Source organism: Pseudomonas sp. GW821-FHT02C04 (assembly GCF_059421845.1).
Window position 1 is genome coordinate 57,672 of sequence record NZ_JBWKVT010000005.1, and the last position, 55,999, is coordinate 113,670.

Genomic DNA, 55,999 nt, shown 5'->3' on the forward strand with positions numbered 1-55,999 from the left:
AATTCATCATCGACCAGCAATTCCCAGCCTTGGGTGCGCAGCTTCGGCAGGTCGTTCAGGGTAAACGTCAGCCAGGCGCTGTCGTTGACCATCTCATAGAGTTCGCCCGCGCTTTCCGGCAGGGCTTTGCTCTGCCGGGTGGCGATGCGAAAGCCGAGAATCCGAAGTTGTTCGCGATAGCTTTGCTCGACATCCGGATGGCGTTTGACCCGCAGGGTCTGGGCTTCCTGGCGAATCAGGATGTCACTGTTTTTCTGGCCGCTGACGTATTCGTCGAGGTAGCTGAAAGACAGCGCGGCACGATGCTGGATGTAGCGCTGCATCTTGCCGTTGCGCGGCTCGAACGCGCTGAACTCGACACTGGCCAGCCACAGGCGCGGCACCGGTTGCACGTTGTCCACCAGTACTTGCGGCGGCGCCTTGGGGCTGCGGTTTTCCAGAACGGCCTGGAGCTTTTCCAGCAGTTCGGCGTCTTTGGCGGCGGCGGGGTATTCGAGGGTTTCCTGCACCTGCAGCAAGACCGCCGCACAGTGTTTGCAGTTGCTGTGAACCGGGCAGGTGCACGTGGCGTCGACCATCAGCAGTGTGCCTTTGGCCGACTCACGCAGATGAATCGTCTGACGATAAATGTTGCCGCCAGAGCCTTCGCAACTGGCGGTAATGGTCGCATCGCCGACCTGCACGATCCGCACCCGGTTTTCCAGCGCGTAGCGGCGGCCACGCTCCAGGCTTTGTTCCTTGAATCGGCTGACCCAGGAGGAGGCCAGCGGTTTACTCAGAGGCGGGGACATAAGGACTTCAATCAGTCCGGTACGACTTCAGGCGCTTCCCGAGGCGCAGGCGCCGTCAGTGAAGTGATCTTGATCAGCAGGGCCAGGTGGCCGTTGTCCAGGTAGTTGAGCTGGCCGTTCTTGGTGTGGCTTTCCTGTTTCAGGCGTTCGCTGGCGGTGACCATGCCATTGGCGTCGATCTGGTTGACCCAGAAGTCGGCGTTCACGTCGGTGAAGCGCCCGAGCTTCATTTCGATCGTGCCCTCGATGGGGAACTGGCCGAACTGCTCCTGACCTTCGCTGACCGCGACCTTTGCCGGCGTCTCGCCCAGTGTCTGCTGCCAGGCTTTGTGCATCAGCACGCTGTACTCGCCGCTGGCAGTAAGTTTGGTGGCGACGTCGTTCAGCGCCGTGGTGCGCTTGCTGTCATCACCCAGGCGTTGGGCGCCTGCGGCCCAGTCTTCGGGTGCGGCACGGCTGACAATGGCCGGCACAGCGTTCTGGCGCACCAGAATCATTTCGACCTGATACAGGTCGTCGGCAAACACCGAGGGTGCTACCAGAGTCAGTAGCAAAGTCAAAGAGCGAAACAGGCGCATGCGGCGTCCTTCAAGCAGTTTTCGGGATGAGGCGCTCGAACAGCGCCTCCACAGTATTAAAGCGCTCTTCCGGGCGCTCCATCGGCACCTGGAACTTGAACATCGTGGCGCCTTCGAATTTGTAGCGTTTTGGCTGACTCTGGATCAGCTTGATCAGGGTCATCGGGTCGACCGGCGTCTGTGCCGCGAACTCGATGCGTCCGCCTTGCGGGCCGCCATCGACTTTCTTGATGCCCAGCTGTTCGGCCTGCAATTTCAGCGCCGTGATGCGCACCAGATTTTTGGTCGGTTCCGGCAGCAGGCCGAAGCGGTCGATCATCTCCACTTGCAGATCCTTCAGACCTTCCTCGTCGGTGGCCGAAGCGATGCGTTTGTAGAGGATCAAGCGTGCATGCACGTCCGGCAGATAATCCTCCGGAATCAGCGCCGGCACCCGCAGGTTGACTTCAGGGCCGCCGCCGAGCGGTTGATCGAGGTTCGGCTGTTCGCCCTTGCGGATCGATTTCACCGCGCGCTCGAGCATTTCCATGTAAAGCGTGAAGCCGACTGCCTGAATTTGCCCGCTCTGACCGTCGCCCAGCAGTTCGCCGGCACCACGGATCTCCAGGTCGTTGGTCGCGAGCACGAAGCCCGCGCCCAGATCCTGAGTATTGGCAATCGCCTCCAGGCGCTTTTCCGCATCACCGGTGATCTGCTGGCGTGGCGGAGTCAGCAGGTAGGCGTAGGCCTGGTGGTGACTGCGGCCGACACGCCCGCGCAACTGGTGCAACTGCGCCAGGCCGAACTTGTCGGCGCGCTCGATGATGATGGTGTTGGCGCTCGGCACGTCAATGCCGGTCTCGATGATGGTCGAGGCGATCAGCACGTTGAAGCGCTTGTGGTAGAAGTCGCTCATCACCTGTTCGAGTTCGCGTTCGCGCATCTGCCCATGGCCGATGCCGATTCGCGCTTCCGGCACCAGTTCGGCCAGTTCGGCGGCGCATTTCTCGATGGTCTTCACATCGTTGTGCAGGTAATAGACCTGACCGCCGCGCAGCAGCTCACGCAGCAAGGCCTCTTTGACCGTGCTCCTGTTCTGCTCCATGACGAAGGTGCGCACCGACAGGCGTCGCGCCGGTGGTGTGGCGATGATCGACAGGTCGCGCATGCCCGACACCGCCATGTTCAGCGTGCGCGGAATCGGCGTGGCGGTCAGCGTGAGGATGTCGACTTCGCTGCGCAGGGCCTTGAGCTGTTCTTTCTGACGGACACCGAAGCGGTGCTCTTCGTCGATGATCACCAGCCCGAGGTTTTTGATCTTGACGTCGTCCTGCAGCAACTTGTGGGTGCCGATGACGATGTCGATATTGCCTTCGGCCAGTTGGGCCACCGCCGCGTTCACTTCCTTGGTCGACTTGAAGCGGCTCATCACTTCCACGGTCACCGGCCAGTCGGCGAAGCGGTCGCGGAAGCTGTTGTAGTGCTGCTGGGCGAGCAGGGTGGTCGGCACCAGGATCGCCACTTGCTTGCCGCCGTGCACGGCGATGAACGCGGCGCGCATGGCGACTTCGGTCTTGCCGAAACCGACGTCGCCGCAGACCAGCCGATCCATCGGTTTCGGCGCGAGCATGTCTTCGCGCACGGCTTCGATGGTGGATTGCTGGTCCGGGGTTTCTTCGAACGGGAAGCCGGCGCTGAAGGTCGCGTAATCGGCCTTCGGATCGGCAAACGCGTAACCTTCGCGGGCGGCGCGACGGGCATAGATGTCGAGCAGTTCGGCAGCCACGTCGCGCACCTGTTCGGCGGCCTTGCGCTTGGCTTTTTGCCAGGTCTCGGAGCCAAGTCGGTGTAGCGGGGCCAGTGCGTCGTCGCTGCCGGTGTAACGAGCGATCAGGTGCAGGTTGGCCACTGGTACGTAAAGCTTGGCGTTCTCGGCGTATTCCAGAGTCAGGAACTCGGCGGCCTGATTGTCGATTTCCAGAATCGTCAGGCCGAGATAGCGGCCAACACCATGGTCGATGTGCACCACCGGCGCGCCTTCGCGCAGCTCGGTGAGGTTCTTGATCACAGCGTCGTTGTTGGCGTCGGCGCGTTTTTCGCGACGGCGACGCTGCATCACGCGTTGGCCGAACAGCGGACTTTCTGCGACCAGTGCCAACGCCGGCTCATCCAGCATCAGGCCTTCGTCGAGTGGGGCAATAGTGATCGCCAGGCGATCCTTGCTCGCGACGAAGTCCGGCCAGCTGTCGACGGTTTTCGGGCGCAGTTTCAGGCGTTCCAGCAATTCCAGCAGCACTTCGCGACGGCCGGCGGATTCGGCGGTGAACAGCACGCGACCCGGGAATTCGTCGAGGAAGGCGGAAAGCGCGGCCAGCGGCTGGGTAGCCTTGGCTTCGATCGCCAGATTCGGCAAGGCCTGCGCCGGGAAGCGCTCGCGGCCTGCGCCGGTTTCCACGTCCTGTTGACTGGCGACCACTCGCGGCCAGTTCTTCAGACGGGCGAAACAGTCTTCCACCGGCAGGAACAGTTCGGCCGGCGGCAATAAAGGACGCGATGGATCGACGCGGCGTTCTTCATACCGGTTGCGCACGTCGTTCCAGAAGTTTTCCGCGGCCTGCTCGATGCCTGGCAGCGAGAACACCTGGGTGTCTTGGGGCAGGTAATCGAACAGGGTCGAGGTTTCTTCAAAGAACAACGGCAGGTAGTACTCGATACCGGCCGGTGTAATACCGCTGCTCAGGTCCTGAAAGATCGGGCAGCGTCGGAAGTCGACGTCGAAGCGCTCGCGAAAACGCGCCTTGAAGCGGGTCACCGCGTCTTTCTGTAGCGGGAATTCCTTGGCCGGCAGCAGCTTGACCGAATCGACCTTGTCGATGGAGCGCTGGTTTTCCGGGTCGAAGGTGCGCAGGGTTTCGATTTCGTCGTCGAACAGGTCGATGCGATACGGCAGTTTGCTGCCCATCGGGAACAGGTCGATCAGTGCACCGCGTACGGTGAACTCGCCGTGTTCGTAAACCGTGTCGACGTAGCGATAGCCGCTGGCTTCAAGCCGCGAGCGCATTTGCTCGACGTCGAGCTTCTGCCCGACATCCAGCACCAGGCTGCTGCCGAGCAGGAACTTGGTCGGCGCCAGACGATGCAGGGCGGTGGTGATCGGCACCACCAGTACGCCATGTTCCAGCTCCGGCAGTCTATAAAGGCTGGCGATGCGCTGGGAGATGATGTCCTGATGCGGCGAGAACAGGTCGTAGGGCAGGGTTTCCCAGTCGGGGAAATGCAGAACGGGCAAATCCGGGGCGAAGAAGCTCAGCTCCTGCTCCAGCCGTTCGGCACTCTGGCTGTCGGCGGTCAGTAGCAACGTGAAGCGCTTGGCAGCGCTGGCAGCCTCGGCAATGGCCAGGCTCAGGGCAGCACCGGGCAGATTGCCCCAATGCTGTTTTCCTGCCGCAGCAGGGAGAAGCGGTAGACGCAGAACAGGCACGGAAGGTTGAGCTCCAGGCGTTGCGACAAAGTCGGTAATTGTAGCGGCGTCCGGTGCCGCCTGTCAGTTGCAGACTGCGTCTATCTGCGCTGTTTCAGCGAAATGTAGTGGTAACCATAAAAACGAGCACTTTTTTGACGATTATGTAGTGCCGAAAGTGGGCGGTGTTACGGAGGGTTACAGACATCGTCTAACAGTCGTCGAAAAACTGACTGCGCTGAAAGCCCCGGTTTTACTGGGCTGGCGGAGAGCGTTATTTTTTTGGACGGAATTTTGTTACCGTTTGCGCGACAAGCGCGCATTGCTACGAGAGCTTCTCGGCGGCATAATGTAGCCCCTTTTTTCTGCCCCTACATGTGGAAGGTTCCCGTGACTCAGAAGCCCGACCAGTGTCTTGGTGAATGGATCGACCGTGAAGCACTCGCAGAAGCGATGATTCCGCTTATCGGTCAGCTCTACCGCAATAACAACGTGGTGAGCTCGATCTATGGCCGCAGCCTGATCAACCAGTCTGTCATCGCGATTCTCAAAGCTCACCGCTTTGCTCGCCATCGTTCTTCCGACGATAGCGAACTCTCCGTCCACGAAACATTCCCTCTGCTGAAGGCCATGAGCGAGCTCAAGCTCGGCGCGGCTTCGGTAGACCTGGGCAAGTTGGCGTTCAAATTCCGCAACGAAGGCAACGGCCGTACCGCCGAGCAATTCGTTCGTGAAGAAATGGCTGACGTGGTTGGCCAGCAGAACGCTTCGGCCCGCAAAGGCACTGACGTTGTGCTTTACGGCTTCGGTCGTATCGGCCGTCTGCTGGCGCGCATCCTGATCGAAAAAACCGGTGGCGGCGACGGCCTGCGTCTGCGTGCCATCGTGGTGCGCAAAGGCGCCGAAAACGACCTGACCAAACGCGCCAGCCTGCTGCGTCGCGATTCGGTACACGGTTCGTTCAACGGCACCATCACCATCGACGAAGAAAACAACACCATCACCGCCAACGGCAACCTGATCCAGGTTATCTACGCGAAAAATCCTACCGAAGTGGACTACACCCAGTACGGCATCAAAGATGCGCTGCTGGTGGACAACACCGGTGTATGGCGTGATGCCGATGGCCTGGGTCAGCACTTGCAGTGCCCGGGTATCGACCGCGTTGTTCTGACCGCGCCTGGCAAAGGCAAGCTGAAGAACATCGTTCACGGTATCAACCACAGCGAAATCACTGCTGACGACAAGATCGTGTCCGCTGCTTCCTGCACCACCAACGCCATCGTGCCGGTGCTGAAAGCTGTGAATGACAAGTTCGGCATCGTCAACGGCCACGTCGAAACCGTTCACTCGTACACCAACGACCAGAACCTGATCGACAACTTCCACAAGGGCGATCGCCGTGGTCGTAGCGCCGCGCTGAACATGGTGATCACCGAGACCGGTGCTGCCACCGCTGCTGCCAAGGCCCTGCCTGAGCTGGCCGGCAAGCTGACCGGTAACGCGATCCGTGTTCCGACGCCAAACGTGTCGATGGCCATTCTCAACCTGAACCTTGAGAAAGCCGCTACCCGTGAAGAGATGAACGAGTACCTGCGCTACATGGCGCTGCACTCCGATCTACACAAGCAAATCGACTTCGTCAATTCCCAGGAAGTGGTTTCGACCGACTTCGTTGGTTCGCGCCACGCCGGTGTTGTCGACGCTGAAGCGACCATCACCCAGGATAACCGCGTTGTTCTGTACGTCTGGTACGACAACGAGTTCGGTTACAGCTGCCAGGTGATCCGCGTGATGGAAGACATGGCCGGTGTAAACCCGCCAGCCTTCCCGCGCTAAGCCTTAGCTGCAAATGAAAACGCCCCGACTTAGGTCGGGGCGTTTTTGTTTGTGCGCGATTCAGGTCAGTTGGGGATGGCCGCTTGTGCCGTGCGCAGTTCGTGTTTGTTGCCATGGAACAGCACCAGCGTCGCGATCAATCCCAGCACCGCTGCACCGCTGAGCCAGATCCCCGGCGCCGCCTTGTTGTCCAGCACATGGATCAGGTAAGTGCAGGCGGCTGGCGTGAATCCACCGAAGGTCGCAGTCGCCAGGCTGTAGGCCAGCGAGAAACCAGTCGTACGAACTTCCACCGGCATGATTTCGGTCAGCGCCACCACCATTGCGCCGTTGTACGAGCCGTACAGGAACGACAGCCACAATTCGACAATCAGCAGATGGCTGAAGCTCGGGTTCGCCACCAGCCACGACAGCGCCGGGTAAGCGGTCAGGATCGCCAGAATCGTCGCCGCCAACAGCAGGGGTTTGCGGCCGATCTTGTCAGACAGTGCGCCCATTACCGGCAGCCAGAAGAAGTTCGACAGGCCGATGCACACCGTCACCAGCAACGCATCGAAGTCCGACAGGTGCAATTCCGCCTTGCCAAAGGTCGGGGTGTAGGCGGTGATCAGGTAGAACGACACGGTGGTCATCACCACCAGCGCCATGCCGGCGATGACAATGCCGAAGTTCTGACCGATCGAACGGACGATTTCCTGCAGGGTGGGGCGGTGTTTACGTGCCTGGAACTCCGGCGTTTCCTCCAGGGAGCGACGAATGACGAAGATCACCGGAACGATCATGCAGCCGATCAGGAACGGCACACGCCAGCCCCAGTCGCCCATCTGTTCCGGGCTCAGCCAGTGGTTGAGGCCGACGCCGAGCAGACCGGCGAATACCACCGCCGCTTGCTGGCTGGCGGACTGCCAACTGACGAAGAAGCCCTTGCGGCCTGGCGTGGCGATCTCTGACAGGTACACCGACACGCCGCCCAGTTCCACGCCGGCCGAGAAGCCTTGCAGCAATCGGCCGAACAGCACGATCAGCGGCGCTGCAACGCCAAGGGTGGCGTAGCTCGGCACGCAGGCGATCAGCACTGTACCGGCCGCCATCAGCGCGAGGGTGATGATCAGGCCTTTGCGACGGCCGTGACGGTCAATGTAGGCACCGAGGAAAATAGCCCCCAATGGACGCATCAGGAAGCCTGCGCCGAAGGTTGCCAGTGCGAGCATCAGGGAGGCGAAGGCGCTGTCGGTGGGGAAGAAGGTCTTGGAGATGGCCACGGCGTAGAAGCCATAGACCATGAAGTCGAACATTTCGAGAAAGTTGCCGCTGACAACGCGAAAAATCGCTTTGCCTTTGCCCGTGGTGGAGGACATGTTCAGGTACTCACTTTTTGATTTTGTATGAAAGCGTTGCATCCGTTTGGGAGCTAGCGGGCTCTGTGGTCATAATGGCGGGCTCGGTTTTGCTCGGAGATGAAGAATTGTTAACTGGACGATGGGTGGTTTTCGTGATTCTTCTCGGTGTTTTGTCCGGCTGCAGCTCCGGCGACTCGATGGAGAGCTTCGGCGGCCCGACCATGGGCAGCACGTATTCGATCAAGTACGTGCGCCGGGCCAATCTGCCTGCACCTCAGGATGTTCGCGTCGAAGTCGAGAAGATCCTCGCCGACGTTGATCAGCAGATGTCGACCTATCGCGCGGACTCCGATATTTCGCGCTTCAACGCATTGCCCGCCGATCGCTGTCAGACCATGCCGGCGCCGATCCTCGAATTGGTCAGGGTTGGTGAGCAGCTGTCGCAACAAAGCGAAGGTTCCTACGACCTGACGGTGGAGCCACTGCTCAATCTCTGGGGATTCGGTCCGCAGGGGCGTGAAGAAAAGGTGCCGAGCGAGGCGGCGCTGGCTGAAGTGCAGAAACGGGTGGGCTACCGGCATCTGCGTGTCGATGGCGACCAGTTATGCAAGGACGCGGCGGTCGAAGTCGATTTCAACAGCATCGCTGCCGGGTATGCGGTCGACACCATTGCCGCGCGACTCGACGCCTTGGGCATTCATGATTACCTCGCCGAGGCCACGGGCGAGCTCAAGGCGTCCGGCAAGAAACTCGATGGCTCGCCATGGCGCATCGCGTTGGAAGAACCCCGTGACGATCAGCAGGTGGCGGAGCGCGTTCTCAACGTTGATGGTTATGGCCTTTCCACGTCCGGCGACTACCGCAACTATTTTCAGCAGGATGGCCGGCGCTATTCCCACACCTTCGATGCCCGCACCGGGGCGCCGGTCCTGCACGATCTAGCGTCAGTCACGGTAATTCATCCTTCAGCATTGATGGCCGATGGACTATCGACACTGTTGCTGATTCTCGGGCCGGAAAGGGCCTGGGACTATGCCGAAAAACACGATATTGGTGCATTCTTTGTGATTCGTGCCGATACAGGTTTCGTCACCCGCACCAGTCAGGCTTTCGAGCGGCTCAGTGGCGCAAAAGTTGACTGAAGACAGTACGAAAACTGGCGTTGTAGTGCAGGCAAAAGTAGCCTACGACGCGACCAAGGGTTAATGTGCGCGGCGTTGACGCTTCTATAGACTGTGTCCGGGTTTTCTACTGGCCCCCAATTGTTCCTTCGCGCCGCCGTTCGGCGTGATTTAGCCGCCGGTGCTGCTGGCACCGCGGCCTGTTCTGAGGAGTACGCATGGCTGTCTACAACTACGACGTGGTGGTATTGGGTTCCGGCCCGGCGGGAGAAGGCGCGGCAATGAACGCCGCCAAAGCAGGGCGCAAGGTGGCGATGGTCGACAGCCGTCGCCAGGTCGGCGGTAACTGCACCCACCTGGGTACCATCCCGTCCAAGGCCTTGCGTCACTCGGTGCGGCAGATCATGCAGTTCAACACCAACCCGATGTTCCGTGCGATCGGTGAGCCGCGCTGGTTCTCCTTCCCGGACGTGTTGAAAAGCGCCGAGAAAGTCATCTCCAAACAAGTCGCTTCGCGTACCGGCTACTACGCCCGTAACCGCGTCGACGTGTTCTTCGGCACCGGCAGCTTCGCCGACGAGCAGACCATCGAAGTGGTCTGCGCCAACGGTGTGGTCGAGAAACTGGTGGCCAAGCACATCATCATCGCCACCGGTTCGCGCCCTTATCGCCCGGCGGACATCGATTTCCACCACCCGCGTATCTACGATAGCGACACCATCCTCAGCCTCGGCCACACCCCGCGCAAACTGATCGTTTACGGCGCTGGCGTGATCGGCTGTGAATACGCTTCGATCTTCAGCGGTCTGGGTGTACTGGTCGAGCTGGTGGACAACCGTGGTCAGTTGCTGAGCTTCCTCGACTCGGAAATTTCCCAGGCGTTGAGCTACCACTTCAGCAACAACAACATCACCGTGCGCCACAACGAAGACTACGACCGCGTCGAAGGCGTGGACAACGGCGTGATCCTGCACCTGAAGTCCGGCAAGAAGATCAAGGCCGATGCCTTGCTCTGGTGCAACGGCCGGACCGGCAACACCGATCAGTTGGGTCTGGAAAACATCGGCGTCAAGGTCAACAGTCGTGGCCAGATCGAAGTGGATGAGGCCTACCGCACCTGTGTGCCGAACATCTACGGTGCCGGTGACGTGATCGGCTGGCCGAGCCTGGCCAGTGCCGCCCACGACCAGGGTCGCTCGGCGGCCGGCAGCATCGTCGACAATGGCAGCTGGCGCTTCGTGAATGACGTGCCGACCGGCATCTACACCATTCCGGAGATCAGCTCGATCGGCAAGAACGAGCAGGAACTGACCCAGGCCAAAGTGCCGTACGAAGTGGGCAAGGCGTTCTTCAAGAGCATGGCGCGTGCGCAGATCGCCGGCGAGCCGCAAGGCATGCTGAAGATCCTGTTCCACCGTGAAACCCTGGAAGTGCTGGGCGTTCACTGCTTCGGTTATCAGGCGTCGGAGATCGTGCACATCGGTCAGGCGATCATGAACCAGCCGGGTGAGCTGAATACTCTGAAGTACTTCGTCAACACCACGTTCAACTACCCGACCATGGCCGAAGCCTATCGGGTAGCGGCGTACGACGGCCTCAACCGGCTTTTTTGACGGGCTCCGGCCGGTGGCCTGAGCCGGCCGGGGAGACCGATTTCAGCTATTCCCAAGGGTGGCAGTGGCCAAACCGGGAAAGTCTGTAATCAGGCTGTCAACGCCGAAGTCGGCGAGTCTGCGCATCAGCGCAGGCTCGTTGACGGTCCACACCGACACGTGCAGCCCCTGACGCTGCGCCTTCTGCAGGCGTTCCGGCGTACACAGCGTCCAGTTCAACGCGAGAATCTCGCAGCCATAACTCTGAGCGACCTTCAACGGGTCGAGCCAGGCGTATTCGGCCACCAGACCGCGCGATACGTCGGGCACCAGATCCAGCGCAGCCTTCAATACTTCCCTTGAACTCGAGGTGATCGTCACCTTGTCGAGCAGTCCGTGCCTGACCGCCATTTCGCGAATGGCCAGCACGGTGGTCGCGGCGCGGGTGCGCGAAGCGCTTTTGACTTCGAGCTGCCAGTGATCGAAATTACATTGCTCGAACAGTGTTTCCAGCGTCGGAATCGGGCACGGCTTGATCCAGCCCGGGCCACCCTTGCGGGCGTCGTAGGTCACCAGGTCGGCGGCGGAGTGCTCGACCACCTTGCCACGGCGCTCGGTGGTGCGCTTGAGGGTCGGGTCGTGGATAACCATCAACTCGCCGTCCTTGGACAGGTGCAGGTCCAGTTCGCAACGGCGAACGCCGTGCTTGAGACATTCCTGAAAGCTGGTCAGGGTGTTTTCCGGTGCTTCGCCCTTGGCGCCGCGGTGGCCGTAGATAAGGGTCACGGTTCTTCCTTAATTAAATGCCTGATTCGTTCTGTTCGCGGGCCAGACGTCGTTCCTGAGCCTGCTTTTGCAAGATATAGCGGGCGAGCAACTGGCGCTGGGCATCGGTCAAGTGTTCGAACTCGGTGCCGATGTCGTAGCCTTCGCCCTTGCGGTCGCAATGGGTCACCCGGGCGCGCAGCAACAGGCCTAGCGCCTGGGGCATGAGCACCAGTTTGACCGACAGGTGGGCGCCGGTGGCGATCGGGGTCGGGTACTGAAAGTCGATGCCGCCCTCGGAGATGATCACTGGCTGCGGCTCGCCGATGTGGCCGAGCACGGTCAGGGCGACCACCTGGCTGAGCAGGTCGATGCGTTTGTTCTGGGATTTCAGGAACGCGGCGATGGCGCGGTCACGTTCACTGATCTGGCGCAGCAGGTGCTGCGACTCAAATTCGCTCAGGTGCAGTTCGCTGAGCAGATTGAACAGCGGGGAAGCATCCTGCAACACTTCCTGGCCTGCGGCTTCGGGAGCGGACAGGGGCCTAATTTCCAGTGCGATCGTGTCCTCGATACGGTAGTATTCGCGGCGATCTTCTTCATCTAATGTCGACATGGCGAACCCATGGTAGCGGCGGTGGTCTGAGTGTAAAGCTGGTTATCGACCCCCGCCACAAGGACGTTCCTTTTCCCTCCGAACAAGCCCCGACATGTTCAGACCTCTCTTCGTATTTATCGGCACGCGTTATACCCGTGCAAAGCGTCGCAATCATTTTGTGTCATTCATTTCCCTGACTTCGATGATCGGGCTCGCCCTTGGCGTGGTCGTGATGATCGTGGTGTTGTCGGTGATGAACGGCTTCGATCATGAGATGCGCACCCGCGTGCTGGGCATGGTGCCCCACGCGACCATCGAGTCCGGTGAAGCCATCAGCGACTGGCCGAGCCTGGCCGCCAAGGTCAAGCAGAATCCGCAGGTGGCGGCCGTCGCGCCGTTCACCCAGATGCAGGGGCTGCTGACCAATAACGGCCAGGTGTCCAAGGTGTTGCTCAATGCCATTGACCCGGCGCTGGAACGCAACGTCTCGATCATCGACAACTTCATGAAGCAGGGCAAACTCGACGACTTGACGCCGGGCAGCTTCGGCATCGTGATCGGCGACAAGGCCGCGACCAAGCTCGGCGTGGGCATCGGTGACAAGGTCACCTTCGTCGCGCCGGAGGTCAGCGTGACGCCGGCCGGGATGTTCCCGCGCATGAAGCGCTTCACCGTGGTCGGCATCTTCCATGTCGGCGCCGGTGAGCTGGACGGTTACCTGGGCGTGACCAACCTGCAGGATCTGGCGAAGATGCACCGCTGGAAGCCTGATCAGGTGCAGGGCCTGCGTCTGAAGTTCGACGACCTGTTCCAGGCACCGCGTGAAGCGTGGAACATCGCCCAACGCCTCGGCGAAGACCATTACTACGCCCGCGACTGGACCCGCACCCACGGCAATCTGTATCAGGCGATCCGCATGGAAAAAGCCATGATCGGCCTGCTGTTGCTGCTGATCGTCGCGGTTGCCGCGTTCAACATCATTTCCACGCTGGTGATGGTGGTGAACGACAAGAAGGGTGACATCGCCATTCTGCGCACATTGGGCGCTACGCCGGGCACGATCATGCGCACGTTCATGGTGCAAGGCACGGTGATCGGCGTGGTCGGTACGGCCATTGGCGCCGTGGTCGGGATCTTTGCCGCGCTCAACGTCAGCGCAGCGATTTCGGCCCTCGAAGGCGTGATAGGGCATAAATTCCTCAACGCCGACGTGTATTTCATCGATTACCTGCCGTCGCAGGTGCAGAGCCAGGATGTGATCATGGTCTGCGCCGCTGCGTTGGTCCTGAGTTTCCTCGCCACCCTGTATCCAGCCTGGCGTGCCGCGCGCACCCAGCCGGCGGAGGCGCTACGTTATGAGTGAGTCGGGCATGAGTGAAAAAGCAATCTTGAGCTGCCGCAACCTGGGCAAATCCTACGAGGAAGGCCCGGAATCGGTAGAAGTGCTGGCCGGCCTGCAACTGGAGTTGCACCCGGGCGAGCGTGTAGCGATTGTCGGTACCTCGGGTTCGGGCAAAAGTACCTTGCTCAACCTGCTGGGCGGTCTCGACACGCCGACCAAGGGCAGCGTCTGGCTCGACGGCGAAGAACTCTCGGCTCTCAGCGAGAAGAAGCGCGGCCTGCTGCGTAACCGTTCGTTGGGCTTCGTCTACCAGTTCCACCACTTGCTGCCGGAATTCACCGCGCTGGAGAACGTCTGCATGCCGCTGCTGATCGGCAAGACGCCGATCCCGGAAGCACGCCAGCGCGCCACCGCGTTGCTGGAGCGAGTCGGTCTGGGCCATCGTCTGGAGCACAAACCAGCCGAACTGTCCGGCGGTGAGCGTCAGCGTGTGGCGATTGCCCGTGCACTGGTCAACAAGCCTGGCCTGGTGATGCTCGACGAGCCGACCGGCAACCTCGACTCCCACACCGCCCAAGGCATCCAGGACTTGATGCTGGAACTCAGCACGTCGATGCGCACGGCGTTCCTGGTAGTGACTCACGACATGAACCTGGCTCGCCAGATGGACCGCGTCCTGCATCTGCAGGAAGGTTGCCTGACCCCTATCTGACGGCTTGAAACCCGATGCCTGAAAAGGCGTCGGGTCTTTTATTTTTATACGGTGCCCCAGCGAATGTTCAGACCGTTATCGATCTTTATCGGCACGCGCTATACCCGCGCCAAGCGCCGCAATCGCTTTGTTTCGTTCATTTCGATGACCTCGATGATCGGCCTCGCCCTCGGCGTGCTGGCGATGATCGTGGTGTTGTCGGTGATGAACGGCTTCCAGCGCGAAATGAGCTCGCGCATCCTCGGCATGGTGCCCCACGCGACTATCGTCGGCGTCAAGCCGATCGATGACTGGCAACCGGTGGCCGCCGCCGCCCTGAAGAATCCCGAAGTGACCGCCGCCGTGCCGTTCACTGAAATGGAAGGCATGCTGTCCTACAAGGGCATGATGCAGCCGATCCAGATCAGCGGCGTCGACCCGGCCCAGGAAGGCAAGGTGTCGATCGTTGCGCAGCACATCGTGCAGGGCCGTCTCGACGCCTTGAAACCGGGCGAGTTCGGTGTGGTGCTGGGTGAAATCACCGCCCGACGCTTCCGCCTGAACGTCGGCGACAAGATCACCCTGATCGTGCCGGAAGTCAGTACCGCACCGGGCGGCATCACCCCGCGCATGCAGCGTCTGAATGTGGTGGGTGTGTTCAAGGTCGGCGCCGAGCTGGACGGTTCCATGGGCCTGATCCACGTGGCCGATGCCGCGCAGATGCAGCACTGGGAGCCGAATCAGGTACAGAGCGTGCGCCTGGCGGTGAAAGACCTGTACGCCGCGCCGAAGGTTTCTTCGGACATCGCCACTGGTCTCGGCGCCGACTTCAAGGCTGACGACTGGACCCATACCCAGGGCAGCCTGTTCAGTGCGATGAAGATGGAAAAAACCATGATCGGCCTGTTGCTGCTGATGATCGTCGCGGTGGCGGCGTTCAACATCATCGCGACCCTGATCATGGTGGTGAACGACAAGGGCGCGGACATCGCGATCCTGCGCACCATCGGCGCCACGCCACGGCAGATCATGGCGATCTTCATGGTGCAGGGCACGGTGATCGGGATTGTCGGCACCATCATTGGTGGTGTGCTCGGCGTGATTGCCGCGCTGAACGTCAGTGAGATGGTGGGCTGGATCGAACGAGTGTCCGGGCAGCACATCTTCAGTTCCGACGTGTACTTCGTCAGCAACCTGCCATCGGAATTGCAGGGTGGCGACGTGCTGCTGATCTGCTCGGCGGGCTTTATCCTCAGCTTCCTGGCCACGGTTTACCCGGCCTGGCGAGCGGCGAAGATCGAACCCGCGCACGCGTTGCGTTATTCGTAAGTTCCCCCATTGAGGCCGGCATTGCCGGCCTCAATCGTTTTTCGGCAACTCAATCACAAACCGCGTCCACCCTTGTTCCGATTCGCAATGAATCTGCCCGCCATGGGCCCGGATGATCGACTGAGTAATCGCCAGCCCCAGCCCCGCATGCTCCGAGCTGCCTTCCTGGCGCGCCGGGTCCGCCCGGTAGAAGCGGTCAAACAAGCGCGGCAACAATTCCGAAGAAATGCCTTCGCCACTGTTTTCCACAGTCATCCTCAAGGACTTCGCCTGCTCGGCCACCCGCACGCGTACTTCGCCGGCCGCCGGTGTGAAGCGCAACGCGTTATCCAGCAGATTCGACAGGGCTCGGCGCAACATCGCGCGATCACCCTCGAACCGCCCCTGACCATCACGACTCAGGTTGACCTGAGCGTCTTCAGCCAGCGGTGCGAAAAACTCCAGCAGCGCATCGGCTTCTTCCGCGAGATTCAGCGGTTCCCGCTTGGGAACCAGCAGCCCATGGTCAGCCTTGGCCAGATAAAGCATGTCGTTGACCAGTTGCGCCATCCATTGCAGCTCTTCGAGGTTGCTGTGCAGGGCCTCGCGATAATCCTCGAGTGGGCGAGGGCGGGTGAGGGTGACCTGCGTGTGGGTCAGCAGGTTCGACAATGGGGTGCGCAGTTCATGGGCGATGTCGGCGGAGAACGCCGAGAGACGCTGAAAGGAGTCGTCGAGGCGTCCGAGCATGGCGTTGAAGCTGTGGGCCAATTCCGTGAGTTCCGCAGGCATCTGCGCTTCAGGCAGTCGGGCATTGAGCGATTGCGCCGAAATTCCGCGCGCGACGGCACTCATGCGGCGCAGTGGACGCAATCCGCTGCGCGCTGCCCAGGCGCCGAGCAGTGCGGTCGCCAGTGCCGAAAGACCGACGGTCAGCCAGATCAGATGCTGCATGCGTTGCAGAAAGTGCTGGTGGTGGGTGATGTCCAGCAGCAGGGTCAACTGTGGCGAGTCGGGTTGTTCCGGCTGGAGCGGGGCGTTGAGCAGGCGATAGTCCGTGCCGTTGTCGTTGATGGTGGCCAGGCCGGGCTGCTGCGGCAGGTTCGCCGGCATTTGCAAGGATCGGCCGAACCAGCGCGGTCCCTCGGGGCCGCTGATACGTAGCGAGACATCGCCCTGTTGGCTCAATTCAGCGGTGATATGCGCGGCGTCACCATCACCCAGCAGTGTCTGACGCACATTGATCAGTTTGCCTTCAAGCAGTTGCTGATCGAGCTCGATGAAATGCGCCTCACTGGCCCGATTGAAAACCACGCCCGCCACCAGCGAAACCGTCGCGGTACACGCGGCGAAGAGCAACGCCAGCCGACTGCCGAGTGACAGGCGGCGCATCAGTCGGCACGCTCTTCAAGGACATAACCCATGCCACGCACGGTGTGAATCAGCTTGTTGGGGAAGTCGTCATCGATCTTCAGGCGCAGCCGACGAATCGCCACTTCGATCACGTTGGTGTCGCTGTCGAAATTCATGTCCCAGACCTGGGAGGCGATCAGGGATTTGGGCAGCACCTCACCCTGGCGGCGCAGGAGCATTTCCAGCAGCGCGAACTCTTTTGCGGTGAGGTCGATGCGCTGACCGCTGCGCTCGACGCGGCGGCGAATCAGGTCAAGACGCAGGTCGGCCAGTTGCAGGCAGGTTTCCTGCGGAGTGGCGCTGCCGCGTCGCAACAGGCTGCGCACCCGGGCCAGCAGTTCGGAGAAGGCGAACGGCTTGACCAGATAGTCGTCGGCGCCGAGTTCCAGGCCATGAACCCGGTCTTCCACGGTGTCTTTGGCGGTCAGAAACAGGATCGGGGTTTCGAGCCCGGCACTGCGCACCGCTTGCAGAATCTGCCAGCCGTTGCGACCGGGCAGCATCACGTCGAGGATCAACAAGGCATAGTCACCGCTCAAGGCCAGTTGCTGTCCGGTGGTGCCGTCGGCCACCAGCTCGGTGTTGAAGCCGGCCTCGGTCAGGCCCTGGCGTAGGTAGTGGCCGGTTTTCGGTTGGTCTTCGACGATCAGCAGTTTCATGGGCTGTGGAGCTCAAATAGACAGAACAAGGGCGTTATACCGTGGGCGGTGGTTATGCAGACCAACCTGACAAAGTTGTAATCTCCCTGTCAGGTAGCTGCCAGCGCAGGCCGGCTAAAGTTTCCCACAGGTTGAACCTTATCTTGTTGGAGTATGACTATGTTTTTGCGCAACCCTCTGGCCGTCGCCGCCTGTCTGCTGGCGTTGAGCTCATCCGTCTGGGCCGACCCTGCGCACACCTATGACTTCGGCCAACCCGCCCCGGCCGCCAAGGCCAGCCGCAGCATTGAAGTGGTGATGGGCGACATGACGTTTGATCCGAAGGCCATCGAGATCAAGGCCGGTGAGACCATTCGCTTTGTCTTGGTGAATAAAGGTCAGTTGTTGCACGAATTCAACCTCGGCGACGCGGCAATGCATGCCAAGCACCAGCAGGAAATGTTGCAGATGCAACAAAGCGGCATGCTCACGCCGACCGGTATGAAGGAAATGTCCCACGACATGGCGGGCATGGATCATGCCTCGATGGGGCACGTCATGAAGCATGACGACCCCAACAGCGTCCTGGTCGAACCGGGTAAAACCGCCGAGTTGACCTGGACCTTCAGCAAAGCCGTGAACCTGGAGTTCGCCTGCAACATTCCCGGGCATTACCAGGCCGGAATGGTCGGCAAACTGACTGTCAGTCAGTAAGCACTCAAAGGCGGGAGCAAAGGCTGATAGAATCCGCTGATTCTTCAGTCAGGTTTCCGCCATGCATCCCGCAGCCGAACATTCGCCGCTGGGCAAGTCCAGCGAATACATCGCCACTTACACTCCGTCTCTGCTGTTTCCGATCCCGCGCACCGCGAAGTGGGCCGAGCTGGGCCTGACCGCCGAGACCCTGCCGTATAAAGGCGTGGATTTCTGGAACTGCTTCGAACTGTCGTGGTTGCTGCCATCGGGCAAACCGGTGGTGGCGATCGGCGAATTCAGCATTCCGGCGGACTCGCCGAACATCATCGAATCCAAGTCGTTCAAGCTCTATCTGAACTCGTTGAACCAGACGCCGTTCGCCGACGTCGCGAGCCTGGAAGCGACGCTGATCAAGGACTTGTCCGCCGCTGCCGGCAAGCCGGTGGGCGTGCGGGTTCGCAGCCTGAAAGAGGTCGAGGCCGAAGGCGTGGTCGCGCTGCCGGGCGTGTGCATTGACGATCTGGATATCAGCGTCAGCAACTACGAACATCCGCGTCCTGAGCTGCTGCGTTGCGATGATTCGCGGGTGGTGGAGGAGAGCGTGCACAGCCATCTGCTCAAGTCCAATTGCCCGGTGACCAGCCAGCCGGACTGGGGCAGCGTAGTCGTGGAGTACCGGGGTGCAGCGCTGGATCACGCCAGCCTGCTGGAATACATCGTCAGCTTCCGTCAGCACTCGGACTTCCACGAGCAATGCGTTGAGCGGATTTTCCTCGACCTGCAGCGTTTGTTGAAGCCGGAAAAGCTGACGGTGTTCGCACGTTACGTGCGCCGGGGCGGGCTGGATATCAATCCGTACCGCAGCACTGAAAGCGTACAGTTGCCGAACCATCGTCTGGTTCGTCAGTAACCTGCAAAGCGGACATGAAAAAGCCCTGCCATTGCTGGCAGGGCTTTTTGCATTTCAGGGGAGGGCGATCAGATGCCCATGCTGCCCAGCGCATTGACGATATTGCGCAGGGTGCCCGCAATAGCAGGGTGTTCGAGCTCGAAGCGATCAACTGCCAGATTCACGCCATCGGCGATGCTGGCGTCCTGCGTCGCGCTCTCCAGTTTGATTTGGGATTCGATCTGCGCCATAAGCTCACGAAGATGTTCGCGCTCTTCTTCTGTAAGCGGCGGATTCTGATCCAGTTGCTCGCGCAGGGTGTTGAGCTGTTCTTGCAGTTCGCGGGCGGGCATGGTGTTTTCCTTTTATCGAGAGGCACTGGCATAGACCGCAGTCGTGCGCCAAAGGTCTATGGCTCTCCTTAAGACTAATCCACTCTCGATGAACCTGCATGATCCCGGTCAGGGCTTCTCGCCTTTGAGGCGGCGCAGGCTGATGTCCGCCAGGCAGGTATCGAGATCGCCCAGGTTATCGATCACCGAGTGCACGCCCAGACCGAACAGTTGCACAGTGGCCTTGCCGCGCAGTTGTTCGCGTTCTTTCTGACTGAGGGCTTGCCATTCGCTCGGGGCCAGGCCGCAGAGTGAGCCGCAGGACGCAAGGCCAATGGTCCACAGCCCGGCATTCAAGCCTGATTGCAGCAAGTGCGGCTCGCCGCTGACCAGCACACAGCCATCCAGGCGATCGACATTCAACGCCATCAAGGCTTGCCAGCAGGCATTCGGTGCCGGCCATGGATTGTTTGTTGCGGGATGTTGCGAGGGTTTGATCCAGCCCGGCAATCCGGATGCCAGCACCTGAGTGAGAGCAGGGGGCAAGTCATCGAGCCAGGCGCAGGGGATCAGTTGGCGCTGCAGGCTGCGCAGGCTGTCGAGCGCGCCCGGCGTGGCGTCGGCGTGCTCTGTGCCGGGGCTGGCGTGGTGACGGGCGCGGGCGCCGAAGTCCACCAGGCAACCGCTGAGCCCGAACAGCACGGCCGTCAGGTTTGGGGCGGACAGGGGCAAGGCTTCGGCTTGAGGCATGGAAAACGTCCCTGAAATAGAAGTCAGGCTAAGCATCGCCGGTGACAGTTGGATGACAAGCGCGTGACGAACCGTCCTACAGAGGTGTTCAAGCCGGAAATGCCTAAAACCTTGTTTCCGTCTTATACTGCACCTCTTATAACCGTGGCCCGCTTGCCGCGTATGTACAATCCAAGGAGTTTTCTATGCGCTGGAGCAACCCTCTCGCTCAGCTTTGTGTATGTGCCAGCGTGATGCTGGTTCCGTTCGCCGCGCACGCCGCAACGGAAGAAGACCCTTGGGAAAGCGTCAACCGTCCGATTTTCCAGTTCAACGATTTCGTCGATACCTACGCGCTGAAACCTCTGGCGCAGGGCTACGATTATGTAACGCCGCAATTCCTGGAAGACGGCATCCACAACATGTTCCGCAACGTCGGTGATATCACCAACCTGGCGAACAACATTCTGCAGGCCAAGCCAGCCGCTGCCGGTGTCGACACCGCGCGCCTGATCTTCAACACCACCTTCGGCCTGCTCGGCTTCTTCGACGTCGGCACCAAGATGGGCCTGCATCGCAGCGACGAAGACTTCGGCCAGACCCTCGGCTACTGGGGCGTCAGCAGCGGTCCTTACGTGATGCTGCCGTTGCTGGGCCCGAGCACTCTGCGTGACGCGCCGTCCAAGTACGTCGACACCTACACCGCACCGTACCGCTACATGAACGACATCCCGGCGCGTAACACCATCTACGGCCTGAACATCGTCGACACCCGCGCCAGCCTGCTGTCCAGCGAGAAGCTGATCAGCGGCGACAAGTACACCTTCATCCGCAATGCCTACCTGCAGAACCGCGAGTTCAAGGTCAAGGACGGTCACGTCGAAGACGATTTCTGATCTCGATTGATCGACATGAAGGGGCGACCGCGAGGTCGCCTTTTTTGTGGGCGCGTCCAATGATTGGGTTACGGTTGAAGCTGTTCTTATAACTGCGAGTGATTTGACAAACAAAGTCTCCAAGCGACCATCGGCGCATGCTTGAAACGCCTCTCGGATGGGAGTACCGTCTGCGCCTTAGAAGGGCACCTCTGGTGCAACCGTGTACAGGGCAAACGCTCTGAAACGGTGCAGCAGAGAGGCTAGAAAGCGAATCCAGTAGTCTGCGCCGGGCCGTTGCCCCGCCTGCTACGCCAACCTAATTCTGGCGCCGTTTGCCCACATGCCAAAAACCAGTGCCACGCTGCTGATAATCGATGATGACGAAGTAGTGCGCGCGAGCCTCGCGGCCTATTTGGAAGACAGTGGTTTCAGCGTCTTGCAGGCCAGTAACGGCCAGCAGGGTCTTCAGGTATTCGAGCAAGACAAGCCCGACTTGGTCATCTGCGATCTGCGCATGCCGCAGATGGGCGGTCTCGAACTCATCCGTCAGGTCACCGAGCGGTCACCACAGACTCCTGTGATCGTGGTTTCGGGTGCCGGCGTGATGAACGATGCGGTCGAGGCCCTGCGCCTGGGCGCGGCGGATTACCTGATCAAGCCTCTCGAAGATCTGGCCGTGCTCGAGCACTCCGTGCGCCGGGCCCTGGATCGTGCGCGCCTGCTGCTGGAGAACCAGCGCTACCGCGAGAAGCTGGAAAAGGCCAACCGTGAGCTCGAAGCCAGCCTGAACCTGCTCCAGGAAGACCAGAATGCCGGTCGCCAGGTGCAGATGAACATGCTGCCGGTCAGCCCGTGGACCATCGACGAATTCAAGTTCGCCCACCAGATCATTCCGTCGCTGTACCTGTCGGGTGATTTTGTCGACTATTTCCGGGTGGACGAGCGTCGGGTCGCGTTCTATCTGGCGGATGTTTCGGGTCATGGCGCCTCTTCGGCGTTCGTCACCGTCCTGCTGAAGTTCATGACCACGCGCCTGCTGTTCGAGTCCAAGCGCAACGGCACCTTGCCGGAATTCAAGCCTTCGGAAGTCCTTGGTCATATCAACCGGGGGCTGATCAGTTGTAAGCTGGGTAAACACGTCACAATGGTCGGTGGAGTCATCGACGAGGAGACCGGTTTGTTGACCTATAGCATCGGCGGCCATCTGCCGTTGCCTGTGTTGTACACGCCTGACAGTGTTCGCTACCTCGAGGGGCGCGGTCTGCCCGTGGGGCTTTTCAATGAAGCCACCTACGAAGATCACGTGCTCGAGCTGCCACCGACGTTCAGCCTGACGCTGATGTCTGATGGCATTCTGGATCTTTTGCCAGAACCCACACTCAAAGAGAAAGAAGCTGCCTTGCCCCAACGGGTCAAGTCGGCGGGCGGCAGCCTGGATGGCCTGCGGCAGGTTTTTGGATTGGCCACGCTAGGGGAGATGCCGGATGATATCGCCTTGTTGGTGTTGAGCAGGAATCTTTAATGAGTACCGGTAGAATCCAGTTCGCCGAGCAGGATGGCACCTTCGTCCTGAAGTTCGTCGGTGAAGTTCGCCTGACCCTGTGTTCGGCGTTGGATGCGACTATTGAGAAGATCTTCACCGCGTTGAATTTCAATGCGATCGTGATCGATCTGACCGAAACCCGCAGCATCGACAGCACCACGCTGGGCCTGCTGGCCAAGCTGTCGATCCTGTCGCGGCAGAAGGTCGGCCTGCTGCCGACCGTGGTCACCACCCACGACGACATCACCCGTCTGCTGCAATCGATGGGTTTCGAGCAGGTGTTCAATATCGTCAACCATCCCGTGCCTTGCCCGGAATGCCTCGATGACCTGCCGGATCAGGATCAGTCGGAGGAAGTCGTGCGGATCAAGGTGCTGGAAGCGCACAAGATCCTCATGGGCCTGAACGACTCCAATCGCGAAGCCTTCCATGATCTGGTGAATGCCCTCGAAAGGCATTGATTCACCCGCCATCAGGCACAAAAAAAGGGCGAACCTGTGAGGGTTCGCCCTTTTTGCGTTTGCCGTCAGCCGATTACAGCTTGGCTTGCAGCAACGCCTCGAGTTTTTCCTGGTCGCGGGCAAACTGACGAATGCCTTCCGCCAGTTTCTCGGTGGCCATCGCGTCTTCGTTGGACAACCAGCGGAATTGCGATTCGTTGAGGCTCAGGCGTGCTTCGCCGGCGTGACCCGGGGCCAGTTTGCGCTCCAGTTTGCCAGTGTCTGCCGCCAGCTTGTCGATCAGGTCCGGGCTGATGGTCAGGCGGTCGCAGCCAGCCAGTTGCTCGATCTGATTGAGGTTGCGGAAGCTCGCACCCATGACCACGGTCTTGTAGTCATTGGCCTTGTAGTAGTTGTAGATGCGCGTGACGGACTGTACGCCCGGATCATCGGCGCCGGTGTAGTCGTTGCCGTTGGCCTTCTTGTACCAGTCGTAGATGCGGCCCACGAACGGCGAAATCAGGAACACGCCGGCATCGGCGCACGCAGCGGCCTGAGCGAAGGAGAACAGCAGGGTCAGGTTGGTCTGGATGCCTTCCTTCTCCAGCACTTCGGCGGCGCGGATGCCTTCCCAGGTCGAAGCGATCTTGATCAGTACGCGGTCACGGCCGATGCCGGCCTTGTCGTACAGCTCGATCAGACGGTGCGCACGCTTGAGCATCGCGTCCTTGTCGAACGACAGACGTGCATCCACTTCAGTGGAAATGCGGCCCGGAATCACTTTGAGGATTTCCTGACCCACCGCGACGCCAAAGCGGTCGCTGGCCAGGCCGACATCGCCCTTGCAGTCGCGAACAGCGGCGTTCAGCAGCTCGGCATAGGCCGGAATGGCCGCGGCCTTGAGGAGCAGGGAAGGGTTGGTGGTGGCGTCGACCGGTTTGACCCGGGCAATCGCTTCGAAGTCGCCGGTGTCGGCAACCACGGTGGTGAATTGTTTGAGTTGTTCCAGCTTGGAAGTCATGAGCGTGCTCTGTCCTATGGGTCTGACGACATTACCCGAGCGCTGACGGCCACTCAAGGGCATGTGGATGTATCGATTGCCCCGTGGGCAACAACCTGAAAACGGCTGTTTGAATGATCGGGGCGCGATGTCGATAAATACGATGCCAAAACCGGCCACAGGTTCAAGGCATCTGACCGTCAGTACTCTGTGGGCCAGCTGATTACATAGGATTGAGCTCGGCTTTAACCGCGACTTCCGCAGGTTTCGGCTGGCCGTCGGCGTTCAGCATGCCGAAGTTCCTTTCCCGGTCATTACTGCCCGACGCGGTGTCTTTCCATTCGTAAATCGACGTCAGCGGGATATTGAGCTTTTTCATATCGGTGACGAACGCGCCGATTTTGCTGGCCTGTCCCGCATTCCCGCCATTGGAGGCGAGTGACGACACGCCCCATTCACTGATGACGCCTGGCAGGTGGAATTTCTGCTGGATGAACGTCTGCGCGTTGCTGATCTGTGTCGTGGTCATGCCGTACGGGTGATAGGAAATCGCGCTCAGGCATTTGGGGTAGGCACTGACGATGCTGTTCAGTGCCGCCGTTGATGCAGAGCTGTCGCTCGGTGGCCGGGCGAAGCCGAAGCCGATAAGGGGTGTCGACGGTGGATTTCCCTGCAGCGTTTTACACACGGCGCTCATGAAAGGCGCGAACGTCGTGCTGAAATTGCCGGTTGGCCAGTAGGTGTCCAGATCCGGCTCATTCCATATCTCGATGGCGACCAGTTGCGGGCCGTACGCTTTCTCCAGGCTCGTCACCGCGTGGGCGAACGTCTCACCGGCCGAGGTGAAATCGCGGTTGTTGCCGGGGGCAGAGGTCAGCGCCTGGGTCGAACGTACGGTCAGCAGCACCGGCAGGCCGGCTGCCCGGGCGGTCGCAAAGGCATCGTTGACCTGTTTTTGATAGCTGGGGTCACCCAGGCTGTCCGTCCAGACACCAAAACGCACGAAACCCAGGCCGGCCGCTTTGATCTTTGCAGCGTCGGTGGGGGAGAAAGTCTGGATTTTGACCTGCACGCCAATGGTCTTGTTGGCGGGCAGTTCAGGGAACAGTTCAGTGGCGTGAACCTGGTGGGTGACACCGAGCACCGACAGGGTCAGGGCGGCAAGCCGTTTGAGGTGTGTTGATTTCATTTCTGTGTTCCTTGTTAGAAATGACACTGGCCATTGGTTATCACATCGCACGTTTTTAGAGCGTCGCAACGGTACAAAGTGCACCGATGTTATTTTTTGTCGGAAAACTTCGGCCGTGAAAATACCCTGAAAATCACAGTTATTTTTAGTCCGGTAATTCTGGTTGGGTGACTTTTAGACCCCGTGGTACTTAATGCACCGGTACTAACAGGCGAATCTATTTCCGAATGCAGGAAAGTCCGGTGGGTTCATTTAAATCCACGCGGCATGTTGGCCGATTGACATTACACGGGAATGTAAACCTTGTTCAGAAAGATCCTTGTCGTCTGCGTGGGCAATATTTGCCGAAGTCCGACAGCTGAACTGTTGCTGCGTAACGCGCTGGCGCCCTCGACGATCACGGTCACCTCCGCAGGCCTGTCTGCACGGGTTGGCGAGTCCATGGAGAGAACGGCCCGCCAGGTGCTGGAAGACCGTGGACAGAGCGCCGAAGGGTTCAAGGCGCGGCAACTGACAGCAGACATCGTCAATGAATCAGACCTGATTCTGGTCATGGAAAAAGAACATGTAAAACAAGTACTGAAGATTGCCTCTCACGCCAGAGGCAAAGTGTTTCTTCTCGGCAAGTGGCAGAACGAGCGAGAAATACAGGATCCGTATCGTCAAGGGCAGGCCGCTTTTATTCATGCCCATGCATTGATTGAAGATGCTGTTGGCTCATGGGCACAGCGCCTCGGGCATTGATGAATATTCTTCAGAACAGTGAATGGTAAGAAAGACTTATGCAGTTACCGTCAGTAGTCGGCACCCGTGACAACGATCAAGACAGTATTGATCTTCTCGGCATATTTGGCAGTCTGATCGATCAGAAATGGTTGATCGGCGCCTTCACCGGCGCGTTCATGATGACCGGCGTTGCCTACGCGATTCTGGCCACGCCGGTGTATCTGGCCAACGCGCTGGTACAGGTTGAGCCGAAGAAGAACGACATGCTCGGTTTTTCCGATCTCAACAGCATGCTGGGCGGGCAATCGCCGTCCGTGACCGAGATCGGGATCATCAAATCCCGTGCAGTGATCGGCAAGACGGTCGACGATCTGCGCCTGGACATCGATGTCACCCCGAATACTTTTCCGGTGATCGGCGGCTTTCTCTCCCGTCGCTATCGCGGTGAAACCGAATTCAGCGTCGCACCGCCGCGTTTCGGCCTGAACAGCTACGCCTGGGGCGGTGAGCGCCTGGAGTTTGCCCGGCTCGATCTGCCCAAGGAACTGCTGGGCAAGAAACTCAGCCTGATCGCCGGCGAGCAGCATCGCTTCCAGTTGTTCGACGACAACGACAACCTGCTGGCAGAAGGCGTTGCCGGCGAAGCCTTCGCGCAGGACGGCGCAGAAGGGCAGATCACGCAGCTGTTGGCCAACCCCGGCACCCGTTTCGAAGTAGTGCGCTACCCACGAATCGTGACCATTCAGGGGTATCAGGACGCGCTGGATATTTCCGAGCAGGGCAAGGAGTCGGGGATCATCCGTCTGGCCCTGGCCAGTAGCGACGCCGCTGAAGCGGTGAAGATCCTCAACAAGATCGCGTCGCTGTACGTCGATCAGAACGTACGACGCACCTCGGCCGAAGCGGCGCAGAGCCTGGCCTTCCTGCAAAGCCAGTTGCCGCAGGTCAAACGCGATCTGGCCAAGGCCAGCGATGCGCTCAACGCCTACCAGACGCGCGGCAAGACCGTGAATATCTCCCTGGAAACCCAATCGGTGCTCGGCCAGTCCGTCGCGCTCGAAACGCGGATTTCCGAGCTGAAACTGCAACAGGCGGAGATGGATCGCAAGTTCACCAAACAGCATCCGGCCTATCGTGCGTTGATGACCCAGATTGGTGAGTTGACCCAGCAGCAGCGCTCGCTGGAAGGCAAGGTCCAGGACCTGCCGGCCACGCAACAGGAACTGCTCAACCTGACCCGCGATGTCGAAGTCGCTTCGCAGATCTACACCCAGTTGCTGAACAAATCCCAGGAGCTGGACATCATTCGCGCCGGCGCCGTGGGCAACGTGCGTCTGGTGGATACGGCGGATGTCGACCTGACCAGCCCGGTCAAACCGAAGAAAGCCCTGATCGTGTTGATCGCGACCTTCCTCGGCGCTTTCGTCGGCGTGGCCCTGGTGCTGTTGCGCAAATCGCTGAGCAAGGGCCTGGAAGGGCCGGAAGCCATCGAGCAGCTCGGCTTGCCGGTCTACGCATCGATCCCTTACAGCGCCCTGCAACAGGAAGAGGACACCAAGAAAGTCCGCGCCAAAGTCACGGTGGACACACCGGCGTATCTGCTGGCGCTGCGCAATCCGACGGACCTGTCCATCGAGTCGATCCGCAGCCTGCGCACCTGCCTGCATTTCGCGGCACTGGATTCGACCAACAACCGCATCATGATTTCCGGCCCGAGCCCGCAGGTCGGCAAGACCTTCGTGTCGTCCAACCTCGCTGCGGTCATGGCGCAGAGCGGGCAGCGGGTGGTGCTGATCGATGCCGACATGCGCAAAGGGCATCTGCACAAATCGTTGAACACGCCGATCACCAACGGCTTGTCGGACCTGCTGGTCAAGCGCTGTACCCTCGAGCAGGCGATCAACAAGGTCGAAGTCGACAACCTGCACTTCATCAGCCGTGGTCAGGTGCCGCCCAATCCTTCCGAACTGTTGATGCACGCCAATTTCCGCGAATTGCTGGCGCAACTCAGCGAGCGTTATGACGTGGTGATCATCGACACGCCACCGCTGCTGGCGGTGACGGATGCGGCGATTGTCGGTCGCGAAGCAGGCATCAGCCTGATCGTCGCCCGATTCGGGGTGAACCCGGCCAAAGAGATCGAACTGACGATTCGCCGCTTCGCCCAGAACGGCATCGAGTTGAAAGGCGCGGTGTTCAACGGCGTCGAGAAGCGTGCGGCCAGTTACTACGGCAACGGCAGCTACGGCTATTACAACTACGAATACGCGTCCGACAAGTCCTGAAAATCAGTGATTGTCCTTACCGGCAAGAAAGTGGGTGGGTTGTGAAAAAAATACTGCACGTGGCTGAAACGATCAAAGGTGGCGTCGCGACGGTGATCCGCACGATTTCCGCGTCTCCGGAAGAGGAGAGCGCCAACTACGAGCTGGTGTATCTGGTGCCGCAGGATCAGGAAAAGGAGCTGCACGGCATCGCGCCACAGCAGATCCGTACTTTCGATCGAACCGGGCGCAATGTGCCGTCGCTGCTGCGTTTTGCCTGGCGCCTGATGCAAGTGATGCTCAAGGAAAAACCCGATGTCGTGCATCTGCACAGTACGTTTTCCGGGGTGATCGGCCGTTGCGTGTGCGTGCTTTTGCGGCCGTGGCGCAAACCGAAAATCGTCTATTGCCCGCATGCCTTTTCGTTCCTGATGGAAAGCTCGCCGATCAAGCAGAAAGTCTATGCGTGGATCGAGCGGGTGTTGCAGAAGGTCACGGACACGATCATCTGCGTCAGCCAGTACGAGATGGACAAAGCCGCAGCGTTCGGCATCGAGCGCAAGCGTATGCGGCTGATCTACAACGGCATTCATCCAAAGGATGACGAACGCAAAGCCAATGATCCGAAGCCGATTCATCTGCTCTTCGTCGGTCGACTCGATTATCAGAAAGGCTTCGACGTGCTGCTCAAGGCCTATGCCAAGGCCGGGCGCAACGATCTGAAACTGACGGTGGTCGGCAGTGCGGTCAACGAGGCGACAGTCGAGTGCCCGCCAATGGACGGCGTTCAATACCTGCCGTGGGTCACGCCCGCCGAGGTCAACGCGCTGTACCAACAGGCTGATGCGCTGATCGTTCCTAGTCGCTGGGAAGGCTTTGCCATGGTGCCGCTGGAAGGCATGGCGCTGGGCTTGCCGGTGATTGCCAGCGACTGCACCTCGCTGCCGGAACTGGTCACTCACGGGGTATCCGGCTACGTGTTCCCCACCGGTGATCACCACGCGTTGGCCGATCGCCTGAAGCAGATCCAGAAACCCGCGTTGTCGGTCCTTGGCCTCGAAGGTCGGCGCATCGTCCGCGAGCGCTTCAGCGCCGCATTGATGATCCGCCAGACCTACGACGTGTATTCCGCTCCCTCTTATTAAGTAGAACTCCGCTCATGAACGTAACGATCTTGCATGGCTACAGTGCCTCCAATTCCGGTGATGGTCTGCTGGTCGATCTGGCCATTGCGCTGGTGCAGCGCAACTTTGGCGAAGACACCGCGATCAGTGTCGTGGCCTCCGATCCGGACTCCTTCAAATACCTGCCGCACCCGCGCTTCGACGCGCCGGTCATGGCAGCCAAGGGCCTGGGTCGGGTCAAACAGGCAGTCTTCCTCAATCAGTCTTACGCCGGGCTGGCGGATTTGTTGAAGAAAACCGATCTGATCGTCGGCGTCGGTGGCGGCTACATGCGCTCCAAAAGCGCCTTCGAACACATCAAGTTGAAACTCGGTCACGCCAAGCAACTGGAAACCGCGATCCTCAGCAAAGTGCCGTCGGTGTACCTGCCGCAAAGCATCGGGCCGTTCCACGGCGAGAGCGACAAGATCGTCGGGCACTACGCCAGCGCCGACGCGGTGTTCGTGCGCGATAACCGCTCCTCGGCGTTGTTCGATGCCTGCGAAAATGTCTACCGCGCACCGGATCTGGCGGTGCAGGCCCTGGCCGGCAAAATCCTTCAGCAACCCAAGTTCACCCGCTGTGCGTCGACACCGGCCACCGTGTGCGTGGTGCTGCGCAAACCGCCGGCATGGAGCAAGGAAAAGAAGCTCGCCTACGTGGCCAACCTCAAGGTGCTGCTGCAGCGTTTGAAGAACAAAAGCAAAGTGGTCTGCGCCGTGCAGAGCGCTGTGCGCGGTAACGACGACGGCGCGTTCTACCGCGAGCTGGGCATCACCGAAGACCTGCTGCCATTGAAGGCGACGCTGGCCAAATACCAACCGGACCTGGTGATTTCCGTGCGTCTTCACGGCGCTATCGAATCGCTGCTGTCCGGGGTGCCGGCGTACCACATCAGCTACGAGCGCAAAGGCTTCGGCGCCTATCAGGACATGGGCGTCGAGGACTGGGTGATCAACGGCGGCGATATCAATGTCGACACCATCATCGACACGGTTTTTGCGCCGAACGCGCTGTCGAACTTCGGCAAACGCCTGACCGACACCTGCCGTGAAATCGAGGCGAAAACCGTGGCCATGGACGACATCATCAAGGGCGTCATTCGATGATATTCCGCTTGTTGCTGCGCGGCGGAGCACTGGGCGCGAAGTTCTTGCTGGTGCTTGCCATCACCCATTACCTCGGTTATGAGGCGCTGGGTTTTTACGGCGTGGTGGTTGCCGCGTCGTTGATCGCGTCGAAGTTCTACAGTGTGGGTTTCAGTTCCGAGATCAATCGGCTGATCAGCGTCGGCGGTAGCTCGAAGCGGGTCGTCGACAGGGTTCTGCTGTTGTATCTGGCCGTGGGGTTGCTGTTGTCGGTGGTGACAGTGCTGATCTATTCACTGTTCCAGCAGGTCGAGGCGACGACGGCATTGATCGCCTGTGTGACGCTGGTACTGCTGACCGAACACCTGTCTTTCGAGATCAATTCGTTCGTGTTTTCTGCGCAGAAAGCCACGGCGGGCGCGTTGCTGTTTTTCATCAAAACCGGCCTTTGGGCGCTGCTGGCCGTGGGCGGGATGATGCTCGGCTGGGTGTCCGGGATCGCCAGCGTGTTGTGGCTGTGGGTCATCGCCAACGTGCTGGTGATCGTCGCCGGTTACCTGATTGTGGTGAACGTTCATCGTGGGCGCGAAGAAGGGACGCTGGCGACGGCGACCGTGTGGAAAGCCGGGCTGCCGTTCTATCTGGGCACCGGTCTGATCGCGTTGAGTCAGTACGCCGAGCGCTTTCTGATCATCGATCTGGAACCCTACGCCAGTCTGGGTAAATACGTGTACGCGTGGTCGGCGGCCAACACCTTGCAGGCGCTGTCCTACGCGGTGGTGGCGGTGGTTGGCATTCCGGTGCTCGCCAAGCGTTATCAGGCGGATCAACAACCGTTCACGGTCACCCAGCTGTTCGTGAACAAGTGGGTCATGCGCTCGCTGGTGGTGTCGGCCGGGGTGGCGGTGTTGATTTACCTGTTCTTCAACATCGTGCTCGATTACGTCGCAACGGCGGTGCCGCGTCCGGACAACGGGATCCTCGGCGTGCTGATCTTTTCCTTTGCCCTGCGCGCCATTGGCGACATCGTCTGGGGCGGTTTGATCGCGTCGAAAAACAGCCGGGTATCCCTCGCCAGTTCGGCCATTTGCCTGCTGATTTCGGTGCCGGTCAGCTACGTGCTGATCAAGCATTATTCGATCTACGGCGCGGCCTGGGGCAACGTCTTCGGGATCATCGTGCAACTCGGCGTGATTGCGCTGCTGACCCGTGCCACGCGCGCGAAAAAGGCTGTCGTGTCATGGGCCTGAAACTGCCGTGCATCGAGTTTCGCGGCAAGAAACTCGACTCGTCGCTGTCGTTCCTGATCCTGTTCACCGGCCTGTTTCTGTCGGTGGCCATGCCGTTGCTGATCCCCCGCGATCCCGGCCCGGATGCGATGACTTTGTGGTCGTCTTATGCCCGGGCCGACAACTGCAATTTCTGGAACCCGTTCTCGCCGGATCGCTCGTCCTACGAGTGTTCGGCGTTCCTGTTGCGGCCCACCGGGATCAACCTGACCAACGCCTGGGCCTACGGGATGTTCTGCAATTTCTTCCTTACGGCGATTCCCGTGGTGGTGTTCCGGCGCATGCCGCTGGCGATCTTCGGCACGCTATGCCTGTGGGGCATCGTCCGCTCGTTTTTCCTGGAAAACCTGACCAAGGAAATCATCGTGTCGGTGGCGGTGTTGAGCATTCTGTTCAGCTCGCTGACGCGCAAATACCGCGGCGGGTTTTTCCTGTCCGCGGTGATCTACGGCGTGCTGATCCGGCCCTACTGGATTCTGTTTTCGCTGTCCTGGGTCGGCGTCTGCGTGATGAAGAAGTACGTGTCGCGCGTGACCTTCTTCCTGATGCTGTTCCTGTTCTACCTCGCGGTGGCCATGGCGATCCAGTTGGCGCTGGGCTTTCCGGTTTCGTCGATTCGCGCCAGCAACAACGAACTGCGCACGGCGGGCGAGGAGGGTTCCAAGTCGCTGATCGTTTCGTGGCTCAGCGGTAGCGACTTCGTTTCGCAGGCCCTGGATTCGATGATCATCTTCTTCCGGTTGTCGTTCCCCGTGGAGCTGATCCTGCTGTCCGGGCCGGGTCAGGTGATCTTCGTGGCGTTGATGATCATGACCGCTTTGCTGCTGTTCAAAGTCATCACCTCGACCGATTACAAAGGCGCGCCGATCCAGACCAAACCCAAGGAACTGATCGCGATTCCCCTGGCGTTTCTGCTGGTTCAAGGCTTGTTCGAACCGGACTTCGGCTCGTTCGCCCGGCACTTTTCGATGGTGGTGCCGGTGCTGTTCGTGGGCCTGGGGTTGATGTTGCGGGCGAACAAACCGGTGCAGGTCGAGTCAAGAATTCTGAATTGAGGCGGGTGTTTTATGTCGAGCAAGAAAAAGTCGCTGGAGATCGAAACCCTGCGCGGCCTCGCGTGCCTGTTGCTGGTGCTCTACCACGTGATCGGCCCGTTGGGCGGCGGTTTGAAGATCGACATCGGCTCGCCGTTCCGGCTGATCGCCGATTCGATGGTGTACGTGCGCATGCCGCTGTTCACCTTTATCTCGGGCTACATCTATTCCATCTACAAGATTCGCGGCAATGACTTTTCGGCGTTCTTCACCGGCAAGGTGCGGCGGCTGATCGTGCCGCTGTTCTGCGTTGGCGTGCCGTTCTCGGTGTTGCAGGCGGTGGGGCCGGGCGTGAACAAGGACGTCGGCGTGATCGATGCGTTGTTGTCGTTCTTTGTGCCGATCAACCACTTCTGGTTCCTGCAGGCGGTGTTCATCATTTTCATGTTTGTCGGCCTGCTGGAGTGGCGCGGACTGTTGCGTTCGGCGACGCGTCTCTACCTGCTGTTCGCGTTTTCCGCCGCGGTGTTTCTGCTGCCGCCGTTCAAGTTCGATGCGTTCGGCATCAACGGTGCAACCTATCTGTTGCCGTTCTTTGTGGCCGGGATGATTGGCCAGGAAAATGTCAGCGCGTTGAAGCAGCGGTTCAAAGTGCTCGGCCCGTTGGTGTTCGTGCTGATTTCCCTGACGCTTTTGTACATCGCGGCGCTGGATCGCGAGCTGATCATCGATCGTCGTAGCCTGATCGGTCTGACGGTGGGTTGCGTGTCCTGCTTCGCGTTGCTGTCGAGTGACATGCGCTCGAAGGCGCTGACCTGGCTCGGTGGTTACTCTTACGCGATTTTCCTGTTTCATGTGCTGTTCGCCGCGACATCGCGTTCGGTGCTCGGACGTCTGGGTATCAAGGACGAAAGCGTTCTGGTGTTCTGCGGCGTGGCTTGCGGCTTGCTCGGGCCGGTGTTGCTGTCGACGATCTTCAGTCGGTTCAACTTCACTTCGGTGCTGTTTCTGGGCGAGCGTGCGGCGGCGAAAAAACCGGCGGGGAACGTCTCCCCGGCGCAAGTCTCGGCTAAAGGAAGTGTTTGATGGTTGCAGTGGATGATGCCGCGCCGGTCGCGGCATCGGTGGTCGAAGTCGGCGACGCTCGCGAGCGGTTTGCCCAGTGGCGCGAAGGCAAGGCCGGGAAGGTTCTGTCGGTTTCGGTGATCGGCGACAGCTACAGCGCCGGGCAGGATTTCTATCTGAACAAACTGGTGCAGCGGCTGGTCGGGGAGGTCGGTTTTGCCGGCCCCGGTTATATCGGTTTCAACCACGGCGCGGCGCTGGGCGGCAGCCATTTCAAATACACCCGCAGCAGCGAGAAATACTTCGGCGGGGACTGGCAGGTGTCGAGCCTTGGCGTGGCCAGTCCCGACAGCCGTACCGTGACCGGAAGTCCCGGTGCATGGCTGCAAGTCGATGCTCATCCGAGCGAAACGATAAACACCGCCGTCACCCAGGCAAAACTGCTCTATCTCGGCAACGGCGAACCCAATGAAATTCGCTATCGGTGGGCGCCCTCGCAATCCTGGCAGCCGCTGCAACTGACCGGTGCCGGTGTGCAGGAAGTCCCGTTGCCAGGCACCTCCGCCGCGACGGACTGGGCGTTCAGGTTGGAGGTGGTAAAGGGCGCGCCAACACTGTTCGGTCTGTGGATGAGCAACGATCAGGCCGGTTTGCGGGTGTCGAAACTGGCGGCGTCAGGTGCGGCCTCTGCCGACTTCTATCATGGCGATGGTCAATGGCAGGCGCAGTGGAAAGCGGTGGTGTCGAAGATTCCGGCTGACGTCTACCTGATCATGCTCGGTGGCAACGATCAGGGTTTCGGGGTGAAACCGGAGCAGTACCTGAAGAACGTTCAGGGCCTGGTCGGGATGATCCACGAGATTCAGCCGACAGCGAGCGTCAACCTGATCATGCGCCAGGACACCACACGTTCCAGTGCCTATCCGATGTCGGCCTATGCGCAGGTGCTGGAGCCCTGGGCTCGTGAGCAGCATCTGGGCTACGCCAATCTGCAATGCGCGTTCGGTACGGACGTCAAACGTTACGCGGCGGCGATGATCGGCCCGGACAAGATACATCCGGTGCCGGCCACGGGCGGGAAGGTGATTGCCGATTACTTCTATCGGATGATCGTCGGCGGCAACCACGGGGCTTCCTGCGGCGCCGCCTCGGAATAAGGGTTCAGCCCTTGTCGAAGCTGTCCACGTGACCCAGAAGCTCAGCGGTCTTCTGCGGCATCAACTGCGTCAGGCAACGTGTTTCCACATTGATGATGATTGCCGGCTCGTTGCAGCAGAGGCGCACGCGGAATCGCCAGTCGCCGAGAATCACCTTCAGGCCGTCGCGGTCATCAACCTCCAGCGCCTGCTCACCGTAGATCCGTTTGAGATGGGCGAGCAGGGGATAGGGATCGCGCAGCGGCCGGCGAATGTCCCCGGATGAAGGAAACATGCCGATCCGCTCCACCAGCAGGATGGTTCCGAGCCAGGATTCGTTGGCGCTGGGCAACGGCTGATGACGAGACAACCAGCTCATCACCCCGAGGTTGTCCACCTCCCGTTCAATGTCTGTCGAATGTTGTGCGATGTTCATGATTGCCTCGTCGGATGTGCGCGGGGGCGGTTTAACGGCCCTTGAGGTAGACGTTCTCGTAGCAGAAGTTGGTCGCTTGCAGGTAACCCTCGGCGTCGCCGCAGTCAAAGCGCAGGCCCTTGAATTTGTAGGCCAGCACGCAACCGTTCTGCGCCTGTTTCATCAGGGCATCGGTGATCTGGATTTCCCCGCCCTTGCCGGGCTCGGTGTCGGCGATCAGGTCGAAGATGTCGGGCGTCAGGATGTAGCGGCCGATGATCGCCAGGTTCGACGGGGCGTCCTGTGGCGCAGGTTTTTCCACCATGTGGTTGACCCGATAAATGCCGTCGGAAATTGCCTCGCCGGCGATCACGCCATACTTGTGGGTCTGGTCGTGCGGGACTTCCTGGATGGCCACGATCGAGCAGCGGAATTTCTTGTAGAGCTGGATCATCTGCGTGAGCACGCCGTCACCTTCGAGGTTCAGGCACAGGTCGTCGGCCAGCACCACGGCGAAGGGTTCGTCGCCGATCAGCGGACGACCGCTGAGAATCGCGTGACCCAGGCCTTTCATTTCCACCTGGCGGGTGTAGGAGAAGGTGCAGGTGTCGATCAGCTCGCGGGTGCCGGCCAGAAACTTCTCTTTCTCGGTGCCGCGAATCTGGTGTTCGAGTTCGTAGCTGATGTCGAAGTGGTCTTCCAGTGCGCGCTTGCCCCGTCCGGTGACGATTGCCATGTGTTGCAGACCGGCGTCCCGTGCTTCTTCAACGGCATATTCGATCAACGGCTTGTTGACGATCGGCAGCATCTCTTTGGGCATGGCTTTGGTGGCCGGCAAGAAACGCGTGCCATAGCCGGCAGCGGGGAACAAACATTTACGAATCATAGAAGTTTCCTGGGCATTCATGGCATACAGCCATCGGTTACATTGCAATAAAGAAAAGTTGCAAGTTGATGAAGCTGTACTTTAATACCTGAGTCGGGTTGTAAGTGGCAACGTTAGCTTAGTGTAAAGCAGGATAATGTTATTAGATGTCGGCCTGATAAATAACAGTTATTTTTAGTCGGTATCTGTCGATAGTGGTGAAAGTGCGAGAGTGCTAATAAGTACCGGGCAATACAGTTTGGCCTTTAAGAATATTTTTGGCCAGCGATGGAACTGTTTTTGTTTTGGATTGTTGTCGCCTTGTTTGTGTGAAGCAAGACACACATTAAACAAATGGGGCTTGACACGCTAGTTGGCACTTTCCCCACTATGGACCGCGCTATGAAGATTCTGGTAACGGGTGGCGCCGGGTATATCGGCTCGCACACCACACTTGCATTGCTTGAAGCAGGTTATGAAGTTGTTGTTCTGGATAATCTTTGCAACAGCAGCGATGCGGCACTGCATGCAGTGGAAGGCATTTGCGGCAGAAGTGCAGTGATGGTCCGCGGCGATGTGTGCGACCGGGCGTTGCTGGACCGGATTTTCCAGCAGCATTCGATCGACGCCGTCCTGCATTTTGCCGGGCTTAAAGCAGTCGGCGAGAGCGTGCGCAAGCCGCTCGACTATTACGAAACCAACGTCAGCGGCAGCATCACGCTGTGCCAGGCGATGGCAGCGGCAGGGGTGTTCCGGCTGGTGTTCAGCTCCTCGGCCACGGTGTACGGCGAGCCTGAGCAGATGCCGATCCGCGAGGATTTCCCTACGGGCATCCCGACCAATCCTTACGGCCAATCCAAGCTGATCGTCGAAAACGTTCTGCGCGACCTGAGCCAGGCCGAGCCGCGCTGGAGCATCGCGCTGCTGCGTTACTTCAACCCGATCGGCGCCCACTACAGCGGCCACATGGGCGAAGACCCGAGCGGCATCCCCAATAACCTGCTGCCTTACATCAGCCAGGTTGCGGTCGGCAGCCTCCAGGAGTTGTCGATCTTCGGCGACGATTACCCCACGGCAGACGGCACCGGCGTGCGCGATTACATCCACGTCGTCGACCTGGCGGACGGCCACCTGAAGGCCTTGCAGGCCATCGACGGGCGCACCGGCATTCATACCTGGAACCTCGGCACTGGCGACGGTTACAGCGTGATGCAAGTGCTGCGAGCCTTCGAACAGGCGTGCGGCAAGCCGGTGCCATTTCGGGTAATGCCACGGCGTTCGGGCGATATTGCCGAGAGTTGGGCCGACGCTTCCAAAGCGGAAAAAGAACTGGGCTGGAAAGCCACGCGCAACTTGCAGGACATGGTTACCGACACTTGGCGCTGGCAGTCGAATCATCCCAAGGGTTACCTGGAATGATGGCCATTTAGTCCAATGTTATTTTCGGTCAGGTTGTTAGATATCGTCGGGAAATTACACTGGCAATGCCTTTTGCAAGTCCGTAGATATAACCTGCCGTTCGACTTTATCAGTTGAGTCTGACTGTGAAAGAACAGCGGATCTTGTTCGCGCTCTTTGCGACTTGAACTCTACCACCTCTAACGGAACACCCGATGTAACGGTGCAATGTTAGAAAGGAGTTGATATGAAAAAAGTGATGGCGATTGCCTTGTTGACGATGTTGAGCAACTGGGCATCCGCAGCTGAAGCGCCGCTTACTGCGGTGACCAATGTATCGGGCAGTGTCGCGGCTTCTACAGCGCCTGCTGCCAGTACTGCAATGGTCGCCAGTGCCGTAGCGGCGTCCAACAGTGGTGGAAGTGCCAACGGCGGTACAACGGGTACCACCGGTACCACGGGTACAACCGGCACGCACAACTAACTGAAGTAACTGTTGGTGCAGTACAAGGTCGCCCGACGAAAGTCGGGTGACTTTGTTTTGGATTCGCCCTTGAATAGCGTAGTGCCATTATGACTCGTAGTTTTTCTCTTTTAATGCTGGCAAGTCTCGCTCTGCAAGGTTGCATGTTTTCCCCCGGTCAACACTTGAGCACCTTTGGCATCACCCGCCAGGGCGCCAGTGAAAGCAGCCGGGTCGAGTTGATTCCGATCACGCCCAAGCTGATCTCCATGAACCGGGCCACGCAGAAGCGTGAGTCGGTGCCTACGGAATTGTTGGCGACGCCTGCCGAATACCGCATCGGCAACAACGACGTGCTGTACATCACGGTCTGGGATCATCCCGAGCTGACCGCGCCGTCGGGCGCGCAGCAGCAGATCGACGCCAACGGTCGCCTGGTGCGCTCCGACGGTACGCTGTATTACCCGTACATCAAGGAAGTCCAGGCCGCCGGCCGGACCATCCAGCAACTGCGCGACGACATCGAACAACGGCTGTCGGCATTCATCGCCGAGCCGCAAGTGGATGTTGCCGTGCTGCGCTTCGCCAGTCAGAAGGTCGTGGTCACCGGCGCCGTTGCCAAGGCTGGCCCGCAAGCGATTTCCACCAACCCGCTGAGTGTGGTCGAAGCCCTCGGTTCGGCGGGCATCGACACCAACAATGCCGACTTGTCCGGGTTGTTGCTGACGCGCAACGGGCGGGTCTATCCGCTGAATCTGGATAACCTCAACCAGCAGGATTCCGAGTTGCAGAACGTCTACCTCCAGGGTGGCGACAAACTGTATCTGCCGTACAACGACAACAAGCGCATCTACGTGATGGGCGAGGTCAACCAGCCGCGCGCTCTGAGCTTCAAGACCGCGACGATGAACCTGTCCGACGTGCTCGGATCGGTCGGCGGCTTGAGCCAGACCACCGCCAACGGCAACGCCGTGTACGTGATTCGCGGGGTGGAAAACCTCGACGTGGAGCCTGCGAAAATCTATCAACTGGAAGCTGAATCTCCCACCGCCATGGTCCTCGCCACGCACTTCGAAGTGCGCCCGCAGGACGTCGTTTATGTAGGGCCTGCCAACGTGACTCGCTGGAACCGTCTGATCAGCCAGTTGGTGCCATCGGCATCGATTGTCGGAACGGGTGCTTCCGCTGCGAAGAACTGGAGCGAATTCACCAACAACAGCAAATAAGGCCGGCCGACTGTGAATACGTTGAAAGTTGGCGTCTGCCTGATGGCGGCCTTGTTGCTGTGTGGCTGCAACCCGTTGATGGTCGCGTCGGTGACCAACCTCAAGTCGGCGGTAGTCGGCCCGGATGATATCGACGTGACGCCGGCCCAGGTGGCCGAGGTCAACTACCCGCAACTCAAACTGACTACGCCGTCCGGCTCCGGGGTGTTGGCGCTGGTGCGCGAGCGCGAGGACCTGCAGTTCTGGGTCGCGTCCGGCAAGCAGGTGCTGTTGCTGCGCGACGGTCTCGCCGTGCGCACCATCGGCCTCGGCGCGGAAGGCGATCTGGACGGCACGCGGCTGTCCGATGCGTCGCCGTTCAAGCGCGGTCTGCACAACGTTGCCGATGGTGACACCAGTCAGCGCTGGATCGATCTCTACAAGGGCCAGGAAGTCGGGTTGATCGTCAACAGCCGCTTCACCCGCAAATCCATGGAAACCCTGAAGATTCTCAACAAGGAATACGCCGTGCTGCGTGTCGATGAGCGTATCGACGTCCCGGCCATCGGCCTGCGGGCGACCAACCGTTACTGGGTCGATCCGGTTGACGGTTTCATTGTGCAGAGTGAACAGCAACTGACCTCGCAACTGCGAGTGAAGATCGTGCAGCTGACGCCTGATCGCAGGCACGTGCCATGAAGCGCTTGAAGGTTTTGTCGGCGAGTTTGATGTTGCTCGCCGGCGCTAGCCAGGCAGCGGTCACCGTCAGCGGCGACGTCGCCAACCCGGGGCCGGTCGAGTTGCCGGCAGGTGGACGATTGACCGATGTGATCAGCGTCGCCGTACCGAATGCCGAAGGTTACTGGCTGGCGGGGGAGTTGCTGCGCCAATCCCTGCTGGAGCAACAGACCCGGCTCAAGGTCGGCGTGCTGTTCGACCTGGACGTGTTGCAACGCATGGCCGATTTGTTCGATCGACCGAGCCGCAAAGCCCTGGCGGTGCGCATGGCCGAGGACGTGCGGCAGATGCCGGTCACCGGGCGCCAGATCGCGGACCTGGACCCGGTGGCGCTGGAAGTCGGCTTCGCCCGCAACATCCGTCTGGACGACGGCGATCGGCTGATCTACCCGCAGCGGGTCGATGAAGTGCAAGTACTCGGCGCCGTCGCCGGGACCTGCCGACTGCCTTATCAGCCGTTGCTCGAGGCCCGTGAATACCTCAGTAGTTGCGTGCTGCTGGAGGACGATGCCGACGCCGATTACCTGTGGCTGATCCAGCCCAACGGCGTTTCGCGGCGCGTCGGCATTGCCCATTGGAATCGTGAGAGCGGGCAGTTTCCCGTCGCTGGCAGCAAGATTCTGGTGCCCTTGAAAAACGATGATCTTGACCCGCCTATCCCTGAACTGAATCAGCAGTTGGCCGAATTTATTGCCACGCAGTTGGCTGAGGTGGTTCGTTGAATTTGCGTTTTGCAGCTGTGTTGTTATTGCCGTGCGGCCTGGCCCATGCCGAGCCGCGCATTACCCAGGGCGATTTTGGTGGCACCGGTCTGTTGCAGACGCCCACCGCGCGCATGGCCCCGGCCGGCGAGTTGAGCGTCAACGCCAACCGCACCGAGCCTTACAGCCGCTACAGCGTTTCATTGCAGCCGCTGGACTGGCTCGAAGGCTCGTTTCGCTACACCGCCATCACCAACCGCCCTTACGGCCCGGAGTCGATGAGCGGCAACCAGAGCTATAAGGACAAGGCGGTCGACGTCAAAGTCCGGCTCTGGGAAGAAACCCATTGGGCGCCCGATATCGCATTGGGCTTCCGAGACGTCGGTGGTACTGGTTTGTTCGCCAGTGAATTCCTGGTGGCCAACAAGCGCTACGACAACCTGGATTTCAGCGCTGGCATTGCCTGGGGTTACATCGGCAATCGCGGCGACATCGACAACCCTCTGGGCTATCTCGACGATCGCTTCAAGACCCGGCCGGCGATGGAAGGCACCGGTGACGTCAATGCCGGCTCGTACTTTCGCGGCCAGCCGTCGTTCTTCGGCGGCGTGAGTTACCAGACACCGTGGGATCGTCTGAGCCTGAAACTTGAGTACGAAGGCAACGATTACAAGCACGAACCCAAGGACAACGTGATCAAGCAGGACTCGCCGATCAACCTCGGCGCGGTGTTCAAGGTGACGGACGCCCTCGACGTGAGCGCGGCGTGGGAGCGTGGCAACACGGCGATGTTTGGCGTCACGTTCCACACCAATTTCGTCAGCCGCAAAGCCCCGGCCAAGACCTTTGATCCGCCGCCGGAACCGTTGCCGGCCAAGGCACCGACCACAGCGCCGGATCAGGTCGACTGGGCCAACGTCTCGCAACGCTTGCAGCAGAACGCGGGCTATCAGGTCGAGCGCATCGCTCAGCGTGATTCCGAGTTGATCGTGTACGGCGAGCAGCAGCGTTATTTTCATTCGGCCAAGGCTGTCGGCCGTGCGAGCCGGATTCTGGACAACAGCGTCAACGACGACATCAACTGGTTCACCGTGGTCAACAAGCGCTACGACCTGCCGCTGGAAGAAACCAGCGTGCCGCGCCAGACCTTCCGCGAAGTGATCAACAACGAGGAGCCGCTGCAAACGTTGCACCGCACCACCGAGGTCAACCCGGCGATGCCGCACAACGAGAAGACGCTCTACACCCAGGCGCCGCAGCATTTCAGTTATGGCGCCGGTCTGGGCTTCAAGCAGAACGTCGGTGGCCCGGATGGCTTGCTCTATCAATTCAGTGCCGACCTCGACGCCGAGTTCCGCTTCAACCGCAACACTTGGTGGAGCGGCATGCTCAGCCAGAACCTGGCGAACAACTTCGACAAGTTCAAATACGACGCACCCAGCGGTCTACCGCGTGTGCGCACCGACTTGCGCCAGTACCTGACCACTTCAGAAACCACCATGCCGTTATTTCAGGTCAGCCACGCCGAGCAGTTGGACAAAGACTTGTACGGCATGGTCTACGGCGGTTATCTGGAGTCGATGTTCGCGGGTGTCGGCGGCGAGGTGCTGTTCCGTCCGACCGGGGAGCGCTGGGCGATCGGTGCGGACCTGAACTACGTGCGTCAGCGCGAATTCGACCAGGGTTTCGACCTGCGGGACTACTCGGTCCTGACCGGCCATATCACCGGTTACACCGACTTGCCTTATGAAACGCTCGCGGCGGTCAGCGTCGGGCGTTATCTGGCGGGCGACTTTGGCGGCACGCTGGATATCTCGCGAGAGTTTTCCAACGGTGTGCGCTTCGGTGCCTGGGCGACCATCACCACCGCCGGCAGTACGGAATACGGCGAAGGTAGTTTCGACAAGGGCATTTACCTGTCCATTCCGTTCGACGAGATGATGAGCATGTCGACCATGCGCCGGGCCAACCTGGTCTGGGCGCCGCTGACCCGTGACGGTGGCGCGAGGCTTAATCGCAGCTTCCAGCTGCACTCGATGACCGATAGCCGCGAAGACGACATGTTCTATCGCAACTTCGGGAAGATTACCGAGTAAGTCCGGGAGACCGGAAAGCCAAAACGGGAGCCCTTCGGCTCCCGTTTTTGTTTGTGGTGGATGCCTTTGTTGATCCTTCCAGCGTTGCCACAGGTTATTGGGTAATGCCTGATTTCAGCATTACCCGGAACCTTGTGGGAGCGAACCTGCTCGCGATTGGCGTCAGTCCGGTCGGCATCAATTCAACTGACCCAGCGTGCTCGCAAGCTGCCCGCCAACCCCCAAATCCCGCCCACAAAAAAGGGGACTTTCGTCCCCTTGCGGTGTTGCTTTCTGCAGCTCTGCGTCTCAGTAAATATCCTTCGACAACAGGGTAAACGGCGTCTTCACCAGGATCTTCACGTCCAGCCACAGCGACCAGTTGTTGATGTACTTGAGGTCGATCTCGACACGCTTCTCCATCTTGTCGAGGGTATCGGTCTCACCCCGGCAACCGCTGATCTGTGCCAGGCCAGTGATGCCCGGTTTGATTCGGTGGCGCGCCATGTAGGCGAGGATTTTCCCCGAGTAGTAGTTGTTGTGCGCCACGGCGTGCGGGCGTGGGCCGACCAGTGCCATGTGGCCTTGCAGCACGTTGAACAGTTGCGGCAGTTCATCCAGCGAAGTGCGGCGGATGAAGCGTCCGACGGCGGTGATGCGTGAGTCGTTACGGCTGGCCTGTTTGACGTCGCGGTCATCGTGCACGCGCATCGAGCGGAACTTCCAGACCTGAATCACCTTGCCGTTCCAGCCATGGCGATCCTGCTTGAAGAACACCGGGCCGGGGGAGCTGAGTTTCACCGCCAGGGAGATGAGCAACAGCACCGGGCTCAACAGCACGATGGCCAGCAGTGCGACGCTTTTCTCCATCAGGCTCTTGCTCAGGGCGGCGGTGGGGCGGCTGGTCAGCGGGCTTTCATTGAGGTAGATCGCCGGCAGGCCGTCCACGACTTTCACCGAGTGATTGAGCAGCGTCAGGCTGTTCAGATCCGGCACCCAGACCACGTCCACGTTGGCATCCAGCAGATCGACATACATCGCTTCGATCTTCGCCGCTTCGGACAGCGACAGCGTGATGTACAGGCGACGGATGTCGTGGCGTTTGATCAGTTCCAGCAGGTTTTCCTGATCGCCGACGACGCGTGGTGCATTTGCGTCCAGAGCGGGCAGGGTGCCGTTGCTGACCAGACCTACCAACGGCAGGTTTTCGTGTTCGCTGAGCTTCTTCGCCAAGCCCAGGGCCAGTTCGCCCGTCCCTACAATCAGGGTCTTGTGCTCGCTTTTGCGTGAACGCTGGTAGTACTTGGAGAACGCATGCAGCGGCGCATACAGCAACGCCTGTCCGAGGAAACCGTACACCGCCCAGTCAAGGATCACCTGGCGCGAAAACAGCTCATCGGCCTTGCAGATGAACGCGATGAACGTCAGTCCGGCCATGGTCATCGACCATCCCATGAACAGCCGTCCCAGACCGGTCAGGTAGTTGTCTCGCTTTCGGTAGGCGCCGCTGAACGTATAGGCCGGAACCGACGCCAACACGGCCAGCATGGTGCACATCCGGTAATAGAACTCGACCGTTCCCGTATGTTGCTCAGCCAATATAAATAACAGTGAAACAATAAAGCACTGTGCCAGTGCCCATTGGCCCCAGAAGGTAAGTCCCTTGAGGCCCGTGTTTCGGTTGATACGTAGAGTGAGATCCATATGCGATATCCCCAAAAGACTTCCATTCAGGTTTCGACAGTTGAAATCCGAGTTGTTAAGCAGACTTGTTTTTGTTTTAGGTGCCCATGTTCTGAGGTAACAACATCGGTATGCCGAACTGTCGTCAATCAATAGACTAAGTTATTGGGGAAGAAGCTGTCTGACGAGTTCTAACAAGATGGCAATGTGCCAATCATTTGAATTGAAGAATATCAAACGTTAGAAAAGGTCGAAGGGCGGAGGGTTAATAATCCCTGTTGTGTTTGCTATCGTAGGAAGGGTGAGGAGGGAGGCATTACTGACAAAGGAGGGTTAAACCAAGCAAAGTGCTTTTTTATTTTTGTAATTGCACTTGCTTCTGTTCATTGATGTGGAGGCTGTGCTTATGCAACAACTTCCTGGATCAGGCAATAACCGCGATTGCGGACAGCGCGAAACAGTCGTTCGCCGTTACTGGCACTTTTGAATTTGTCTTGAAGACGGCTCAGGCACATCTCCAGACCGCGATATTGTTCCGGTTCCCGACCGATGCTGAGAATCAGATCGTCGCGACTGACAACGCGTTCTTCATGGTGCAGCATTTTCCTGACCAGTGCGGTTTCGAGGCCGGTGAGACTGATCTCGATATCCTCCCGGACGAGTACGCCTTGATCATTATCAAGATGCCAGGCTTCTGTGACCGGCCGGGAAGTGTCATCGACGTCCGACGTTATGGCCTGGGTGTTCTGGAATGAATGAGTAGATTGTGCAGCCAGCCATTCGGACTCGAGGGTGGCCAATATTCGCTGGGTATCATGTTCAATACTGCGAGCGACGCTTTTCCTTGTGCCGCGTGGGTAAGTGAACTCCATCAGCGTGGGAGTGGAAGAGGGCGAAGCAACACCTTCAACAAACATCTGTGCCTGAGACGTACCAAACGAATTGAAACGCTCGCTGGAGAGAATACTCTCGAGTTCGCGCTGCGACGCGGAATTGTTCGTCACGACAACAAAATATTTTCTTGGGAGGGTTGTACTGGTTTCCATGTCTCTCTCCTGAAATAACGCACCAAATATGGCTAAAAGGTATTCGGCAGACGAGTAATAACGCGCTCGGAAATAATCGACAGGCAGGGTCTGGGCCCAATTATGGCCGCGATAAGTTCCACTTGGTCTGCTTTTAGAGTAATGATTTATTGTTATGTTTAAGTGTTGCAGCGCTCATTCAATTGACAGCTTTTTATTGGATAGATATTGCGGATAAAACGGTGAGACGTTGGATTTTCATAGCGTTGCATCAGACGTTCCCTCGTATGCTGCAAATGATGATTTCCTGACTCAGGCGGTCGAGATCAACCCCCTCATCAGGCGGTAGCCATACCCGCGAATGCTCTGTATGGCGTTCGTACCGTACACGTCCTTGATTTTCCCACGCAAGCGGCTGATGGATTTTTCCAGCGCCCGGGGATCGTAGAAATTGCTGTTGAGCCCCATGATGCTGGCGATTTCATCATGGCTGAGTATGTGATTACTGGTCTGCGCAAACGCTTCCAGAATCTTCATTTCGGCAAAGGAAATGTCCAGTTTCTTGCTGGTGTCCGACAGGCAAATACGGGTGGGGTCCAGCACCAGGTCTATATCCCTGAGCCATTCTTCACTGCTGAAGAACTCACCGAACAACTCGGCGCCTTCGTCGGCAAGCGTATTGAGCTTGATACAGAAGTCCGCCCCCGCAAGATGGTATTTGATCTTGCTGTAGGCGCCGCGCCCTGTAATGACCGCGCAAATGATCGGCTTCAAGTTGTCGGCACGCAGGTTTTCCACCCGCGCCAGATTGTCTTCGAGTGCCTGGGGAGTGTCGATGATGATGAAGATGGCTCGATATGAGCCGTGATATTCATTTTGCTGATATGAACTAGTGAAGGAGTTGGCCTCTAGAGCCAGATCGGTCTGCACATGCTGCGCGATCAACGCTCTAAAATGTTCAGCCACAGCACGGGTACGGGCCAGAGTGAGAACGCCTGGCTCGTTGTTTGTCCGGTGTGGGCTGTTAGTCGCCAAGTTCCCTGTAAGCATGATGCGTTGACTCGAAAAAGTGCTGACATCGGGATGTTAAAGCACCGGTTCTCATCTGTGACTGACAATTGGTAACATTTACGCGATTTTTAGACGTGGCTCCCGAGTTTTCTAACAATAATTAAGCATTTCAAGCTTTTAGTTGATTTTCTCGGGGCTGTGAACTAACGAAGCGAAGGCCGTTAGATGGTGGCGATGTGCAATGGTGCCACTATTTTGTAATTATGGCGACCTGTTTTATGTCCTATGGCCACTATTGATCGTGGCTTAAAACTGGAGAATGTGAGGTGGGTCACATTTTAGGGCGTGGGGGCTTTTTTTGCTACTAAGAGAACAAGTTCACAGACGGACGATTATTAACATGGCTTGAGTGTGTCTTTTGATAAGACATATTCTCCGTCACCGAGTCGGGCAATGGGTCTGGATCTACCAATTGTTTAACTTCAGATACCCAATGCCTGAATACAGTTGATCGGGCGCTCTTTACGAGCGTTCTGACGGAGGATTAATGGATTTACTGACCTTGTTCAAGGTGTTGATTTTAGGTGCGGTAGAAGGTCTCACCGAGTTCTTGCCCATCTCCAGTACGGGCCACCAGATTATCGTTGCCGACTTGCTCGATTTTGGTGGCGAACGCGCCATGGCGTTCAACATCATTATTCAACTGGGCGCCATTCTTGCCGTCGTCTGGGAGTTTCGCCCGAAGATCTTCGAGATTGTCAAAGGCCTGCCGACCCAACGCAATGCACAACGCTTCACGCTTAATCTGATGATCGCGTTCTTCCCGGCGGTCGTCCTGGGCGTGTTATTCGCCGATGCCATTCATCATTACTTGTTTAACCCGATCACCGTCGCTGTCGCACTGGTGGTGGGCGGTATCGTGATGTTGTGGGCCGAACGTCGGGATCATGTGGTGAGCGTCGAGCACGTCGACGACATGGCCTGGTCCGACGCGCTGAAGATCGGTTTCGTACAGTGCCTGGCGATGATTCCGGGTACTTCGCGCTCCGGCTCGACCATCATTGGCGGCCTGCTGTTTGGCCTGTCGCGCAAGGCGGCCACCGAGTTTTCGTTCTTCCTGGCGATGCCGACCATGGTCGGTGCTGCGGTGTACTCAGGCTACAAGTATCGAGAGCTGTTCCAGGCGGGCGACTTGCCTGTGTTCGCCCTGGGCTTCGTCACCGCATTCGTGTTCGCAATGATCGCCGTACGCGGCTTGCTGAAGTTCATTGCGAACCACAGCTACGCCGCGTTTGCCTGGTACCGGATCGCGTTTGGCTTGCTGATCCTGGCCACGTGGGTGTTTGGCTGGGTGAACTGGACGGAAGCGGCGGCCTGATCACTGACTGCTGATCAGCGCCGCGACGGCGAGGTCGCTCAACTCCGTATCAGGCGATTCCTGACGAAACCGCTGCAAGGCTGACGTGAAATACGCAGCCTTCAGCATGCCGTCGCTGGCGAGGTAGAGCCGCGCGTCTTCCAGCTCCTCGGCGGAGTAAACGCGTTTATGGCTTTCGGTGGTTTCTTGCGAAGCCGTGAAGGGCGTGAGCAGCAAAGAGACAAGCGTGAAACCAGACAGCTTGGTCACCTCCCATGGCGTATCGGTGTTACCCAGACACAGCCCGTCGCAGTGGGCCTGAACATTGGACGTGATGCAAAACAAGGCAAGGAGGGTGCAGCGCTTGAAGCCAGGGAAATTCAACGTGGGCATAAACAAAAGACATCCTGTCCGTACATCAAAAGAATTACAGCCGCGGGCAACGGTCATTCGTTGCCCGCACATTCAACGCCTCGATCAACGACCGGCCAACAACTCCGCCGCCTGATCCAGCAACGCCAACGGATCCTTGGCCTTGTGAATATCCACCGACAACAACTGCCGAAACTTGCGCGCCCCCGGGAAACCGGTGCCCAGGCCGAGCACATGGCGCGTGATGTGATGCATCGCCCCGCCAGTCGCCAGATGCGCGGCAATATAAGGCCGCAACTGCGCCAACGCCTCGGCGCGAGTGATCACCGGCGCTGAACTGCCGAACAACTGCTGATCCACCTCGGCCAGCAGATACGGATTGTGATAAGCCTCACGGCCCAGCATCACACCGTCAAAGGTCTGCAAATGCTCATGGCAGGCCTCCATCGTCTTGATCCCGCCGTTCAGAATGAACTCCAGCTCCGGAAAATCCGCCTTCAACCGCGCCGCCACGTCATAACGCAGCGGCGGAATGTCACGGTTCTCCTTCGGCGACAACCCCTCCAGAATCGCGATCCGCGCATGCACCGTAAAACTCGTGCACCCGGCATCCCGCACCGTACCGACGAAATCACACAGCTCCTCATAACTGTCCCGCCCGTTGATCCCGATCCGATGCTTCACCGTCACCGGAATCGACACCGCATCACGCATCGCCTTCACACAATCCGCCACCAACTGCGGATGCCCCATCAGGCACGCACCGATCATATTGTTCTGCACCCGATCACTCGGGCAGCCAACGTTCAGATTCACCTCGTCATAACCGTGCTCCTGCGCCATACGCGCACAGGCGGCCAAGTCCAGCGGAACGCTACCACCCAACTGCAAGGCCAGCGGGTGCTCAGCTTCGTTGTGACGGAGGAAACGTTCGTGATCGCCGTTGAGCAGAGCGCCGGTGGTGACCATCTCGGTGTAGAGCAGGGCGTTTTTCGACAGCAGGCGTAGGAAGTACCGGCAATGGCGGTCAGTCCAATCCATCATGGGCGCAACGGAGAACCTTCTAGACAGCGTAGAGCCGGTGTTTGTTGGGTATGTAGCTGAATTCTGTACCATTTTGCTCTACGTGTTCTAAGCCGGTTTCAGGGGGTAAATAGGCGTTTTCTGAGGTCGGTTGGTACAATGTACCAACCACCTTTCAAATTGTACCAGTTGACTATGGCCACGATCAGAGCACGGAAACGCACCGACGGCAGCACCAGTTACACGGCACAGATACGCCTGTTTCGCGATGGGGCGCAAGTTTACCAAGAGAGCCAGACCTTCGCCCGAAAACAGGCCGCACAGGCTTGGGTACGTAAAAGAGAAACCGAACTGGATGAACCAGGTGCGATCGAGCGGGCGAACCGACCGGGTGCGACGATTAAGGAAATGATTGATCGGTACTTGGCCGAGATGACCAAGGCGCGCCCTCTCGGGAAGACGAAGCTCGGCACGTTGAAGGCGATCAGCGAATGCTACCTGGGGAAGTTGAACGACAGAGATGTAAGCAGCCAGCACCTGGTCGAATACGCGTTATGGCGCATGGGCAAGGAGGGCGGGGGCGTTCAGCCTCAAACCGCCGGCAACGATCTCGCACACCTGGGTGCGGTTCTCTCGATAGCTCGGCCCGCTTGGGGGTATGAGGTGGATCCGCACGCAATGGCGGACGCCCGCCGAGTGTTGAAAAAGCTCGGTTACAACATGAAAAGTCGCGAGCGCGATCGCCGGCCCACCTTGGAAGAACTCGACAAACTGCTGACGCACTTTCGGAGTATTCAAAGCCGTCGCCCGACTTCTATCAACATGCTAAAGCTGACTGGATTCGCGTTGTTTTCCACGCGTAGGCAAGAAGAGATTACCCGGATCCGGTGGGATGACTTGGATGAAGCAGGCCATCGAGTTCTGGTTCGTGACATGAAGAACCCTGGGCAAAAAATCGGTAACGACGTCTGGTGTCAATTGCCGCCAGAAGCATGGGAGATCCTTCAGACCATGCCTAAAGTGTTGCCTGAGATCTTTCCTTACAGCGCTGAATCCGTGTCGACGTCCTGGACAAGGGCCTGCAAAATCCTGGGCATTGAAGATCTGCACTTTCACGATCTGCGCCACGAAGGCGTCAGTCGTCTTTTTGAAATGGATTGGGATATTCCGCGAGTGGCGAGCGTGTCGGGCCATCGAGACTGGAACTCAATGCGCCGTTATACCCACTTGCGCGGACGAGGGGATGTGTATGCAACTTGGGAATGGTTCGAGCGCATCCTGCAGGCGCCCGTAAAACTGGGCGCCAAAACGTTGAGGTGAATTAGCTGCTGCGCGGCGCGCTATTCAGTTGATTACTTTCTTTGACTGCTGCAGCGCGCTGTTCATCCAGGTAGGCCGACAGGTCTGCAATATGAACACCTTTCGCACTTTTCTGGCTCGACTCCATGCGAGTAATCGGGAGCTTTATCTGCCCTGCACCAACTTTGCGTTGAAACATATCCGTTGTCAGGTGCGTGAAATAATCCTGGCACACTCGATCCAGGGGAATTACCACTTGGCCATTGTATTGGGCCATCAGTACAAACAGCGTTTTCATAGTGCGATACCTTCGAGTGAGTAAGTTCGATCAATTGGGGGGCGGTCTGCTGTTGATTTGCCTGTCAGTAGTTGAGCGACAACAGCGAACTCTGCCGCATCGATGTCGCCCAACTCCTTGGCGAAAGTGGTAAGGCATTCAAGCCGGATCCGCGCTGCTTCAGTTTTCCGTACTCGATAGTCAAACAGCGCTGTACCTACGATTCTGATAGCCATCAGATGCCGAGCGTGCGGGTCACTGTTGTTGAGTGTGTTAGCCTTTGGATCACTGCTGCTTTGGTGCTGTGCTTCCATGGTGTTGCCCTCAGTGGTGGTTGATGTCGGGGAGCTGCAACTCCTCGACATCGCTTCTATTCCGTCAGTCCCGACGGGCCAGGTGAATAACCAGGTCAGCGTAATTCGGGTCTTCCTCGGTACAGGATTGCCATTCCAGTACGCTGAAAATCTGCTGTGGGCTGCATGAGTCCACCAGGATTTCGCGCTGGCCACCTGCAGCACGAACTTCAAGAGTCTGCAGCAGCCCGTCCTCGCCGTAAGCCCCGGCTTGAATCACCGGCTGGCTCTTCCCAAGTGCATTCAGGCGATCGATGATCTCCTGCAGCTTGTTCGTGTTGCCGTCGCCGGCATTCCCCATAAAAACTTGGATTTGCATCGGTGTAGCCTCCTTTTCACGCTTTGAAGATCCAGCACTTGACCGTTGTGGGACGGCCCGGCGCCAAGGGTGTTCTGCTGTTCATCGCTGCGCGGACTGCGCTGTGTACGGCTTTATTTGCTTCCAAAAACTTGTGCGAGCGTGACTCTTTCAGCAGGTCGCGCAGGGTGGCCACGTCGGCCAGCTTCTGTTTGTGTTCGGCGGCTCGTTCGCTGAATTCGTTGAGGTTGATCGCAATGACGCTCGGGTCGCTGCTGTGATCGACCAGGGGGTCATCATTGAGCGATTCGAGGTAGTCGTAGACTTCCCAGAATTCGGCAACGGCCGGGTGGTCGGAGCTGATTGAGGCTTGACGCTCGATCGCCATTCGGACGATCTGCCGCTGGGTCGCGGCTACCTGAGGCTCGTCCAGTTTCAGAACCAGGCGCAGGGCATCGAGCAGCGAAAGTAACTGCGCGTGGTTCTTGCTGATCCGCTCCACACGGATGTATCCGCGCAGGTCGGATCCGCAGCTGCGGCAGTTACCTTGTTCGCTTGGGAACTCGGTTCCGCAGTCGAAGCAGTGGGTGTGCAGCCGGCGCAGCTTGGCTTCGTGTTCGGGCATGCGCTGGGCGAAAAGCTCGAGGACGGCCGACTCTTTACTGACGGCCCGAATCAGGAAGTGGCTGAGCGTTCCGCCGTCCAGGGCGTTCAGTTTGTCCGCTGCAGCGCGGCTTTGCGGCGTCACTGTCGGCCGGATGAAGTGCAGCTTCACGATCCGGGTCATGATCGCTTCATGGGCGACCACGGCCGCGTTCTGGCTGATGGCGATCGTGCCGCGGAACGGTGGTTCGTAGGTTTCGTTGCCGGCAGTCTTCACACCTTTGGTGGCCAAAGTGCCGCCACCAAAAAAGTCTTTCAGCTCGTCCCATTCGAAAGTCTTGGCGTGAGATCGATCGTCACCGTGGCGATCCGCCTCAAGAAACACCACAGGCATTCCGGATACCTGACCCATCAACCGCGAACGACCGGCTTTCGTCGACTTCATCGGGTCGAAGCCTTCGTACCCCTCGCGGCCGAGCAGTTTCCACAGCAGATTAAGCAAGGTGGTTTTGCCGGCGCCGGCCTCGCCGGTGGCTTCCAGAAAAGGGAAGGACTGATAGCGCGCCCGGATCTGCTCGCAGAACAGCGAACCGAAGAAGAACACCAGTGCGACAAGGCCCTGGGCGCCGAAGCATGTCCACAGCAACTGCAGCCACTGTTCGTTAAAGTCCTTCCCATCACGCTGCAGCTTGATCGGGACGCCTTTCTGCAGCGATTTCAGCCGCAGTTTTCCGAACTCGAAATAGTCCTCGCTATTGATTTTGTAGATCGTGCCATCCTTGATGGCGAGATCCCCAAAAACGTAACAGCCGTATTCCTTGCTGTAGCCCACGTAGTCAATCGTGGATACGGTTTTGATGCCGAACAGTTGATCCTTCATCAGCTTGTCGAGCTGCTGGCCGCTACCGGTGTACATGGCACCGGCAGCCATTCCGAGCAGGCGTTTTTTGAATTCGCTGGCGGCTGATAGCTGACCGCTAGTGAAGGTGTTCTTCACGCTTTCTGAGTCGTGAGGGAAGTCCACACGCACGTAGTACCAGGATTCATCGGTAACTTCGTTGCGTTGAAAGTACAACGCCTGTGGATAGCAGTTGGCGATCTCGACGACGCTGCCGGACTGCTGTAAAGCCTTCTCGCGCTGTTGGGATTGGTTGAGCAGTTGGTCGTCGTGGTTTTCGCTGTCCTCGATGTCCTGCATCGCCCGATTGAATTTCTCCATGTCCAACTTGAACCAGTACAGGCGGCTACCGAAGCCCAGGTGGAATTCACCGCGCTTGTTACAGTCGTACATGAGCAGCGCTTTTTCGGCGGCGCTCTCGGCCAGCAGCAGCGCGCCCAGGTGACGCGCCTGTTTCAGATCTGCCGCGATCTGGTCGGCGCGTTGGCCCTCGTCTTCGATGAAATTCCAACGTTGATGCAGGTCGTTCCAGTCGGTCTTGCGGCCATCACGCAGGGGGATCTGCGCCGCCTCGCAGACGAACCCCAAAGCGCGCGCCTGCTTCGCCCAACGTTTGGTGTAAGCATGGGCGCCTGACTCGTTGTCGAGTGCCCAGACCAGCTTGGGCAATTTGCCTTCGCGGTCACGTGCAAGGGCTCGCAGCGACTCTTCAGGGAAGGCATTCGAGGACATGGCCGATACCGCGACGATGTCGTTGTGCACCAAGGCGATGGCGTCAAAGATGCCTTCAACAATCCAGACTTCCTTCGCTTCCAGCAGATCCACGCAGGGCGGGCACCACCAGACGCCGCGATAGCTGTCCTTCGATTTGAAGCGCGCTTTCATCTTGCCGAAGCGGTGCGGACGGTCGATCAGGCGTTCCCACCAGCCGCCTTTATCCAACGCGAAGCGTACCGTGGCGCTGCCGGCGTTGTGGTTAGGGGAGTAAAAGCTTTCCTGGGTGAACCAGCCCTGGATCAGCTCAATGCGAAAGCCCCGAGCGAATTCCAGGTAGGCACGGGCGGTCGCGTTGGGGTGTTGGTCGCTGGACGGCGCGCGCTTGCTCCAGTCTTCGAAAAGGTCTTCGTACAACTCCTTCACATGCAGGGTATGAGCGCATTTTTCAGGTCTGCCGCAGATCACCAACCACGGAGCGTCAAAACGGGTGTACAGCGTTTTCTGACGGCACTTCGGGCAGGTGCCGCCGCGCATGTAGTCGGTGTTTGCCCGGTGCTTGAGGCCGTAATCGCTTGTCAGGCGCTCGATCACGTCGCTACGCAGTTTCTCTTTCATCGTTACTTCACTTTCTTAAGGCAGAGGGAGAGGGCGCCGATCAGGTGTTTCTGGGCTGCCATCACAGGGCAATTAGCGAGGATCGATCCGTGACGTAGGCCTTCGGGAATGAATCGATATTGGTCTGCGTACCAAAGGTCATTGAGGCTGAGACGGTACTGTTCGCGCAGGTTGGCCAAGAGCGCCTGAGCCTGTTCCGGCGGCAGCTTTGCGTGGATGTTCAGGGCGTTTTCCATCGTCAAACCTCAATTTCGGGCGCAGCTCACCCAAACCCACGGGAATGGGGGATCGGGAGGGTTTTTTGGTTGGGTGTTACGGAGTGGTGATGCGGAAACGCCCGTTGTCCGGTGCGTTCAGAATTCGCTCATAGATCAGGCTGACGGGGATGGCCCACACCTCACCGGTGCCTGTGTCCGTGATAACGGTGTGTGTAGGCGTGCTGGTCAGAACATCCAGACGCTGCCGATCGCTCACTGCAGACAGATCGCTGTAGGCTAGGTGAACCATTTTTTCGGCGGTAGGAGTCAGCACGTCAAAGTCGGCAACCAGGTGCTGGACTGCGCGTTTCAGCAGCTGCTGGTCGTCGCTCAGGTGTTCGCACTGATGCCGTTCAAGAAAAAGCAGCGCGGTAGCTTTGAGCATGTCCTGATGATCCTGTACTGCGTTCATGTTGCTCATTGGGCTTTCCCTTCGCGGTAGAGGGCGATCGCCGCCAATACTTCGGCGTGACGCGCAGCCAGATGCAGGTTGTTGGCGTCCAGAATCAATTCGGCTTCCTTCTCGCTGATTGATCCATCCTCAAGTGCCTGAGCAATGGCCTGGTCAACGCAACCACGCTTAGCTGCAACATGTAGGGAGCGGGCATAGAGTTCGACGTTATCCAGCGTTTCCGGATTGGCTACGGGGATGAAGCGCCCGCCGTACATTGAAGCGACGTAGTTCGCCAGGTGGTAGGTGCCGTTTTCCTGCTCGAGCATGAAGATTTGCGCGTCACTGAGTGGCGAGCAGCCGGCATTTTCGTAGGCATGGTTGTCAAATTTTTTGAGCTTTAGGCCCAGACGGTTGGCTGCGGCTTTGCGCCCCCCGACATAGCTTCGAATGATCTCGCTGGTAACTTCCCTGCGGGTATCTAGGATCAAACTTTTCATCTTCTACTTTTCCCTGTTGAGCCGTGCCACTACTGTTCAATTTCGCCGTCTTTGATTCCAAGCAGTACCGCGGCGCGATGTGCCTCCCCACGGCGACCTTTGATCCGACCGTTCAACAGGTCGCTGACTAAATTTTTGTTCAGTCCATGTTTGCGGCTGAATTCCGCAATGCTGACGCCTTTTCGATCAAGCGCCGCCCGGGCTTGCTCGTGCGTAACGGTGGCGGGCATAGTGCTCCCCTTGTTCGTTTCTGTTTGTTTGCGTTTGTCTGTGGTGATTTTTGGTCAAAAAAATGATCAAGTCAATGGTGGTGGCTAAAAAAATGCTCATAGCGGATCGAGTGGGTGAACGCCTCAGGGAAGAGCGCGAGCGCTTGGGGTTAAATCAAACTGATTTTGGTGTGCTGCTAGGCGTTAGCAGAGGCACGCAGAAAAACTACGAGTTGGGAGCAAATTCTCTCGATCTTCGATATGTCACCGCGCTTGAAGAGCGTGGCGTTGACGCGGCTTACGTGCTCACGGGTCGGCGATCGACGCCATTGGGA

The 55,999-nt window shown here is 58.8% G+C and carries 55 protein-coding genes (2 of these 55 only partly in view); 28 read left to right on the forward strand and 27 right to left on the reverse strand.

The window, feature by feature from the left end:
* The 3 genes in view from AC07VV_RS18870 to mfd are tightly spaced (at most 11 nt apart) and all read right to left on the reverse strand, a layout consistent with a single transcriptional unit that may run on beyond the window.
* On the reverse strand, positions 1-791 hold the 5' end (the start) of the coding sequence (locus tag AC07VV_RS18870) for a DEAD/DEAH box helicase (protein ID WP_096822087.1). Its footprint begins 1,900 nt before the window's first position; only the first 791 of its 2,691 coding nucleotides appear in the window; its start codon is at positions 789-791; its stop codon lies off the left edge, out of view.
* 11 nt (positions 792-802) lie between these two features.
* Complete coding sequence (locus tag AC07VV_RS18875) at positions 803-1,369, reverse strand: CsiV family protein (RefSeq protein WP_096822086.1); 567 nt, start codon at positions 1,367-1,369, stop codon at positions 803-805.
* Positions 1,370-1,379: 10 nt separating this feature from the next.
* The gene (gene mfd, locus AC07VV_RS18880; RefSeq protein WP_495037093.1) at positions 1,380-4,829 is read right to left on the reverse strand and encodes a transcription-repair coupling factor; all 3,450 of its coding nucleotides are present in this window, start codon (positions 4,827-4,829) and stop codon (positions 1,380-1,382) included.
* Between the two features lie 354 nt (positions 4,830-5,183).
* On the opposite strand from mfd, the gene AC07VV_RS18885 reads away from it, so the two are divergent.
* Positions 5,184-6,647, forward strand: a complete 1,464-nt coding sequence (locus tag AC07VV_RS18885) for a glyceraldehyde-3-phosphate dehydrogenase (RefSeq protein WP_096822084.1) — start codon at positions 5,184-5,186, stop codon at positions 6,645-6,647.
* 65 nt (positions 6,648-6,712) lie between these two features.
* Here AC07VV_RS18885 and AC07VV_RS18890 read toward each other — a convergent pair whose 3' ends face one another.
* On the reverse strand, positions 6,713-8,005 hold the full coding sequence (locus AC07VV_RS18890) for an MFS transporter (RefSeq protein WP_495037094.1): 1,293 nt from the start codon (positions 8,003-8,005) through the stop codon (positions 6,713-6,715).
* 74 nt (positions 8,006-8,079) lie between these two features.
* Between AC07VV_RS18890 and AC07VV_RS18895 the strand changes: the two genes are divergently transcribed.
* Together AC07VV_RS18895 and sthA are read left to right on the forward strand one after the other, a co-directional pair.
* Positions 8,080-9,129 (forward strand): FAD:protein FMN transferase, encoded by a 1,050-nt coding sequence (locus AC07VV_RS18895; RefSeq protein WP_495037333.1) that lies wholly within the window; start codon positions 8,080-8,082, stop codon positions 9,127-9,129.
* 197 nt (positions 9,130-9,326) lie between these two features.
* Positions 9,327-10,721, forward strand: a complete 1,395-nt coding sequence (sthA, locus tag AC07VV_RS18900) for a Si-specific NAD(P)(+) transhydrogenase (RefSeq protein ID WP_007984277.1) — start codon at positions 9,327-9,329, stop codon at positions 10,719-10,721.
* Between the two features lie 42 nt (positions 10,722-10,763).
* On the opposite strand, the gene AC07VV_RS18905 is transcribed toward sthA, so the two are convergent.
* The gene (locus AC07VV_RS18905) at positions 10,764-11,486 is read right to left on the reverse strand and encodes a glycerophosphodiester phosphodiesterase (RefSeq protein WP_495037095.1); all 723 of its coding nucleotides are present in this window, start codon (positions 11,484-11,486) and stop codon (positions 10,764-10,766) included.
* A 13-nt stretch (positions 11,487-11,499) separates the two neighbouring features.
* A complete protein-coding gene (locus tag AC07VV_RS18910; protein WP_038362242.1) occupies positions 11,500-12,081 on the reverse strand; it encodes a PilZ domain-containing protein in 582 nt (193 codons plus the stop codon).
* Positions 12,082-12,175: 94 nt separating this feature from the next.
* Between AC07VV_RS18910 and AC07VV_RS18915 the strand changes: the two genes are divergently transcribed.
* The 3 genes from AC07VV_RS18915 to AC07VV_RS18925 all read left to right on the forward strand — a co-directional run bounded on the left by AC07VV_RS18915 (position 12,176) and on the right by AC07VV_RS18925 (position 15,425).
* Positions 12,176-13,426: a lipoprotein-releasing ABC transporter permease subunit gene (locus AC07VV_RS18915; RefSeq protein ID WP_273540932.1), complete on the forward strand. Its 1,251-nt coding sequence runs from the start codon at positions 12,176-12,178 to the stop codon at positions 13,424-13,426.
* A gap of 7 nt (positions 13,427-13,433) precedes the next feature.
* Complete coding sequence (gene lolD, locus AC07VV_RS18920; protein WP_169844077.1) at positions 13,434-14,117, forward strand: lipoprotein-releasing ABC transporter ATP-binding protein LolD; 684 nt, start codon at positions 13,434-13,436, stop codon at positions 14,115-14,117.
* Positions 14,118-14,180: 63 nt separating this feature from the next.
* Complete coding sequence (locus tag AC07VV_RS18925) at positions 14,181-15,425, forward strand: lipoprotein-releasing ABC transporter permease subunit (RefSeq protein WP_495037096.1); 1,245 nt, start codon at positions 14,181-14,183, stop codon at positions 15,423-15,425.
* 30 nt (positions 15,426-15,455) lie between these two features.
* Here AC07VV_RS18925 and AC07VV_RS18930 read toward each other — a convergent pair whose 3' ends face one another.
* On the reverse strand, positions 15,456-16,796 hold the full coding sequence (locus tag AC07VV_RS18930) for a heavy metal sensor histidine kinase (protein WP_495037097.1): 1,341 nt from the start codon (positions 16,794-16,796) through the stop codon (positions 15,456-15,458).
* Positions 16,796-17,476 (reverse strand): heavy metal response regulator transcription factor, encoded by a 681-nt coding sequence (locus AC07VV_RS18935; RefSeq protein ID WP_495037098.1) that lies wholly within the window; start codon positions 17,474-17,476, stop codon positions 16,796-16,798. The genes AC07VV_RS18930 and AC07VV_RS18935 overlap by 1 nt, the downstream gene beginning before the upstream one ends.
* A 159-nt stretch (positions 17,477-17,635) precedes the next feature.
* On the opposite strand from AC07VV_RS18935, the gene copI reads away from it, so the two are divergent.
* Together copI and queF are read left to right on the forward strand one after the other, a co-directional pair.
* Positions 17,636-18,169 carry a copper-resistant cuproprotein CopI gene (gene copI, locus AC07VV_RS18940; RefSeq protein WP_096822075.1) on the forward strand — a complete coding sequence of 178 codons (534 nt, stop codon included), beginning with the start codon at positions 17,636-17,638 and terminating at the stop codon, positions 18,167-18,169.
* A 61-nt stretch (positions 18,170-18,230) separates the two neighbouring features.
* Complete coding sequence (gene queF / locus AC07VV_RS18945) at positions 18,231-19,061, forward strand: NADPH-dependent 7-cyano-7-deazaguanine reductase QueF (RefSeq protein ID WP_495037099.1); 831 nt, start codon at positions 18,231-18,233, stop codon at positions 19,059-19,061.
* A gap of 68 nt (positions 19,062-19,129) precedes the next feature.
* Here the strand turns inward: queF and AC07VV_RS18950 are convergent, their stop codons facing one another.
* Both AC07VV_RS18950 and pcrP read right to left on the reverse strand, forming a co-directional pair.
* Positions 19,130-19,393: a DUF4404 family protein gene (locus tag AC07VV_RS18950; RefSeq protein WP_096822073.1), complete on the reverse strand. Its 264-nt coding sequence runs from the start codon at positions 19,391-19,393 to the stop codon at positions 19,130-19,132.
* 108 nt (positions 19,394-19,501) lie between these two features.
* Positions 19,502-20,122 (reverse strand): HAD superfamily inactivated hydrolase PcrP, encoded by a 621-nt coding sequence (gene pcrP, locus AC07VV_RS18955; RefSeq protein WP_495037100.1) that lies wholly within the window; start codon positions 20,120-20,122, stop codon positions 19,502-19,504.
* Between the two features lie 185 nt (positions 20,123-20,307).
* On the opposite strand from pcrP, the gene AC07VV_RS18960 reads away from it, so the two are divergent.
* From AC07VV_RS18960 to rssC, 3 genes are all read left to right on the forward strand, one after another.
* Entirely contained in the window at positions 20,308-20,997 is a 690-nt protein-coding gene (locus tag AC07VV_RS18960; protein WP_495037101.1) for an MlaA family lipoprotein, read from the forward strand.
* Between the two features lie 322 nt (positions 20,998-21,319).
* Entirely contained in the window at positions 21,320-22,501 is a 1,182-nt protein-coding gene (gene rssB, locus AC07VV_RS18965) for a two-component system response regulator RssB (protein ID WP_096822070.1), read from the forward strand.
* Positions 22,501-22,983, forward strand: coding sequence for an anti-sigma factor antagonist RssC (gene rssC / locus AC07VV_RS18970; RefSeq protein ID WP_042560140.1), 483 nt, complete (start codon positions 22,501-22,503; stop codon positions 22,981-22,983). Before rssB ends, rssC begins: the two co-directional genes overlap by 1 nt.
* A gap of 73 nt (positions 22,984-23,056) precedes the next feature.
* On the opposite strand, the gene tal is transcribed toward rssC, so the two are convergent.
* Together tal and AC07VV_RS18980 are read right to left on the reverse strand one after the other, a co-directional pair.
* The gene (gene tal, locus AC07VV_RS18975) at positions 23,057-23,983 is read right to left on the reverse strand and encodes a transaldolase (RefSeq protein ID WP_096822069.1); all 927 of its coding nucleotides are present in this window, start codon (positions 23,981-23,983) and stop codon (positions 23,057-23,059) included.
* A 202-nt stretch (positions 23,984-24,185) separates the two neighbouring features.
* Entirely contained in the window at positions 24,186-25,151 is a 966-nt protein-coding gene (locus tag AC07VV_RS18980) for a cellulase family glycosylhydrolase (RefSeq protein ID WP_495037102.1), read from the reverse strand.
* Positions 25,152-25,454: 303 nt separating this feature from the next.
* Here AC07VV_RS18980 and AC07VV_RS18985 point away from each other — a divergent pair, with 303 nt between their 5' ends.
* The 8 genes from AC07VV_RS18985 to AC07VV_RS19020 are packed head-to-tail and all read left to right on the forward strand — an operon-like array spanning position 25,455 to position 34,937.
* On the forward strand, positions 25,455-25,895 hold the full coding sequence (locus AC07VV_RS18985) for a low molecular weight protein-tyrosine-phosphatase (RefSeq protein WP_096822067.1): 441 nt from the start codon (positions 25,455-25,457) through the stop codon (positions 25,893-25,895).
* Between the two features lie 38 nt (positions 25,896-25,933).
* The gene (locus AC07VV_RS18990; RefSeq protein WP_495037103.1) at positions 25,934-28,162 is read left to right on the forward strand and encodes a polysaccharide biosynthesis tyrosine autokinase; all 2,229 of its coding nucleotides are present in this window, start codon (positions 25,934-25,936) and stop codon (positions 28,160-28,162) included.
* Positions 28,163-28,203: 41 nt separating this feature from the next.
* Positions 28,204-29,286, forward strand: a complete 1,083-nt coding sequence (locus tag AC07VV_RS18995; protein WP_495037104.1) for a glycosyltransferase — start codon at positions 28,204-28,206, stop codon at positions 29,284-29,286.
* A gap of 14 nt (positions 29,287-29,300) precedes the next feature.
* Positions 29,301-30,413: a polysaccharide pyruvyl transferase family protein gene (locus tag AC07VV_RS19000; protein WP_096822064.1), complete on the forward strand. Its 1,113-nt coding sequence runs from the start codon at positions 29,301-29,303 to the stop codon at positions 30,411-30,413.
* The gene (locus tag AC07VV_RS19005) at positions 30,410-31,642 is read left to right on the forward strand and encodes an MATE family efflux transporter (RefSeq protein WP_495037105.1); all 1,233 of its coding nucleotides are present in this window, start codon (positions 30,410-30,412) and stop codon (positions 31,640-31,642) included. Before AC07VV_RS19000 ends, AC07VV_RS19005 begins: the two co-directional genes overlap by 4 nt.
* Complete coding sequence (locus AC07VV_RS19010) at positions 31,633-32,736, forward strand: hypothetical protein (RefSeq protein ID WP_249490085.1); 1,104 nt, start codon at positions 31,633-31,635, stop codon at positions 32,734-32,736. The genes AC07VV_RS19005 and AC07VV_RS19010 overlap by 10 nt, the downstream gene beginning before the upstream one ends.
* 12 nt (positions 32,737-32,748) lie before the next feature.
* Positions 32,749-33,801 (forward strand): acyltransferase family protein, encoded by a 1,053-nt coding sequence (locus AC07VV_RS19015; RefSeq protein WP_495037106.1) that lies wholly within the window; start codon positions 32,749-32,751, stop codon positions 33,799-33,801.
* On the forward strand, positions 33,801-34,937 hold the full coding sequence (locus AC07VV_RS19020) for an SGNH/GDSL hydrolase family protein (RefSeq protein ID WP_495037107.1): 1,137 nt from the start codon (positions 33,801-33,803) through the stop codon (positions 34,935-34,937). Before AC07VV_RS19015 ends, AC07VV_RS19020 begins: the two co-directional genes overlap by 1 nt.
* 4 nt (positions 34,938-34,941) lie before the next feature.
* On the opposite strand, the gene AC07VV_RS19025 is transcribed toward AC07VV_RS19020, so the two are convergent.
* Positions 34,942-35,352 (reverse strand): mannose-1-phosphate guanylyltransferase, encoded by a 411-nt coding sequence (locus AC07VV_RS19025; protein ID WP_495037108.1) that lies wholly within the window; start codon positions 35,350-35,352, stop codon positions 34,942-34,944.
* A 31-nt stretch (positions 35,353-35,383) separates the two neighbouring features.
* Positions 35,384-36,217 (reverse strand): UTP--glucose-1-phosphate uridylyltransferase GalU, encoded by an 834-nt coding sequence (gene galU, locus AC07VV_RS19030; protein WP_495037109.1) that lies wholly within the window; start codon positions 36,215-36,217, stop codon positions 35,384-35,386.
* Positions 36,218-36,598: 381 nt separating this feature from the next.
* Between galU and galE the strand changes: the two genes are divergently transcribed.
* From galE to AC07VV_RS19060, 6 genes are all read left to right on the forward strand, one after another.
* The gene (gene galE / locus AC07VV_RS19035) at positions 36,599-37,615 is read left to right on the forward strand and encodes a UDP-glucose 4-epimerase GalE (RefSeq protein ID WP_495037110.1); all 1,017 of its coding nucleotides are present in this window, start codon (positions 36,599-36,601) and stop codon (positions 37,613-37,615) included.
* A 226-nt stretch (positions 37,616-37,841) separates the two neighbouring features.
* Positions 37,842-38,078: a hypothetical protein gene (locus tag AC07VV_RS19040; RefSeq protein ID WP_003226528.1), complete on the forward strand. Its 237-nt coding sequence runs from the start codon at positions 37,842-37,844 to the stop codon at positions 38,076-38,078.
* An 89-nt stretch (positions 38,079-38,167) separates the two neighbouring features.
* A complete protein-coding gene (locus tag AC07VV_RS19045) occupies positions 38,168-39,283 on the forward strand; it encodes a polysaccharide export protein (RefSeq protein WP_141401799.1) in 1,116 nt (371 codons plus the stop codon).
* Between the two features lie 12 nt (positions 39,284-39,295).
* A complete protein-coding gene (locus AC07VV_RS19050; protein ID WP_493073300.1) occupies positions 39,296-39,961 on the forward strand; it encodes a YjbF family lipoprotein in 666 nt (221 codons plus the stop codon).
* Positions 39,958-40,722 (forward strand): capsule biosynthesis GfcC family protein, encoded by a 765-nt coding sequence (locus tag AC07VV_RS19055; RefSeq protein WP_495037111.1) that lies wholly within the window; start codon positions 39,958-39,960, stop codon positions 40,720-40,722. The genes AC07VV_RS19050 and AC07VV_RS19055 overlap by 4 nt, the downstream gene beginning before the upstream one ends.
* The gene (locus AC07VV_RS19060; RefSeq protein WP_495037112.1) at positions 40,719-42,797 is read left to right on the forward strand and encodes a YjbH domain-containing protein; all 2,079 of its coding nucleotides are present in this window, start codon (positions 40,719-40,721) and stop codon (positions 42,795-42,797) included. The genes AC07VV_RS19055 and AC07VV_RS19060 overlap by 4 nt, the downstream gene beginning before the upstream one ends.
* Before the next feature lie 288 nt (positions 42,798-43,085).
* On the opposite strand, the gene AC07VV_RS19065 is transcribed toward AC07VV_RS19060, so the two are convergent.
* From AC07VV_RS19065 to AC07VV_RS19075, 3 genes are all read right to left on the reverse strand, one after another.
* The gene (locus tag AC07VV_RS19065) at positions 43,086-44,480 is read right to left on the reverse strand and encodes an undecaprenyl-phosphate glucose phosphotransferase (RefSeq protein ID WP_102621823.1); all 1,395 of its coding nucleotides are present in this window, start codon (positions 44,478-44,480) and stop codon (positions 43,086-43,088) included.
* A gap of 383 nt (positions 44,481-44,863) precedes the next feature.
* Positions 44,864-45,505, reverse strand: coding sequence for a winged helix-turn-helix domain-containing protein (locus AC07VV_RS19070; RefSeq protein WP_495037113.1), 642 nt, complete (start codon positions 45,503-45,505; stop codon positions 44,864-44,866).
* A 291-nt stretch (positions 45,506-45,796) separates the two neighbouring features.
* Positions 45,797-46,537 (reverse strand): winged helix-turn-helix domain-containing protein, encoded by a 741-nt coding sequence (locus tag AC07VV_RS19075; RefSeq protein WP_495037334.1) that lies wholly within the window; start codon positions 46,535-46,537, stop codon positions 45,797-45,799.
* A 505-nt stretch (positions 46,538-47,042) separates the two neighbouring features.
* On the opposite strand from AC07VV_RS19075, the gene AC07VV_RS19080 reads away from it, so the two are divergent.
* Positions 47,043-47,873 (forward strand): undecaprenyl-diphosphate phosphatase, encoded by an 831-nt coding sequence (locus AC07VV_RS19080; protein WP_102621820.1) that lies wholly within the window; start codon positions 47,043-47,045, stop codon positions 47,871-47,873.
* On the opposite strand, the gene AC07VV_RS19085 is transcribed toward AC07VV_RS19080, so the two are convergent.
* Together AC07VV_RS19085 and dusA are read right to left on the reverse strand one after the other, a co-directional pair.
* Positions 47,874-48,245: a DUF2388 domain-containing protein gene (locus AC07VV_RS19085; RefSeq protein ID WP_096822050.1), complete on the reverse strand. Its 372-nt coding sequence runs from the start codon at positions 48,243-48,245 to the stop codon at positions 47,874-47,876.
* 84 nt (positions 48,246-48,329) lie between these two features.
* Complete coding sequence (dusA, locus tag AC07VV_RS19090; RefSeq protein WP_207866934.1) at positions 48,330-49,340, reverse strand: tRNA dihydrouridine(20/20a) synthase DusA; 1,011 nt, start codon at positions 49,338-49,340, stop codon at positions 48,330-48,332.
* A 102-nt stretch (positions 49,341-49,442) separates the two neighbouring features.
* Between dusA and AC07VV_RS19095 the strand changes: the two genes are divergently transcribed.
* Positions 49,443-50,567: a site-specific integrase gene (locus tag AC07VV_RS19095; RefSeq protein WP_495037114.1), complete on the forward strand. Its 1,125-nt coding sequence runs from the start codon at positions 49,443-49,445 to the stop codon at positions 50,565-50,567.
* Position 50,568: 1 nt separating this feature from the next.
* Here AC07VV_RS19095 and AC07VV_RS19100 read toward each other — a convergent pair whose 3' ends face one another.
* From AC07VV_RS19100 to AC07VV_RS19135, 8 genes are all read right to left on the reverse strand, one after another.
* Complete coding sequence (locus AC07VV_RS19100; protein WP_260520295.1) at positions 50,569-50,844, reverse strand: pyocin activator PrtN family protein; 276 nt, start codon at positions 50,842-50,844, stop codon at positions 50,569-50,571.
* Complete coding sequence (locus AC07VV_RS19105; RefSeq protein ID WP_495037115.1) at positions 50,841-51,137, reverse strand: hypothetical protein; 297 nt, start codon at positions 51,135-51,137, stop codon at positions 50,841-50,843. Before AC07VV_RS19105 ends, AC07VV_RS19100 begins: the two co-directional genes overlap by 4 nt.
* A 64-nt stretch (positions 51,138-51,201) precedes the next feature.
* Positions 51,202-51,495, reverse strand: coding sequence for a hypothetical protein (locus AC07VV_RS19110; RefSeq protein ID WP_495037116.1), 294 nt, complete (start codon positions 51,493-51,495; stop codon positions 51,202-51,204).
* A gap of 16 nt (positions 51,496-51,511) precedes the next feature.
* Positions 51,512-54,307, reverse strand: a complete 2,796-nt coding sequence (locus AC07VV_RS19115; protein WP_495037117.1) for a toprim domain-containing protein — start codon at positions 54,305-54,307, stop codon at positions 51,512-51,514.
* Between the two features lie 2 nt (positions 54,308-54,309).
* Positions 54,310-54,543 (reverse strand): hypothetical protein, encoded by a 234-nt coding sequence (locus AC07VV_RS19120; protein ID WP_047293115.1) that lies wholly within the window; start codon positions 54,541-54,543, stop codon positions 54,310-54,312.
* 76 nt (positions 54,544-54,619) lie between these two features.
* Entirely contained in the window at positions 54,620-54,985 is a 366-nt protein-coding gene (locus tag AC07VV_RS19125; RefSeq protein WP_085649274.1) for a hypothetical protein, read from the reverse strand.
* Positions 54,982-55,455 (reverse strand): YmfL family putative regulatory protein, encoded by a 474-nt coding sequence (locus AC07VV_RS19130; protein ID WP_495037118.1) that lies wholly within the window; start codon positions 55,453-55,455, stop codon positions 54,982-54,984. The genes AC07VV_RS19125 and AC07VV_RS19130 overlap by 4 nt, the downstream gene beginning before the upstream one ends.
* Before the next feature lie 29 nt (positions 55,456-55,484).
* Positions 55,485-55,685, reverse strand: a complete 201-nt coding sequence (locus AC07VV_RS19135; RefSeq protein ID WP_018929266.1) for a DNA-binding protein — start codon at positions 55,683-55,685, stop codon at positions 55,485-55,487.
* Between the two features lie 92 nt (positions 55,686-55,777).
* Between AC07VV_RS19135 and AC07VV_RS19140 the strand changes: the two genes are divergently transcribed.
* Positions 55,778-55,999, forward strand: partial view of a helix-turn-helix domain-containing protein gene (locus tag AC07VV_RS19140; protein ID WP_178076205.1) — the 5' portion only. It continues 126 nt past the right edge of the window; the window shows 222 of its 348 coding nt (coding positions 1-222); its start codon is at positions 55,778-55,780; the stop codon falls past the right edge of the window.

What these genes read in the sequence shown, in the direction of transcription:
- lolD (WP_169844077.1), top strand. Translation starts at nt 13,434, where the DNA reads ATGAGTGAAAAAGCAATCTTGAGCTGCCGCAACCTGGGCAAATCCTAC.
- AC07VV_RS19055 (WP_495037111.1), top strand. Translation starts at nt 39,958, where the DNA reads ATGAAGCGCTTGAAGGTTTTGTCGGCGAGTTTGATGTTGCTCGCCGGC.
- AC07VV_RS18925 (WP_495037096.1), top strand. Translation starts at nt 14,181, where the DNA reads ATGTTCAGACCGTTATCGATCTTTATCGGCACGCGCTATACCCGCGCC.
- AC07VV_RS18915 (WP_273540932.1), top strand. Translation starts at nt 12,176, where the DNA reads ATGTTCAGACCTCTCTTCGTATTTATCGGCACGCGTTATACCCGTGCA.
- AC07VV_RS19000 (WP_096822064.1), top strand. Translation starts at nt 29,301, where the DNA reads ATGAACGTAACGATCTTGCATGGCTACAGTGCCTCCAATTCCGGTGAT.
- AC07VV_RS19120 (WP_047293115.1), bottom strand. Translation starts at nt 54,543, where the DNA reads ATGGAAAACGCCCTGAACATCCACGCAAAGCTGCCGCCGGAACAGGCT.
- copI (WP_096822075.1), top strand. Translation starts at nt 17,636, where the DNA reads ATGTTTTTGCGCAACCCTCTGGCCGTCGCCGCCTGTCTGCTGGCGTTG.
- AC07VV_RS19025 (WP_495037108.1), bottom strand. Translation starts at nt 35,352, where the DNA reads ATGAACATCGCACAACATTCGACAGACATTGAACGGGAGGTGGACAAC.
- rssC (WP_042560140.1), top strand. Translation starts at nt 22,501, where the DNA reads ATGAGTACCGGTAGAATCCAGTTCGCCGAGCAGGATGGCACCTTCGTC.
- AC07VV_RS19100 (WP_260520295.1), bottom strand. Translation starts at nt 50,844, where the DNA reads ATGAAAACGCTGTTTGTACTGATGGCCCAATACAATGGCCAAGTGGTA.
- AC07VV_RS18930 (WP_495037097.1), bottom strand. Translation starts at nt 16,796, where the DNA reads ATGCGCCGCCTGTCACTCGGCAGTCGGCTGGCGTTGCTCTTCGCCGCG.
- AC07VV_RS19070 (WP_495037113.1), bottom strand. Translation starts at nt 45,505, where the DNA reads ATGGAAACCAGTACAACCCTCCCAAGAAAATATTTTGTTGTCGTGACG.
- AC07VV_RS18980 (WP_495037102.1), bottom strand. Translation starts at nt 25,151, where the DNA reads ATGAAATCAACACACCTCAAACGGCTTGCCGCCCTGACCCTGTCGGTG.
- AC07VV_RS19045 (WP_141401799.1), top strand. Translation starts at nt 38,168, where the DNA reads ATGACTCGTAGTTTTTCTCTTTTAATGCTGGCAAGTCTCGCTCTGCAA.
- AC07VV_RS19080 (WP_102621820.1), top strand. Translation starts at nt 47,043, where the DNA reads ATGGATTTACTGACCTTGTTCAAGGTGTTGATTTTAGGTGCGGTAGAA.
- AC07VV_RS19105 (WP_495037115.1), bottom strand. Translation starts at nt 51,137, where the DNA reads ATGGAAGCACAGCACCAAAGCAGCAGTGATCCAAAGGCTAACACACTC.
- AC07VV_RS19115 (WP_495037117.1), bottom strand. Translation starts at nt 54,307, where the DNA reads ATGAAAGAGAAACTGCGTAGCGACGTGATCGAGCGCCTGACAAGCGAT.
- AC07VV_RS19085 (WP_096822050.1), bottom strand. Translation starts at nt 48,245, where the DNA reads ATGCCCACGTTGAATTTCCCTGGCTTCAAGCGCTGCACCCTCCTTGCC.
- AC07VV_RS18875 (WP_096822086.1), bottom strand. Translation starts at nt 1,369, where the DNA reads ATGCGCCTGTTTCGCTCTTTGACTTTGCTACTGACTCTGGTAGCACCC.
- AC07VV_RS19125 (WP_085649274.1), bottom strand. Translation starts at nt 54,985, where the DNA reads ATGAGCAACATGAACGCAGTACAGGATCATCAGGACATGCTCAAAGCT.
- rssB (WP_096822070.1), top strand. Translation starts at nt 21,320, where the DNA reads ATGCCAAAAACCAGTGCCACGCTGCTGATAATCGATGATGACGAAGTA.
- AC07VV_RS18895 (WP_495037333.1), top strand. Translation starts at nt 8,080, where the DNA reads ATGGCGGGCTCGGTTTTGCTCGGAGATGAAGAATTGTTAACTGGACGA.
- pcrP (WP_495037100.1), bottom strand. Translation starts at nt 20,122, where the DNA reads ATGCCTCAAGCCGAAGCCTTGCCCCTGTCCGCCCCAAACCTGACGGCC.
- AC07VV_RS19020 (WP_495037107.1), top strand. Translation starts at nt 33,801, where the DNA reads ATGGTTGCAGTGGATGATGCCGCGCCGGTCGCGGCATCGGTGGTCGAA.
- AC07VV_RS19005 (WP_495037105.1), top strand. Translation starts at nt 30,410, where the DNA reads ATGATATTCCGCTTGTTGCTGCGCGGCGGAGCACTGGGCGCGAAGTTC.
- galU (WP_495037109.1), bottom strand. Translation starts at nt 36,217, where the DNA reads ATGATTCGTAAATGTTTGTTCCCCGCTGCCGGCTATGGCACGCGTTTC.
- AC07VV_RS19065 (WP_102621823.1), bottom strand. Translation starts at nt 44,480, where the DNA reads ATGGATCTCACTCTACGTATCAACCGAAACACGGGCCTCAAGGGACTT.
- AC07VV_RS19110 (WP_495037116.1), bottom strand. Translation starts at nt 51,495, where the DNA reads ATGCAAATCCAAGTTTTTATGGGGAATGCCGGCGACGGCAACACGAAC.
- AC07VV_RS19095 (WP_495037114.1), top strand. Translation starts at nt 49,443, where the DNA reads ATGGCCACGATCAGAGCACGGAAACGCACCGACGGCAGCACCAGTTAC.
- galE (WP_495037110.1), top strand. Translation starts at nt 36,599, where the DNA reads ATGAAGATTCTGGTAACGGGTGGCGCCGGGTATATCGGCTCGCACACC.
- tal (WP_096822069.1), bottom strand. Translation starts at nt 23,983, where the DNA reads ATGACTTCCAAGCTGGAACAACTCAAACAATTCACCACCGTGGTTGCC.
- dusA (WP_207866934.1), bottom strand. Translation starts at nt 49,340, where the DNA reads ATGGTACAGAATTCAGCTACATACCCAACAAACACCGGCTCTACGCTG.
- AC07VV_RS19040 (WP_003226528.1), top strand. Translation starts at nt 37,842, where the DNA reads ATGAAAAAAGTGATGGCGATTGCCTTGTTGACGATGTTGAGCAACTGG.
- AC07VV_RS18950 (WP_096822073.1), bottom strand. Translation starts at nt 19,393, where the DNA reads ATGCCCGCCCGCGAACTGCAAGAACAGCTCAACACCCTGCGCGAGCAA.
- AC07VV_RS18910 (WP_038362242.1), bottom strand. Translation starts at nt 12,081, where the DNA reads ATGTCGACATTAGATGAAGAAGATCGCCGCGAATACTACCGTATCGAG.
- queF (WP_495037099.1), top strand. Translation starts at nt 18,231, where the DNA reads ATGCATCCCGCAGCCGAACATTCGCCGCTGGGCAAGTCCAGCGAATAC.
- AC07VV_RS18960 (WP_495037101.1), top strand. Translation starts at nt 20,308, where the DNA reads ATGCGCTGGAGCAACCCTCTCGCTCAGCTTTGTGTATGTGCCAGCGTG.
- AC07VV_RS19130 (WP_495037118.1), bottom strand. Translation starts at nt 55,455, where the DNA reads ATGAAAAGTTTGATCCTAGATACCCGCAGGGAAGTTACCAGCGAGATC.
- AC07VV_RS19015 (WP_495037106.1), top strand. Translation starts at nt 32,749, where the DNA reads ATGTCGAGCAAGAAAAAGTCGCTGGAGATCGAAACCCTGCGCGGCCTC.
- AC07VV_RS18885 (WP_096822084.1), top strand. Translation starts at nt 5,184, where the DNA reads ATGTGGAAGGTTCCCGTGACTCAGAAGCCCGACCAGTGTCTTGGTGAA.
- AC07VV_RS18935 (WP_495037098.1), bottom strand. Translation starts at nt 17,476, where the DNA reads ATGAAACTGCTGATCGTCGAAGACCAACCGAAAACCGGCCACTACCTA.
- AC07VV_RS18890 (WP_495037094.1), bottom strand. Translation starts at nt 8,005, where the DNA reads ATGTCCTCCACCACGGGCAAAGGCAAAGCGATTTTTCGCGTTGTCAGC.
- sthA (WP_007984277.1), top strand. Translation starts at nt 9,327, where the DNA reads ATGGCTGTCTACAACTACGACGTGGTGGTATTGGGTTCCGGCCCGGCG.
- AC07VV_RS19010 (WP_249490085.1), top strand. Translation starts at nt 31,633, where the DNA reads ATGGGCCTGAAACTGCCGTGCATCGAGTTTCGCGGCAAGAAACTCGAC.
- AC07VV_RS18990 (WP_495037103.1), top strand. Translation starts at nt 25,934, where the DNA reads ATGCAGTTACCGTCAGTAGTCGGCACCCGTGACAACGATCAAGACAGT.
- AC07VV_RS19135 (WP_018929266.1), bottom strand. Translation starts at nt 55,685, where the DNA reads ATGCCCGCCACCGTTACGCACGAGCAAGCCCGGGCGGCGCTTGATCGA.